This window comes from Massilia sp. YIM B02443 (genome assembly GCF_030411955.1).
GTDB lineage: Bacteria > Pseudomonadota > Gammaproteobacteria > Burkholderiales > Burkholderiaceae_D > Telluria.
In genome coordinates this window covers 1-56,283 of sequence record NZ_JASNRA010000022.1, presented here as the reverse complement: position 1 = coordinate 56,283, position 56,283 = coordinate 1, and the positions used below count along the sequence as shown (strand labels likewise).

Sequence of the window (56,283 nt, the reverse complement as noted above, 5' to 3'; positions counted from 1 at the left end):
GCGGCACAACTCGTCCATGTACAGGTCTTGCGGACGGCGCCCGCCCCAGTACAGGCGCACCGGGCGCGTCGACTTCAGGTGCATCAGGTGCTCGACCAGCGCTTTCACCGGGGCGAAGCCGGTGCCCGAGGCCAGCAGCACGATCGGTTTGTCGGACTCTTCGCGCAGGAAGAAGCTGCCCTGCGGGCCTTCGAAGCGCAGGATGTCGCGCTCCTTCATGGCGCCGAACACGTGGTCGGTGAACAGGCCGCCCGGCAAGTGGCGGATGTGCAGCTCGAGCGGACCTTCGAACGACGGCGCGTTGGCGATCGAGTAGGCGCGCCGCTTGCCGTCCTTGAGCAGGAATTCGATGTACTGGCCGGCGCGATAGGCCAGCAGTTCGTTGGCCGGCAACTGCAGCTTGACGATGGCGACGTCGGGCGCTGCCTTTTGAATAGCGGCGACGCGGGTCGGCATCTTGCGCAGCGGGTAGTCCGAGCTGCCGCCGACTTCGCGCGCCTCGATGGTCAGGTCCGCGCTTGGCACGGCGCAGCAGAACAGCGACATGCCTTGCGTCTTTTCGAGGTCGGACAGGGCGCGCTGCTGGTGCGGCTTGTGCTCCACGCTGCCGTCGATCACCTTGCCCTTGCACGAGCCGCAGGCGCCGTTCTTGCAGCCGTACGGCAGGCCGATGCCGGCGCGGATGGCGGCGGAAAGGACGGTTTCATCGGCCTCGCAGGTGAACTGGCTGCCGCTCGGCTGGACGGTGATCTGGAAGGTCATGCGGTATTCGTGAATGCGTGAAAGGCGCCGTGGCGCGCGGTTGAAAAGGCGTTGTCTTGTTGCTACGGATGGGCGCTATTCTACACCGCGCCCCGGATTCGGGCGCGCGGGCGGACCGGGCGCTGGGCCGCGCCTCCGGGTGCACCGCGGGCCGGGCGGCTGTGCTACAGTGCCGCACTTTCACCGCCCCGACTTTTACGACACCGACTCACGATCATGTCCCAGCGCTTTCCTTCCAGCCTGCCGCGCCTGCTCATCGTCGGCTGCGGCGACGTCGGCATGCGCCTGCTGCCGCTGCTGCGCGGCCGCTTCAAGGTGTTCGCCGTGACCAGCCAGGCCGAGCGCCGCGCCGAACTGCGCGCCGCCGGCGCCACGCCGGTCGTCGCCGACCTCGACCGGCCTACGACGCTGCGCCGCCTGCGCAATCTGGCGCCGTGGGTGCTGCACCTGGCGCCGCCTCAGGCCGAAGGAGAGCACGACCGGCACACGCGTCACCTGGTGGCGGCGCTGGGCGCGGTCAAGCGCCTGGTCTACGTCAGCACCACCGGCGTGTACGGCGATTGCGGCGGCGCGCTGGTGCACGAAGCGCGTCCGGTCGCGCCGCGCAATGCGCGCGCGCGGCGCCGCGTCGACGCCGAACGCATCCTGCGCGCCTGGGGCCTGGCGAGCGGCGCCCGCGTGTCGATACTGCGCGTGCCCGGCATTTACGCCGACGACCGCCTGCCGCTGCGCCGGCTGGAGCAGGGCACGCCGGCGCTGCGCCCTGAAGACGACGTCTACACCAACCACGTGCACGCCGACGACCTGGCGCGCATCGTGCTGGCGTCGCTGTGGCGCGGTCGGCCGGGGCGCGTGGTGCATGCGGTGGACGACACGCGCATGAAGATGGCCGACTATTTCGACGCCGTGGCCGACGCTTTTAATATGGCGCGTCCGCCGCGCCTGCCGCGCGCGCAGCTGCAGTCGGTGGTGACGCCGATGCTGCTGTCGTTCATGTCCGAATCGCGCCGGCTCGACAACACCCGATTGAAACGAGAATTGCGGGTGCGCCTGCGCCATCCCGACGTTGCCGCCACCCTGGCGCGAATGAAGGGCGCGCGCCGCCCGGAAGGAGAAATTGCATGACCTACGAAGAATACCTGGACGAAGTCACCACCCTGATCGTCGAAAAGTACGGCGTCACCGAAAAGGCGGCGATCAAGATCGTGGTCGACGCCCAGGACAAGGAGTACTTCGTCGCCCACGACGACAACCGCGCCATGCGCACGATCGACCGCGCGCACGATGATGCGCGCACGCTGTTCAAGGCCAGCGCGCCGGCCGGCGGCGCTGCCGCCGCGCCGAAGCGTCCACGCAAGTAAAGTCGCTTGCAGGGAGCCTGAAAAGCCGCAGCCGGCAGGTAGCGGTTGCTACCTGCCGGCTGCGCGGGGAGGAACCAATCAGGCTGCTTGCAGCGACTTGCCCGGCGCGCCGCACCAGGCGACCGCGCTGCTGGCCACGACCGACGGCGCGCCGCACCACGCGACATCGTTACCGGCGCTCAGGGACTTGCCCGGAGCGCCGCACCAGGCGGTCTTGACGCTGGCGGCCAGTTTCTTGCTGGGGGCGCCGCACCACGCGCTGGCGCTGCCCTTGACCTGCTTGCTAGGAGCGCCGCACCACGCGGTGTCGGTGGCTTTGCGCGCCTGCTTGCCCGGAGCGCCGCACCAGGCGGCATCGGTCGCCTGCTTGCCCGGGGCGCCGCACCAGGCGGCATCGGTGATTTGTTTGCCCGGAGCACCGCACCATGCCGCGTCGGTGGTTTGCTTGCTCGGAGCGCCGCACCATGCGGCATCGGTCGCCTCCTTGCTCGGAGCGCCGCACCAGGCCGCTTCGGTGGCTTCCTTGCTCGGAGCTCCGCACCAGGCCGCATCGCCGCGCACGACGGCGCCGAACTGGGCTTCGTACATGTCGCGCATGCGCTCGCCGGCCTTGGTGCGTTCGCCTTCATCGGCGCCTTCGCCCATACCGACGTACGGATAGTGGTGCAGGAATTCCCCGAACAGGGCCTGGCAGTCGCGGGCGTACTTCATGGTGTCGAGGATGTGGTAGTGCCAGAACATGTCGACGTCGAGCGTCGGCGACACCATTTCGTCCGGGTATGCCTTGGTCAGGAACAGGAAGCGGCGATACTCGGCTTCCACAGCATTGGCACGGCGTTCCGACCAGCCTTCGCCGGACTCCACGTGCATCAGTTTCATTTTGATCGGCGCCAGGTCGAGCGCCTCGAAGACTGCAAATTCGCTTTTGTTCGACATTTTATTCACCTCATTTTGAATTGTGATGGTGCTGCTGTTTTATCCCTGGTTTTGGTACGGCGGTGCTGCGGGTGTTTTCTGGTGGCGGCCTCCTGCTTGCGAATGGGCTGACGGTTCGGTGTTTGACTGATGACAGTGATAAACATTTTCCTGTGGGCAGTCACTTGAACTGTTGCGATAGCGCAAGCATGGAAATGGATGAATCCTTTCGGCAACACATCGCTCCGCACACCTCCCGCTTCAAGCGGCGGCCCGATTCAGATCGCGGCCGCGCGTACCGGCGCCGTCGGGCGCCGCGTCCCTGTCGGCCTCACCGCCGACGGGTATCGTCACCACGATCGTGGTGCCGGATTCTGGTCCGCTGCTCACCGAAAACGCGCCGCCCAGAATGGCGACGCGCTCTTCGATGCCCACCAGGCCGAACGAGCCGTGGCGGTTGCGACTGCCCGGCTGCATGCCGACGCCGTTGTCGCGAATGGTCATGGTCAGCATGCCGGCATGCTGGTGCAGGTCGATGCGCACCTTGGTCGCCCGTGCGTGGCGCGCCACGTTGTTGAGCGACTCCTGCAGGATGCGGAAGAAGGCGGTGGCGCTGTGGTCGTCGATGCGGTGGTCGTCGCCGTCATCCACCAGCTCGCAGGCGATGCCGGTGCGGCGCGCGAAGTCGGCCACCTGCCAGTCCACCGCCGCACTCAAGCCCAGGTCGAGCACGTTCGGGCGCAGGTCGTTGATGATCTGGCGCACGCTGCGGATGGTGACTTCGATCTGGCGCACCGTAGCCTCGGCGCGCGCATGCAGGCGGCGCTGGCCGCCGCGGGTGCGGTTGGCCAGGAACTCGGCCTCGATCTTCAATGCCAGCAGGTTCTGCGCCAGGTCGTCGTGGATTTCGCGCGCGATGCGCTTTCTTTCGCCTTCCTTGATCTGCTCGGCGTGCGCGGCCAGCATGCGCAGTTTCTCGTGGCTGGCCTGCAGCTTGGCCTGGCTGGCGCGCACTTCGCGCGTCATCTCTTCGGCCATGCGCAGGGCGCTGCGGCGCGACGACGCCAGGGTCTGGAACAGCGCATACAGCAGGGCGGTGCTCATGCCCACCGCGAACGCCGCCAGCCACGGGTAGTACATGTCGAAGCGGGTGTACAGCGCCGACTTGGGGATGGTGAAGTCGGCGCGCCACAGGCGCTGGTTGAACTCGATCGGCAGGCTGGCCGCGAACACGCTGCCGTCGTCCGGCGGCAATGCCGGCGTGGGGCGCTCGACGGTGGCCAGGCTGTCGTACAGGGTGGCGCGCGGCGGCGCTTCGTCCGGCTCGGGCGCGGTGGCGGTGAGCTCGGTCAGGATCAGGCGCGCACCCTTGACCGGGAATTCGTCCAGCACGCCGCTCACCAGCGGCGTGACGCCGAAGCCTATGCCGGCCGAGCCGGCATAGGCCAGGCGCCGCTGGTCGACGCTGGCGGTGGGCAGGTCGCTGCGGTACACCGGCAGGCGCAGCGCCAGGCCGCTCTGGTTGGGTCCGGCTTCGAGCGCGATGCGGGTGCCGGACGCGCTCAGGGTGCCGTTGTCGCGCGCCGTGGCCAGCGCCCGGCGCACCGCGCCGCGCGCTTCCAGGTCCAGGCCCAGCTTGTCGAGCGCGTGCGGCGGCAGCGGTTCGATGAAGACCAGAACGGTATAGGTGTCGCGCTCGGGCAACGCCTGCAGCGGCTGGAAGCGCTGCACGCCGTGGCGCGCCAGGCGCGCTCGCAATTCTTCGTTGAGTGCCGGCAAGTGCTCGGCGCGTACCGCGCGCGCATAGTTGATGACCTCGATGCCGGAAAAATTGCGCGTGATGTCGAGCTGGGCCACATACTGGCGGAACTGGTCGGCGCTGGTCTCGGGATTGGCGCGGAACAGGCCGGCGACGCCGCGCAACACGTCGCTGTAGCTCTTGATGCGAGCGTCGATGGTGTATTGGGCGGCGCGCGCCATGCCGCGGAAGCGGGCGCGCGCGTCGCTCTCGATCGCCTCGGAGGTGGCGAAGTAGCTGGCCGCCCCGAATGCGAGCGACAGCAGGGCGCCTGTGATCAGGGTGGCCGGGGTCGACATCGAAAAGGGGCGGGTTGGGGTCATTTGCATTTGCCTCACAAAGACTGTGCAGGATCAAATCGCGTTCTGTGCAGGATCAAAGTGCATCCATGGCGATACGCTAAGCAAATTTGCGACTAATCGTAGCTATCAGCTCTGCTAGGGTTGGTTAAAAACGCTTGCTGCATAGCAGCGCGGCGTCCGATCCCGGGGAGGGAAGGGACGCCGCGGAGGGGGCGATTCAGGAGGGGCTCAGCCCATCGCTTGAGGCTCAGTTCATCAGTTAAAGCTCAGCCTGTCAGTTGAAGCTCAGACCGTTGTTGCTGGCGTTGCTGACCTTCTTGCCTTTCAGGTCGACCGTGAAATGGTCGCTCGGCTTGGCCGAACCAAGGCCCTTGAGGATCGCGAACACCTGCTTGAACTGGTGCTGGAAGGCCGTGCCTACCGGGTTCTGGTCGGACAGCTTGTCGCCGATGCGCACTGGGGCGGCCGGGCTGGACGGGAAGGCCGACATCAGCACCTTGTACTGGTTGACGCGCCCCTGGCCCATGTCGCGCAGCGCCAGTTCGCCGGCGTACACGGTGCGGTGGAAGTCGCCGTAGAACTCGTAGGCGCTGAGCGCTGCGAAGTCGTCCAGGCGCAGGCCGGCGGCAGTGGCCAGCTTGTCGGCGCGGGCCGTAGCGTCGGCCCAATCAGCGCTCAGGGTCGAAGCGGCGACCGGCATACCGGTGACAGTGCCGGCGGCGGCGCAGGAGGCGGTCAACGGCACGATGCCCGGGATGTCCTTCAGCTGGCTGAGGGTGACCTTGGTCTGCAGCTGCGACAGGATCAGCATCTGCTTGCCGTTCAGATTCATCGCCGCTTCCTTCATCTCGCACGGCCAGTATTCGTCCATGAAGCGCAGGCGCGACAGTTCGCCGAAGTAGTAGCGGGTGTATTCGCCGTACGAACGGGTGTCGAGGATGGCGCGGTCCCAGCGCTTGCCGGCGTCGGCCGGAATGCTGCTGCCCTTGAGGTAGTCGTTCTCGACCACGTACAGCGGGAACAGTTCCGCGAAGCGCGGCACGGTACCCAGCGGCATGGTCTGGACGTCGATCGTTTCGGCATCCTTGTAGGTGATGATCTTGTAGGCTGCGCCGTACACCGCCAGCGACGGCGACTGCACGTTGACCAGGTAGTTGCCGCTCGTGTCCTGGTGATCGTTGGTGCCGTTGAAGTGCATGTGGCCGCCCACGTGCAGGCGCAGGCCGGTGGCCGCCACCGCATTGGCGACGGTCGCGTCCGGCACACGCGCGGTCTGGAACGCGCCCGACTTGAACACGGCCTTCATGGCTCCGGTCTGGTTGGCGTAGAAGTCCATGGTCGGGTAGTGCGAGAAGGCCATCAGCTGCTTGCCCTCCGCCTTGGCGCGCGCGGCGACCGACTTGATGTATTCCATCAGGTGCATCTTGTGGGTGATGACCTTGTTCCAGCCGGCGTTGCCGGCGCCGTCGTAGCCCTTGAACCATTCAGGCCTGGCCGGATCGAAGTTGGCGTTCGGGACGAACACGTTGGCGTCGATCGACAGCAGCCACAGGCCCTTGACCGGTTCCACCAGGTAGGTGCTGTCGATCATCTTCACGCATTTGGTGTAGGCCTTGCCCAACTTGGCTTCGCCGGCCGCCTTGTAGATGCCGCCCGAACCTTCGGCGCAGATCTCGAATTTGCGGTTGGCCAGGGCGGCCTGGGTGACGGCTTCGTCGTAGGTGTATTTGCCGCCGCTGTGCTTGCTGAACGGCGTTTCCCACAGGATGTCGGCCTTGTTCGGCATGAAGCCGAATTCGCCCATCTTGGTCATCAGTTTTTCGTAGCCTTGCTCCATCAACTGGTCGGTGCAGACCACGGCCGGATCCTTGGCGATGCAGGCGGCGTTGCTGGTGGCATAGACTTTCTGTTCCTTGCCTTCCTTGGTCAGGAAGTCGTTCTTGCCGGCTTCCTGGTCGTCGTACGGTTCGACCGGATCGTGGTTGCCCGGGGCCAGGAAGAAGCGCATGCCCTTGGCCTGGTATTGCTTCATGACGGCGGCGATGCCGTCCACGTTCATCGGCTGGGCGTCGTCGGTGTAGTCGCCCGGCAGCGCGACGTAGCGGATGCCCTTCGCGTAGGCGTCGTCCAGCGCGGCGTAGAAGGCGAAGTAGTTTTCGTTGAACAGGCGCGTCGAGGTCAGCTGCGCGTACATGGTGCGGATGGTCGCGTTCTTGCCGTCCCTGGTTGGGATGCCGCTGAACTGGCTGCTCTTGAAGTCGCCGTAGACGTCCTGGAAGTGGACGTCGCTCATGAAGGCGACGGCGGTGCCGACCGGGGCCGGGGTCGGCTCCGGGGTCTGCACCGGCGGGGGCGGCGTGGTCTGGGCGGGGGCGTCGGGTTCGCCCGGGCTGCAGGCGGCCAGCAGGGCCAGGGACAGCGCGGCGGCGCCAGTAGAAACGCCGGTGGAAAATAAGCGGGTCATGCAATGCTCCGGTCAACGAAATTGCCGGGGATGATTGCATTCTTGCATGACCGCTTTGTTACATGCCGAACACCCTCTATGGCAGGTCGATGCTGCCTTCGATCAGTGCGCTGCCGATGGCACCGGACGCTGTGGCGAGCCCGGCTTCTGCCGTGGCTGCGCCCATGCGTCCGGCGTCAGACTGCTGATTGTCGTAGTCGATCACCTGCGCGCCGGTTGCGGCGTCGGTATGCCAGATTTTAATTCCGAAACGTGCAGGTGCATCGCCCGTTGCCGCCAGCGTCACCAGGTCGAAGTGATGTGTGCCCTTGCCATTGATTGCGCCGCTGCCTGCGAACCGGACCTGGCCAGGAGCGGCGGCGACCGGTGCGATGTCGGCACTGCGAAAGTCGAGGTCGCCCACTCTGAAGTGGAGCGCGGCGCCACTGGCGGGGCCACCGGGGCCGCTCCGATTGGCGCGACTGGCATGTGAAGCGTCCGCCGATAGCGCGCTGAACGCAAAGCGCGCGCGCCCGGCGCGCTGCGGCGCCCCGTTGCCGGCGGCAGACTGGGCCATGAACGCGCCGGCGCCGGACGCGCCCTGCGCGGCTTGCACGGCGATCTTGCGGCTGACCCTGACGCTGGCGCCGCTGTCATCGACCACGGTTGCCGACACCGTGTACACGCCCGGCGTGCCGTACGTGTGGCGCGCGCTGCTGTGTACCCCGGCGGAGCCCGTGACCGTGGTCGCGCCATCGCCCCACGACCAGGTGACCTTGTAGCGCGCTGCCGGCCGGTCGCCGGCGATGCCGACCGAGGCGTCGAATGGTGCGCCCGGCAGCGTCACTGCGCGCGCCATGATCGGTCCGACCGTGTGCGGACAGGCGCACGACGCCCCGGTGGCAGGCTTGAGCAGCACCAGGCCGCTGTTGGCACGCGCCACGATCGCGCCGTTGTCGGCAATTGCCAATGCGTCGTACAGTTCCAGGTCTGGAGGCGCATGGCGCAGGCGCTTGTTCAGGTCGACCATGCCAAGCCTGGCGCTCCAGACAAACGCGCGCAACTGACCTGATGCATCTACCGCGTAGCCGACCACTTGCCCGTTGTTGTTGGCGCCCGACGGCATCGATGGGGGACTCCCCAGTTGGCCCAGTTCGACGATACCCCCGGCGCGAGTCCAGGTGAAGGCGCGGGAGTAGTCGCGGCCACTGCTGAGGGTGCCGATCACGCGTCCGCTGGGCGTGATGCCGATGGCGTTCACGTCGTAGGTGCTGCTGACAAGGGGGCGCATGCCGCTGCCGGGCGTCCAGATGAATGCGCGCCACATCGCGTTGCCCGCCGGCTGGTCGTAGTAATTGCCGACTATATTGCCGCTGGCATCGATCCCGATTGCCACGGAATCGGTGACGCCGAGGGTATCGATGTCGACCATGCCGCTGCCGAAGGTCCAGCGGAAGGCGTGCGAGCGGCCGGTCCCGACACGTGCGCTGCCGACGATCACGCCGGCGTCGTTGAGCGCCAGGGCGTTGGCGACGTACGGCGGGGACGGCGCCAGATGGCCCAGGTCGGTGAAGCCATCGGACCGGCTCCAGCGGTAGGAACGGATGGCGAGGTTGCCGCTCATGTAGCCGGCGACGACGCCGTTGTTATTGATGACCGGTTGATGCGGGTAGATTGCGCCGGGCAGGATGCCGATGTCGGTCATCGGGCGCCATGGACTCCAGATGAAGGTGCGATCAAGATCCTCGGCATTGCGGGACTGGCCGACCACCTGGCCAGCATCGTTGAGGCTGGTAGCGACGGCATAGTCGGTGCCGAGCCGGCCGATGTTGCGGATCCGGCTGCCGTCGTAAAAGAATGCGGCGATTGGTACCTGGAATAAATCGCTGGTGTACGAGAAGGCGACCTGACCGCTGGCATTGATCGCGACGTCGCCGTAGTGTTCGCCATCGGTCAGGTTGACGACGCGGTAGGTAGTCTTGCCGAAGCTGGTGCGCTGCGCCTGCGTCTGTATCGCGTCGATGCCGGATTGCGGCGGCGCGGCGAACGCCATGCTGGCAAGCACGAGGGTAACGAACGATAACGCAGCGATGACGTGATGCCCCACGCCACGGGACTTCGTGTGCATGTGTTCTCCGATTGAAAACGTTGAGGCTGCCTTCGCCACCGTCGCGTGGGCGCCTGGACCTTCATCATGGCCGGATGACGTTCACGTCCAGACCGAACGCGTCATGCGCGCACCCGCGCACGACTGACATGGATCGAGGCGCGCTGGCGCAATTGCCGCTATCGCGCGCGCAGTGCAAAAAAAATCCCGCCGCGGCAGCACCGGGGCGGGATTTTTTGTGAGCCGAAAACTTACTTGGCCCAGCTGTCCTTCAGCGTCGTGACGCGATTGAACACCGGCTTGCCCGGCTGCGAATCCACGCGATCCGCCACGAAGTAGCCATGACGCTCGAACTGGAAGCGCTGGTCCGCCACCGCATCCTTCATGCCCGGTTCCAGGTAGGCAGTAATGGTCTCGAGCGCGTTCGGATTCAGTGCGGCCCTGAAGTCCTTGCCGCCGGCGTCCGGTTGTGGCTCGAGGAACAGGCGGTCGTACAGGCGCACTTCGGCCTCCAGGGCGCTGGCGGCGCTGACCCAGGTGATGTTGCCTTTCACCTTGTAGTTGTCGGCGCCCGGCGTGCCCGACTTCGAATCCTCGAAGTACTTCACGTGCACGGCGGTGACGTTGCCGGCTTCATCCTTGTCGTAGCCGGTGCATTCCACCACGTAGCCGTACTTCAGGCGCACGCGGCTGCCCGGCTGGTCGCCTTGCGGCGGGGTGAAGCGGAAGTAGCCCTTGGTCGGGGTTTCCATGAAGTCTTCCTGCTCGATCCACAGCTCGCGCGTGAACGGGAAGGTGCGCTTGCCCAGTTCCGGATGGTGCGGATGGACCGGCGACGAGCACTCGTGCGCTTCGCCTTCCGGGAAGTTGTCCACGATCAGCTTCAGCGGACGCAGCACGGCAATCGCGCGCGGCGCCTTCGGATCGAGGTCGTCGCGCAGCGCGCCTTCGAGCGTGCTCATGTCGATCCAGCCGTCGGCCTTCGACACGCCGATGCGCTCGCAGAACAGCTGCAGCGACTCGGGCGTGTAGCCGCGGCGGCGCAGGCCGACGATGGTCGGCATGCGCGGGTCGTCCCAGCCGGTGACGACGCCGTCGTCGACCAGCGCGCGGAGTTTACGCTTCGAGGTCACCACATAGGTCAGGTTCAGCCGTGCGAATTCATACTGGCGCGGCACCGGGCGCTGGAAGAATCCGCCTTCGGCCAGGGTCTCGACCAGCCAGTCGTAGAACGGACGGTGATCCTGGAATTCGAGCGTGCACAGCGAGTGCGTGATGTTCTCGATCGCGTCCGAAATCGGATGCGTGTAGTCGTACATCGGATAGATGCACCACTTGTCGCCGGTGCGGTGGTGGTGCGCATGGCGGATGCGGTACAGGGCCGGGTCGCGGTTGGTCATGATTGGCGAGGACATCGCGTCTTCGCTCATCTTGGCACGCAGGATGTGTTCGCCATCCTTGTACTTGCCGGCCTTCATGTCACGGAAAATCTGCAGCGATTCTTCCGGCGGGCGGTTGCGGAACGGCGAGTTGGTGCCGACGGTGCCGAAGTTGCCGCGGTTTTTGGCCATGTCTTCGGCGCTCTGGCTGTCGACGTAGGCGTAGCCCTTGGTGATCAGGTACTCGGCCATCTCGTACAGGCGGTCGAAATAGTCGCTGGCGTAGTACAGGTGCTCCTTGCTGGCGTCCTGCCACGAGAACCCGAGCCATTTGACGCTGTCCATGATGGTGTCGACGTATTCCTGGTCTTCCTTCTCCGGATTGGTGTCGTCGAAGCGCAGGTGGCAGATGCCGTCGTAGTCGCGCGCCAGGCCGAAGTTCAGGCAGATCGACTTGGCGTGGCCGATGTGCAGGTAGCCGTTCGGCTCGGGCGGAAAGCGGGTGATGACGGACGGCAGACCCGGACGGTCATGGGTGCCGGCGGCACGGTCGGATTCGACGATCGCGCGCACGAAGTTCGACGACGGTGCATTGCCCGGCGCCGGGGTGTTCTTGTCGTTGCTCATGAAAAAGAATGTTCTTTAGGGGTAAGTTGCGGGCATTTTACCGTAGTCGGGGCCGACCGAGGGCCGGCGCGGGCAGGCGAGTCTGTCCGTACGCCGCCGCATTCGCGTTTTCTATAGGATAATCTCGCTTTTGCTCTATTTGCGGCTTTGCCGGGAGAATTCCAATTGGAAAATTTATACGCGATCCTCGGCGTCGCGCCCAACGCCAGCGACGACGAGATCAAGAAGGTCTACCGTTCGCTGGCCATGCGCTACCACCCGGACCGCAACCAGGCCCCGGGCGCCGAAGCGCGCTTCAAGGCGGTGTCCAAGGCGTACGAGGTGCTGTCCGACCCGGTCCAGCGCGCCGAGTACAACCAGAGCGTCAACCACCGCATCGTGCTGGACGCCGAGGCCGAGGCCTTCGAGCTGTGGCGCTCGCTGTTCGCGCTCAATGGCGTGAACCTGCCGGCGCACTGAACGCCCAGAACAGAATCACGGCCTGGCGCCTTGCCGGGCCGGGCACAATCACAGGATAGAACATGAAACACGTACATCCCGAATTCTCCTTCCAGTCGCGTGAACTGGACGGCCAGATCGAGGGCACCCTGGGCGACCCGCCCAACAAGAAGAACTACGACATGATGGTCGGCGCGCTGGTCTCGGAATACGCTTCCGGCGGCGGCCTCGACGACGTCAACATGATGGCCTTCGCGCTGGTCGACCGCATCCGCTTTCTGGACCCGAAGGGCCTGATGCGCGAAGCGGCCGACTACGAGGACGGCGACCCGGCGCGCGTGTTCGCGATGGCCGAGTGCAGCGGCGACGACGGCAAGGCCATGTACGAAGCCATGACCGCCAACTACCCGGAACTGGCGCGCCAGGCGATCATCACCGCCTTCCTGTTCAAGAACCAGGGCCGCTGGGACGACGACGACCAGTCGCTCGAGCAGCTCGGCCGCGACGACGACGGCGACGACCATGACGAGGACGACGGCCCGGCGTCGGACGACTTCACCGGCCTGTTCGATGAAGGTGAGCGCGATGACCGATAAACTCGACGATAACAGCGCAGACGAGACCAAGTCGAACCTGCCCGCCCTGGTCAGCCAGGTCGGCGAACTGGTGCTGGCCGGCTCGCTCGAGCACGCCGAAGAGGTGTTCTCGAAGGCCGCCGACGAGCATGGCGACTACGCCGTGGCGCAAGTGCTGACCGAGCTGCCGCCGCAGGTCACCGCGCTGCACCTGTCCGGCTTCGATGGCGCCAAGACCTCGCTGGCCACCATGCTGGTGCCGCCCAAGGCCTGGGCCGACAGCCTGGCCTACATCGCCGCCACCTGGCAGGAGAACATGATCGAGGACGATCCCGAGCGCATCGCCGAGAACCTGTTCAACCACGTCCACGGCGTGGTCTACGCCCAGGACGACGAAGAGCGCCGCAACGAGCTGCTGGAGGCGGCATCCGCCACCGACCACGGCGCCACCGTGTTCGCGATCATGTGGTCGCTGGCCCCGAAAGAGATCCTGGAAGTGGCGGGCGAGATCCTGTCCAAGGGACGCTACGTCAGCGGCCAGACCAGCGCCGACAGCGACATCGTGCCGCTGGCGGTCGACCTGGCCAAGGCCAGCGAAGACGGCTGGGAGCGTTCGCTGCTGGAGCTGTTCCCGGAATTCCGCCACAGCGCCGAGATGGCCGACATCGAGCTGCCGGACGATCCGGACGAAGAGTCCGAATTCATGCAGCGCTCGACGCGCGACCTGTTGCTACGCTTGCGCAAGCAGGTGCCGTCGGTGCGCAGCCGCCCGGCACGCAGCCCGCGCCGCAGCCTGGGCACGGATATCTTCTCGTGAGTGGAGCTTTCAGTCCAATGCTGCCAGCAATCGTCATCGAACAACCGCCGCGCCTGGTTCGCGCGATCAAGCTGCTGCCCGGCGAAGCCACCCCGGAAGAAGCGGCGATCCTGGCCGACGAGCTGTCCGGGATCACCGCCATGGTGGCCGAGAAGTTCACCAACGACCGCACCGCGGAAGGCATCGCGCGCGCGCAATTGCTGACCGTGGGCGGCGTGTCGCTCGGCCTGGAAACCTTGATCCAGACCGAGACGGAGGGCGACCTGGACGCCGTCGACATCCTGATCGGCGACGGCGCCGAGCACGCGTTCCAGGCGGGTTTCCGCATGATCCGCGAGCTGGCCGCGCTGCCCGAGGACAGCCTGGTGGGCGAATACGACGACGACCCGGTGTACGCCCAGCGGCGCCTGAAGGAGCTGTTCGTCGACATCTGCACCGCCGATCCGGGCGAGTCGTGGACCGGCTACGAGCGCTACCTGGGCCAGGTCCGGCAGCGCAAACAGGTGCTGGCGATCGTCGAGGCGGCGCGCTGGCTGCGCCGCAACCACTACGAAGGTCCGGTCAATGACCCGGACCTGAACGCCGAAGGCGTGATCGCGATGGCGATCATCTTCGCGGTGGAAGGGGGCGGACGCATCACCGCGCGCACCGGCCAGAAGGAGTTCGAGCGCTTCGTCAAGGCGGTACGCAAGCACCAGCCCGACTTCGAAGCCGGCTGGGCCGAGCTGCTGGCGCGCATCCCGCCAGCGCACCAGGCCGTGATCGCCGAGCGCATCGAGATCTACCGCAACAGCTGCACCGTGCTGCAGCAGATCGGCACCAAGGCTACACTCGCCCAGCTGTTCACCGAACTGGAAAACTACGCCGGTTCGGAACTGGACGCGGAGTACCCGTGAGCCCGCGCCGGTGACGACCGCAGGCGCGCGCGTCCAGGCCGGCAGCCCGGAATTCCGGCGCATCAACCGCGCCATGGCCTTCGGCGGTTTCTCGATCTTCGCGCTGCTGTACTGCGTGCAGCCGCTGATGCCGCTGCTGGCGCACGATTTTCACCTCTCTCCGGCGCAGAGCAGCCTGGCGCTATCGAGCTCCACCGTGACGCTGGCGCTGGCGCTGCTGGCCTCGAGCAGCGTGGCCGACCGCTACGGCCGCAAGACCGTGATGGTAGCCTCGATGGTCAGCGGCGCGGTGCTCACGCTGCTGTCGGCCTTCGCTTCCGACTACCTCCACCTGGTGGCGATCCGGGCGCTGCTCGGCCTGATGCTGGGCGGGCTGCCGGCGGTGGCCATGGCCTACCTGGGCGACGAGATCGAGCCGACCTCGCTCGGCCTGTCGATGGGCATGTACATCAGCGGCAGCGCCTTCGGCGGCATGAGCGGACGGGTGATCTCGGCCTTCATCAGCGACTTCGCCTCCTGGCGCCTGGCGGTGGGACTGCTGGGCGCGGCAGGGCTGTACGCGGCCTGGGAATTCTCGCGCAGCCTGCCGCCGTCGCGCCACGGCAGCGTGCGCGCGGCGCGCGGACCCGGCTTCCTCGAGGGCCTGCGCATCCACCTGCGCGATCCCGGCCTGCCATGGCTGTTCGTGCTGCCGTTCCTGCTGATGGGTTCTTTCGTGAGCTTGTACAACTACATCGGCTATCGCCTGCTGGCGCCGCCGTTCGGGCTGCGCCAGAGCGCGGTCGGGCTGCTGTCGCTGCTGTATCTGCTCGGCATCTTCAGCTCGATGTGGGCCGGCAAACTCGCCGACCGGCTGGGGCGGCGCAACGTGCTGTGGATGTTCATGGCGCTGATGATCGGCGGCCTGTGCGTGACCCTGCTCGAGTCGGTGGTGGCCACCGTGCTGGGCGTCGGCCTGGCCACCTTCGGCTTCTTCGCCGCGCACTCGGTGGCCAGCAGCTGGGTCGGGCGGCGCGCGCGGGCGCCGCAGGCGCTGGCCTCGGGCATCTACCTGTTCTTCTACTACCTGGGTTCGAGCGTGGTGGGGTGGTTCACCGGCTACGTGTACGAGGGGTGGGGCTGGAGCGGGGTGGTGGCGCAGCTGGGCGGGATCCTGATGCTGGCGCTGTTGATCGCGCTGCGCCTGCGCCGGCTGGCGCCGCTGCCGCCGGCCGCCTGAAAGCCGGGCGCACGGCCGCTCAGCGCGGCATGCGCACGTGATGCGGAAACGGCGTGATCGCTTCGGACACCAGCTGCGCCGGGGTCGGCTTGCGGCACTGCTCGGGCTGGGCCAGGACGCGCTCGATGACCATGGCCGGCACGCCCTTGAATTCCATGTAGCGGCGCGCCTGGACGGCGTCGCGCACGCCCAGGATATTCAGGCCGCGCGCCACGGCGTTGGCCGTGGCTTCATCGCTGCGTCGCTGGCGCACATGCATGGGACCAAACCTTCTTTAAATCAATTTCGAGAAACAAGGCGCGCTCCGCCACATGATGGTCGTTGCGCGATTGGCGCGATGATACCCGCCCCGGGTCGTCCCTGCCAGTCCCTGCGGCCACATGCATGGTGGCGACGGATAAAAAAATACCACGCGAGGCGTGGCATTTTTGCTACTGCATCGACGGCGCGTGGCCGCCGGAGCGGGGATCAGCGGCGCGCGGCGCGGTTGATCGGCGGACGCGGGGCGCCGGCGCTCTTGCCCAGGTGGCGGAAGGTGATGCGGCCCTTGCTCAGGTCGTAGGGCGACATTTCCAGGCTGACCTGGTCGCCGGCGATGATGCGGATGTGGTTCTTGCGCATCTTGCCCGAGGTGTAGGCGATCAGCTTGTGGCCGTTTTCGCAGTCGACGCGGTAACGCGAGTCTGGCAGGACTTCGGACACCACGCCATTCATTTCGATGAGTTCTTCTTTTGCCATGATGGGCTCCGGTTAATTGATGAATAAATCGCCGGTTCCAGTCGATCGCGCGGAAACGGGCAGGGTGCCTGCAGGGCAGGCTGCATGTCACGGTGAACACGGCGGCGCGGCGCGCGCGCCAGGCCGGAAAATACGATACGGACGGAACAGCGGATGCCGGCGCCGATGTCGGACCAGAGGCGGCGGAGGAGGGCGTTCCGGTAAGAAAGACTAGTTGGGGGCGGAATGAATATTTTCAAGACCTTCCACCGAACTGCAGCATCTCTTGCGTGGTATTGCCGGATGAAGCACGAACATTCCAACAACCGCTAGTGTAACACATGCGCATGGATGACGCTTGGTCACCCGTCAATAGCGATATAATGGTCAATTGCAATCTTGCGCGCTTCGCGCGGACTTTTCCACCGGGTCGTTCCAGCCGCCATCGGGCGCTCGGTCGGCCGCACGACAGGCCGTTCCAATGATCAACCCAGTTTCCGCACGCATTTCCACCGGCATCGCCGGCCTCGACGACATCCTGGGCGGCGGGCTGACGCCGCAGCGCCTGTACCTGGTGGAAGGCTCGCCCGGCGCCGGCAAGACCACGCTCGGCCTGCAGTTCCTGCTCGACGGCGCCGCCCGCGGCGAAAGCGGCCTGTACATCACGCTGTCGGAAACCACGGACGAGCTGACCGCGGTGGCGGCCAGCCACGGCTGGGACATCGGTGCGCTGTCGATCTACGAGCTGGCCGGCGACGACGAACTCGACCTGGACTCGCAGCAGTCGGTGTTCCACCCGTCCGAAGTCGAGCTGGGCGAGACTACGCGCAACGTGATGAACCGGGTCGACGAACTGCGTCCGGTGCGGGTGGTGTTCGACAGCCTGTCCGAAGTGCGCCTGCTGGCCCAGAACCCACTGCGCTACCGGCGCCAGATCCTGGCCCTGAAGCAGTTCTTCGCGGCGCGTGCCTGCACCGTGCTGCTGCTCGACGACAAGACCGCCCAGTCCGACCAGCACCTGCACAGCATCGCCCACGGCGTGATCAGCCTGGAGCAGATCGCGCGCGAGTACGGCAAGGAGCGGCGCCGCGTGAACATCCTCAAGATGCGTGGCATCCGCTTCCGCGGCGGCTACCACGACTACACGCTCGACACCGGCGGCATCACCATGTACCCGCGCCTGGTCGCGGCCGAGCATACGGCCGACTTCGCGCCGGAACTGGCCTCGAGCGGCTCGGACGGCTTCGACGCATTGCTGGGCGGCGGCCTGGTGCGCGGCACCAACACCCTGGTAGTGGGGCCGTCGGGCATCGGCAAGACCACGCTCACCACCCGCTGCCTGCTGGCGGCGCTCGAGCGTGGCGAACCGGCCGCGTATTACCTGTTCGACGAGGGCCTGGGCACCTTCCACGCGCGCAGCCTGCAGCTCGGCCTCGACCTGCGGCCGCACCTGGAAAGCGGCCTGCTGCGGGTGCACCAGATCGATCCGGCCGAGCTGTCGCCGGGCGAATTCTCGCAGATGCTGCGCGATGCGGTCGAGCAGCGCGCCACCCGCTTCATCGGCATCGACAGCCTGAACGCCTACCTGCAGGCGATGCCGGGCGAGCATTACCTGACGCTGCAGATGCACGAGCTGCTCTCTTACCTCAACCAGAAGGGCGCGACCACCCTGATGATCCTGGGCCAGCATGGCCTGGTCTCGGAGGCGCGCACCGACGTCGACCTGAGCTACCTGAGCGACAACACCGTGCTGCTGCGCTTCTTCGAAGCCGGCGGCAAGGTGCGGCGCGCGATCAGCGTGATCAAGAGCCGCACCACCGAACACGCGCAGAGCATCCATGAGCTGCAGCTGGGCCAGGGCGGGGTACGCATCGGCGCCGCGCTGGAAGGCTTCCAGGGCGTGCTCACCGGGATTCCGAATTACCATGGCGCCACGCCGATGATGGTCTCGCCCGGCAATGCCGACGCTTGAAGCGCGCGAACAGCGCCTGCTGATCGTCGCTCCGCACGGGCGCGACGCCGAGGTCATGGCCGGCGTGCTGCAGCGTGACGGCCTGGCGTGCGAGGTGGTGCCCGACGTCGCCACGCTGGCCGCCAGCATCGAAGACGGCGCCGGCGCCGCAATCCTGGCCGAAGAGGCGCTGCACGGCGCCGACAGCGCCGCGCTGCACGCCTGGCTCGAACGCCAGGGGCCGTGGTCCGACTTTCCCTTCATCGTGCTGCTGGCCAAGGCGATCGGGCTGCCACAGCCGGGCGCGCGCGCGCGCCTGGCCACGCTGGGCAACCTGATTCTGCTCGAGCGCCCGCTCAACGCCGAGACCCTGCGCAGCGCGGCCGCCTCGGCGCTGCGCGCACGGCGCCGCCAGTACCAGGCGCGCGCCGTGCTGGCCGACCGCGAACGCACCGCGGCCAGCCTGGGCCGGAGCCAGGCGGCGCTGGTGGCGCTCAACGAAACGCTCGAGTCGCGCATCGAAGAGCGCACGCGCGCCCTGGCCCAGGCCAACGACCGCCTGATGAACGAAGTGATCGAGCGCGAGCGGGTGCAGCAGGCCATGGTCCAGTACCAGAAGATGGAGGCGGTGGGGCGCCTGACCGGTGGCATCGCGCACGACTTCAACAACCTGCTCAACGTGGTGCAGGGCAGCATGGACCTGATCCTGCTGAAGTCGCAGGACGAATTCGTGCGCGCGCGCGCCGAGATCGCGCGTCGCTCGTGCCAGCGCGGCGGCAAGCTCACCGGCCAGCTGCTGGCGTTTGCGCGCAACCAGAGCCTGGACCTGCGCGCGATCGACCTGCAGGCGCTGTTCGACGGCGTGCGCGAGCTGGTGGCGACCTCGCTCGGCTCCTCGATCCGGCTCGGCTTCGAGGTGGCGCCCGATTGTCCCGGCGCGCTGGCCGACGCCAACCAGATGGAGATGGCGCTGCTGAACCTGGCCATCAATGCGCGCGACGCGATGCAGGACGGCGGCCGCATCGATTTCAGCGCCGCGCCCGCCGCGTCGCCCGCCGGTTTCCTGCCGGACGGCGACTACGTGCGCATCGCGGTGGCCGACAGCGGCGCCGGGATGGCGCCGGACATCCTGGCCAAGGTGTTCGAACCGTTCTTCACCACCAAGGGCGTGGGCAAGGGCACCGGCCTGGGCCTGAGCCAGGTGTACGGCATGGCCCAGCAGTCCGGCGGCGGCGCGCGCATCCTGAGCGAGCCGGGGCAGGGCACGACGGTCGAGATCTGGCTGCGCGCGGCCGGCACGCTCGATGCCGCGCCGCCGGTGCGGGCGGCGGCGCGGGCGGCGGCAGCGCGCCCGGCGCGCATCCTGATCGTCGAGGACGACGACTTCGTGCGCGAGTCGATGGTGTCTTCGCTGGAGGCGCTCGGCCACCAGGTGACGCAGGCGGCCGATGGCGCCGCCGGACTGCGCGCGCTGGAAGCGGCGGCGCCCGAGCTCCTGATCACCGACTACCTGATGCCGGGCATCACCGGCGCCGAACTGATGGAGCGGGCGCGCGCGCTGTATCCGGAGCTGCCGATGATCATCGCCACCGGCTACGCCGACATGAAGGCGATCGAGCAGGCGCTGGGCGACGGCCTGGTGCTGCGCAAACCCTTCCAGCTGGCCGAACTGGCGCTCAGCGTCGAACGCGCGCTGGCGAGCCGGCGCGGCACAGGTTTGCAGCCCGGGTCCGGGCCGCCGCTGGAGCGCCCGGCATGATGCCGGCCGACGATGGCTTTGATTATGAAGCGGCGCTGGCGGCCTGCGCGCGCGGCGAGCGCCAGGCGCTGCGCCGCCTGTACGACCGCGACAGCGCGCGCCTGCTGGGCGTGGCGCTGCGCATCGTGCGCGAGCGCGGGCTGGCCGAAGACGTGCTGCACGACGCTTTCGTGAGCATCTGGACCCGCGCGGCGACCTTCGACGCCACCCGCGGTTCGGCGCGCGGCTGGATGTACACCGTGGTGCGCCACGCGGCGCTGGACGCGGTGCGCGCCGGTGCGCGCGAGGTGGCGGCCGATGGCGACACCCTGGAGGCGCTGGATGTGATCGAGCGCGACGCCGGCGCCGACATGCTGGAGGCGTTCGAACTGCGCCAGGACCTGGGCCGCCTGCACGAGTGCCTGACCCGGCTCGACACGGCCAAGCGCAACAGCATCCTGTACGCCTACGTCGAGGGCTTCTCGCACAGCGAGATCGCCGAGCGCCTCAAGTCGCCGCTGGGCACGGTCAAGGCATGGATCAAGCGCGGCCTGAGCGCGCTGCGGGAGTGCATGGTATGAGCGCCACCACCAATCAGACGCCGCGCGACCCCGACGAGCTGGCCGGCGAATACGTGCTCGGTACGCTGTCGCAGGAAGACCGGCGCCGGGTCGACGCGGCCCTGCCGCACGACGCCACGCTGCGCGCCGCCGTCGGCGACTGGGAACGGCGCCTGCTGCCGCTGAGCGGCATGGTCGATCCGGTGGCGCCGCCGCCGGCCTTGTGGCGCCGGATCGAGCGCAGCCTGGGCGCCGCGCCCGCATCTGCGCCTGCATCTGCGCCGGCGCCGCAGCCTGCCGCACGCGCATCGTGGTGGGAACGCCTGGGCCTGTGGCGCGGCCTGGCCGCCGGCGGGTTCGCCGCCGCCGCGATCATGGCGGCGGTGGTCGGCGTGCGCCTGCACGAGGTGGCGCAGCCGCACTTGATGGTGGTGCTTGCGGCGCCGCAGAACGCCACGCCGGGCTGGGTGCTGGAGCTGGTCGGCGACGACACGCTGCGCCTGAAGCAGCTGGTCGAGGCCGAGGTGCCGGCGCAGCGCGCGCTGCAGCTGTGGACCAAGGCCGACGACTGGGCCGGACCGGTGTCGCTGGGCCTGGTGCGGCCGGGCCAGACGCTCGAGGTCAAGCTCGACCGCCTGCCGAAGGTGGTGCCGAACCAGCTGTTCGAGATCACGCTCGAGCCGGAGCAGGGCTCGCCGATCGGACGTCCGACCGGGCCGATCCTGTACATCGGGCGCGCGGTGAAGGTGGGATAAGGCTGACGACCGTCATTGCAGCCGATCGGCGCAATGACGGCCTGCGAGGTGCCGGGCCTGGAGCCTCAGCGCACCCAGATCGCGATATCCCGCACCCCGGCCGACCCGCCGATCACCGACGCCGCCGGCGTCGCCGCCCCGTTCACGGGCGTCGCCGCGCCGGTGCTCAAGTCCACCCGGTACAGCGAACTGGCCCCGCCCGCACTCGAGCGCAGCGCCGCCAGTACCAGCCCGTTGGCGCCGCCGCCGATATCCATCCCGCCATCGCCCGCGAACGTCACGCCGAGCGGACCCACATTGCTCAAGGTGCCGTCGTTCGGCGGATTCTGCAGCGCCAGCACGCCGCCGGCGCTGTCGATGTCGAACAGCTGGGTTGTGGTCGCGCCCGGGACGCTGTTGGTGTAGGCCGCCGCACTGACCACGGCCGGCGCCGCGGCGCGGTTGATGTTGCCGTCGGTGGTGGTGGCGCCGGTGTCGACGTTGATGCGCAGGCTCTGGCCGCTGTTGCCGATCACGCGCAGGCGGTCGGCCACCGGGTTGAAGTCGACCGCGAACGCGCTGCCCTGCAGGCTGCCGTAGGGGGCCGTGGTGTCGGCGGCGTCGGCCGTCAGCGTCGCCCTGACCGTGGCCGCGCCGGTGGCCGGATCGATCGTCACCAGCCGCCCGCCCGAGCTCAAGCCCCACAGCACGCCGTCCTTCGGCCGCACGTCGATGCCGACCAGCCCTTCGTCGCCGTTCAGGCCGGTGATCGGACGCTCGCTGTCGATCGTGTTCGGCGTCGCCGCCTTGAAGCCGAGCAGGCGGTTGGCGTCGCTCAGCGCCAGCACGGTGGCGCTTTGCGCGCGCAGCGCCAGGCCGCGGATGTCTTCGGTCACGCCCAGCGCGCCGACCAGGGTGGCGGCGCTGGCGCCGCCGCCGGCGTTCAGGTTCACGCTGTACAGGTTGCGCGCGCCGCCGACGGTGGCGGCCAGGTAGCCGAGGTTGGTGCGGGCGTCGATGTCGAAGCCGCTGGCGCTGCCGGCCGCCACGCCCAGCGCCATCGGGCTGGCCAGGGTGCCGTTGTTGGGCGGGTTCTGCACGTACAGCGTGCCGCTCGCGCCGTCGATGCCGTACAGGGTGGTGGCAGCGGTGCCGGCGAACGAATTGGTGTACGCCGACGCCGTGATCGCGGTGTTGGCCGCGCCGCCGTTGATGTCGCCGTCGGTGGTGGTGGCGCCGCTGTCGACGTTGATGCGCAGGCTCTGGCCGGTATTGCTGACGATGCGCAGGCGGTCCGCCACCGGGTTGAAGTCGACGCCGAACGCAGTGCCATTCAGGCCGGCATACGGCGCGCTGGTGTCGGCGGGATCGGCGCTCAGGGTGCTTCTCAAGGTGGCGGCGCCGCTGGCGCTGTCGATCGTGTACAGGCGCCCGCCGGAGCCGACCGCGTACAGCTTGCCGTCGGCCGGACGCACGTCGATGCCGACCAGACTGTCGCCGCCCTGCAGGCCCTGAATCGCGACGTTGGTGCGGATCGTGGCCGGGGTGTCGCGGTTGAACGACAGCAGCCGGTTGCTGGCGGTGAGGACGAATACGTCGCCGGCCGCCATCGCCGGCGCAGTAACCGGCGGCGTGCCGGTTTGATCGTCATTGCTGCTGCCGCAGGCGCTCAGGGCGAGGGCGATCGACGAAACGAGGACGAGCTTGGCGAATCGTGGTTGGTGCATGGTGATCTCCGGTTGTAGGTGGCGAAACAGTGGATGAACCTGTTGCAAGCGCATGGTTGCCATCACGGCCCCCATGCCTTCACCGGTACTACGCATCGGATGCGCGATTGGATGCACCTTTCGCAAAATTTATTTCAGCCTGGTCGGCTGGTCGATGGTTGCCCAAGATATGTCCTGCCGCACGAACCGAAAATCGACTGAAAACGGTTCGTGTCAGAACGATATGAACCGACAGGCTGGTCGTTAAGCGAGATTTGTGGCAGTCGAAGCGGTTCATCAGCACTACAATTGCCGGCTCTAGCAGTTGTCAGGCGCTGGCGCTGCAGAGTGTTGAAAGAGGAATTGAATGCATGTAGTTCTTGTTGTCGAGCCAGAAGTCGCCGACGCCGATCAGGTGTTGCAGCGCCTGGGCCGCGATTGCGTCGCCATCCGTGTAGCCAGCCCGTTGCGGGCCGTCTACGCATTGCACGCTGTGCAATTTACTAGTGTGGTCGTCGCGCTCGACCGGGTCGATGCGCACGACTATGCGTCGCTGTTCGCCACGTTGCGCACCATCGCCCCGGGCACGGTCGTCATCTGCGTGCCGCCATTGCCCGTACAGCGCATTGCATCGCACGAAGCTGCGGCCGACACGCGGGAAAGCAGAAATGGCGCGCTCGTGTCCTGAGCCACGCATCCACACAAAACAAAAGGCGCCCAGGAAATTCCTGCGCGCCTTTTTAGTTACTGAACAGTGAAACGCTGCCGGATCAGCGGTTCGGCGTCACCCGCCACACCACGTTGGCCAGGTCGTCGGCCACGATCAGCGCGCCTTTCGGATCGACCGTGACGCCCACCGGACGCCCGCGCGTCTTGCCGTCGGCGTCGCGGAAGCCGGTGACGAAGTCGATTGGCTCGCCGGCCGGCCGGCCGCCCGCGAACGGCACGAAGATTACCTTGTAGCCGACCGGATTGGCGCGGTTCCAGCTGCCGTGCTCGCCCACGAAGGCGCCGTTGGCGAATTTCGCGCCCATCACCGGCTGCGAGAAGCTCAGGCCGAGGGCGGCGACGTGCGAGCCCAGGCTGTAGTCGGGCTTGATGGCGGCCGCGACCTTCTTGGGATTTTCCGGCTTCACGCGCGGATCGACGTTCTGGCCCCAGTAGCTGTACGGCCAGCCGTAGAAGCCGCCTTCGCGCACCGAGGTCAGGTAGTCCGGCACCAGGTCCGGGCCCAGTTCGTCGCGCTCGTTGACCACCGACCACAGCTGGCCGGTTTCCGGATGGATCGCCAGCGCGGTCGGGTTGCGCAGGCCGGTCGCGTACGGTTTATAGGTGCGGGTGTTGACGTCGATCTGCCATACCATGGCGCGGTCGACTTCGGCTTCCATGCCGCGCTCGGTGATGTTGCTGTTGGAACCGATGCCGACGTAGACGTAGCGGCCATCGGGGCTGATGGTCATCGCCTTGGTCCAGTGGTGGTTGATCTCGGACGGCAGCTGGGTGATGGTGGTCGGCGCCGCCGCGGCCGCGGTCTGGCCTTCGCTGTAGTCGAAGCGCACCAGCGCGTCCTGGTTGGCGACGTAGATCTTGTTGTCGAAGAAGGCCAGGCCGTAGGGCGCGTTCAGGTTGTCCGCGAACACGGTCTTCAGTTCGTACTTGCCGTCGCCGTCGGCGTCGCGCAGCAGGGTCAGGCGGTTGCCGCTCTTGACCTTGGTGTTGCCCTTGGCTTTGATGTAGCCGGCAATCACGTCCTTCGGCTTCAGCTTGGCCGCGTTGCCGCCGCGGCCTTCGGCCACCAGGATGTCGCCGTTCGGCAGCACCAGGGTCTGGCGTGGAATCTGCAGGTCGCCCGCGATCGCTGTGACGCTATAGCCTTCGGGCACGGTCGGCTTCTGGTCGCCCCATGGGGTCGGTTCCGCGATCTTCATGCTCGGCAGCAGGCCGCGCTGCGGCGCCGGCAGTTTCGGATCGGCGCCGTGCGCCAGGGTATCGCCGCCCTTGTCGTTGCAGGCGCTCACCAGCAGCGCCACGCCGACCATCGTCAGTGTGCTCAAGCGTTTCATTGGACACCTCCTGCGCGCGGGATGCGCTGGCTCAGTCCGATCCAGGCGGTCACGCAGATCAGGATCGACACGATCACCGATAGCACCAGGCCGGCCGGCATGACGGCCCAGGCGTCCTTGGCGTGCTGGAAGCAATTGACCAGGCCCAGTGCCCAGGTGATCAGCAGCAGCACGAAATAGGTCAGCGGCTGGCCCGACTTGCGCGGCGCGCGCAGCAGGTTGACCAGCGCGAACAGCAGGGCAATTCCGCTGAACAGTTCGGCACCGGCGAGCAGCCATGAGGCGAAGTTGCTCCACTGGATCTGGTAAGTGTTGGAATAGGCGATATCGCTCAGCAGGGCGCCGACGAACAGGGGCACGCTGCCGGCCAGGAAAATGGCGTGCAGCGGGCCGGGCGGGTGCGCGGGATGGCTGTGATAAGCCGGCGCGGCCGTGGTGACAGGAGTCATCGAGTGGTCCTCGTAGTGATGTGATTGTCGAAATCATATCGATTACTGGAAGTTGCCGGCGCATGGTTGATTCGCGGCGATGCTGAATGGAACGCACCGTCTTTGTCCCGGCGCGGCGCCGCATTCGATGCTTGATAATCAAGATATCCATCCTAAGCTGGTAAGAGTCAGCGCAGTGTCCTGCGCGTCTTTACCCATCATTTCAGGAGGTTATCATGCTGCAACCAAGCGAAATCCAACAACGTTTCAGCCACGTCCAGCAAGTCGTGAACCAGGCCGAGGAAGTCTGCCGCAACGACCAGAGCGTGCCGAACGAGATCCGCGACTGCATCCAGAAACTGGCCCACGAGACCGACCGCGCGCAAAGCGTGATGCAGTCGAACGACCAGTCCGACATGGTCCAGTGCATCGACGACCTGGAAGCGATCGGCGACGAAGCCAAGCGCGTGTGCACCAGCACCCGTCCGTCGCCGCAGGTGCAGTCGGTGGTCGTGCGCGTGCACGACGAGCTGTCGAACCTGAAGCACCAGCTGCACTGATCCACGCTGTGCCGGCGCCCGCCGGCCAGCGCCTACAGCACGCCGCGTGCGCGCAAGGCGGCGATCTCGGCTTCGCTCCGGCCCAGCACCTCGCGCAACACCTCGCCGGTGTGCTGGCCCAGCAGGGGCGGGGCCACGCCGCTGGTCGCGGGCGTGGCCGACATCCGGATCGGATTGCGCACCAGCCTGACCTGGCCCGCGTCGGGATGCGGCAGGTCGATCGCCATCCCGCGCGCCTGCACCTGCTCGTTGGCGAACACTTCTCCCACATCGTTGATCGGCCCGCAGGGTACGCCGGCCGCTTCCAGCAGCGCGATCCATTCGTCGCGCGGCTTCTGTTTCACCATCTCGGCCAGCAGCGGCACCAGCACGTCGCGCCCCTGCACGCGCTGCGGATTGGTAGCGAAGCGCGCGTCGTTCGCCAGCTCGGGCCGGCCGCCCGCTTCCACGAACTTGCGGTACTGGCCGTCGTTGCCGGTGGCGACGATGATGTGGCCGTCCGCACAGGCGAAGGTTTGATAGGGCACGATGTTGGCGTGCGCATTGCCCCAGCGCTGCGGCGCCTTGCCGCTGTTGAGGTAATTGCTGCCGACGTTGGCCAGCATCGCCACCTGCGTGTCGAGCAGCGCCATGTCGATGTACTGGCCTTCGCCGGTGCGGTCGCGATGCGTCAGCGCCGCCAGCACGGCGACGGTGGCGTACATGCCGGTCATCAGGTCGGTCAGCGCCACGCCGGTCTTTTGCGGGCCGCCGCCGGGCAGGTCGTCGCGTTCGCCGGTGACCGACATCAGGCCGCCCATGCCCTGGATCAGGAAGTCGTAGCCGGCGCGGTGCGCGTACGGGCCGTCCTGGCCGAAGCCGGTGATCGAGCAGTAGACGATGTCGGGCCTGACGCTTTTCAGCGACTCGTAGTCGAGGCCGTAGCGCTTCAACTGGCCGACCTTGAAGTTCTCGAGCACCACGTCGCAGTGGCGCGCCAGCTCGCGCAAGAGTTCCTGGCCTTCCGGGCTGGCGATGTCCACCGTGACCGAGCGCTTGCCGCGGTTGGCGCTGAGGTAGTAGGCGGCTTCGGTGGTGTCTAAACCAGCGGCATCCTTCGCATACGGCGGACCCCAGGCGCGGGTGTCGTCGCCGCTGCCGGGGCGCTCGATCTTGATCACGTCGGCGCCCAGGTCGGCCAGGTTCTGCGCACACCACGGGCCGGCCAGCACGCGCGACAGGTCGAGCACGCGGATGTGGCCGAGCGCCCTGGGCAGGGTGGAAGGATGGGTGCCGGGGTGCGTCATGTCGCCGTTCCTGTCGTTCGCTGTGAAGCGGCGATTATAGCTGGCCGTCGCGCAGGCCTTATCCCGGGAACGCGGCCAGGCCGGGCGCACCCGAGCCGGCAGGCCCCGGCGTACGCGCCACGTTCATCACCCAGCACACCATGGCGAAATAGCCGGCCAGCGTGGTCAGCTCCACCGCACCGGGCGTGCCGAAGCAGGACACCGCTTCGGCGTAGGTAGCGTCGCTCACGCCGTGCCGTTGCAGCAGTTCGCGGGTGAAGTCGACCGCGCAGGCCTGTTCGGCAGGCAGCGCGCGCGGGTGGCGGCCGGCCAGCAGCGCGTCGATCGCGTCCTGCGCCACGCCGGCCTTGACTGCCAGCGGCGCGTGGGTCTGCCATTCGAACTGGTTGCCAACCTCGCGCGCCACCACGCAGATCGTCAGTTCGCGGATCGCGTCGGGCAGCGTGCCGTCGAAGCGCAGCGCTTCGCCGAGTTTGCCGACGCGCTCCATCAGCACCGGCGTCTGCAGCAGCGGCACGAAGGGGCCGAAGATCGCCTTGCGCGGGCCGTTGATGATGGCGTCCGCCGCTGCCTGCTGGGTCTCGTCCATGGCCTCGCGCGCGGGAATCGCGATGCGCTCGGAATTGGCGGCGCCGAAGCCTTGCGCGGTGGCGCCGGGGCGAAGAGGGTCGTTCATGCGGTGCTCCTTAGTTGGTTGAATGATGGCGCCGTTCATGGCGCCACAGATACCAGGCGCTCGCCAGCAGGCCGGCCGCGGAAAGCGCCAGCGCCAGGTCGAGCGCGATGGTGTGATCCGACACCACGTGGCCGATGGCGGCCGAGACGATCGGCCCCATCAACTGCCCGAACGCGAAGCCGGCGGTCATGCGGCCCAGCACCGCGGTCGGATTGTGGGCCACGCGGCCGCGCGCTTCCTGCATGCCGACCATGGTGATCACCATGAAGGTGCCGCCGACCAGCAGCGCCGAGGCGATCACGCCGGACAGCGCCGGCCACACGATCGGCAGCAGCACGCCCAGCGCCATGGCCAGGTGGCAGGTGGCCCACACGGCTGCGCGGTTGGCGCTCTTGAGCAGCGCCGCCACAACGATCGTGGAGATGGCGGCGGCGCTGCCGAACAGAGGCCAGGCCCAGCCGAAGACGTGCGGATCGTCGACCACCTGGCGCGCCAGCGCCGGCAGGTAGGTGGCGGGCAGGATGTAGCCGAAGCCGAACAGGGCGTAGCAGGCCACCAGGCCGGCGGTGCCCGCCGGCGCAGCGGGTGGCGAATGCGCTGCGTGCGCCGATGGCGCCGCGTCGGCCATCGGCGGCGGGGCCGGCAAGCGCAAACTCACGAGTAGAGGAACGATGCTCGCCAGCGCCGCCAGAGCGCCGAGGTCTACCCACAGCGCCAGCGCCGACGCTTCGAAGCCGGGCGCGACCAGGCAGAACACGCCGGCCGCCGCGATGCCCAGCCCGACCCCGGCGAACAGCGCCCCGGCCAGGTGCGGCCGTCCGAGGCTGGCCAGCCAGCCCAGTCCCCATGCGGTGGTGGCCACCAGCGTCCAGGCGCTGAGCGCGCCGGCGACGAAGCGCAGGACCGTCCAGGTGGCGACCGACGAGGCCCAGCCGACGGCGGCGGTGACGGTCACGGTGGCCAGCAGGCCGAGGGCGAGCAGCGTCGCGGGGCGCAACCCGAGGCGCGCCGCCAGCAGGGCGCCGACCAGGTAGCCGAGGTAGTTGCTGGCGGCGAGCAGCGCGCCGGACGGGGCGTCCAGCAGGCCGTCGCGCACCATCAGCGGAAACAGCGGAGTAAAGGCAAAGCGGCCGACGCCCATGGCAACGGCCAGCGCGATCATGGCGGCGAGGCACACCAGCCGGGCGTCGCGGCGCCGGGCGGCATGCAGGATGGAGGATTCGTTCATGGGCGTCATTAGAACGCAATTCGCCGAACCTCGTACGAGGCGCCCCGGTTCCGGCCCCGCCACGCCGACGGTCAGGCACGCTGCGACGGGTCCAATAATCCGGCCGCGAACAGGTCGCGCTCGCGGTCAACGATGCCGTCGACGGTGCGCTCGTCGATTCCCATCGCTTCGAGCACGAAGCTCGACAGCTGCAGGCTCGCTTCCAGCGTCTCGGGCACCACCACGCTGGCGCCGGCCTGGCGCAGGATACGCGCGTGCCGCTCGTCGCGCGAGCGCACGAACAGCTGCACGTGCGGGAATTCGCGCCGGATGCCGCGCACCGCCTGCAGCGCGGCGGTCGGCTGGTCCATCGTCAGCACGATCGCCGGCGCGTCGCCGGCATGCACGCGGCGCAGCAGCTCGGGCCGCGCAGCGTTGCCGAACCAGACCGGCAATCCGTCGGCGCGCAGCTGCGCCACCAGGCGCGCATCGTTCTCGAAAGCGACGAACGGAATGCCCTGGTCCGCCAGCAGCTTGCCCAGTTGCTGGCCGACGCGCCCGAAGCCGGCCACGATCACCTGGCCGCGCACGGCCGGCAGCATTTGCTCGTCGCTATATTCCGCCTGCGCGCGCGCGATGCTGTCGGAACGCTCGCCGATGGCGCGGCCCAGGCGCGCCAGCAGCGGCGTGATGAACAGCGACAGGCCGACCGCCAGCATCACGCGCGCGCCCAGCGCCGGGTCGAGCACGCGGGTGCCGATCGCGTAGCCGATCACGATGAAAGCGAATTCGCCGCCCTGGCCCAGCAGCAGGCCGCCCTCCAGCGCCCGGCCCCACGGCATGCCGCCGGTCTTCAGCAGCACCGCCACCACCAGCGCCTTGAGCAGCACCAGGCCGGCCACGAAGGCGGCCAGCCATAACGGGTGTTCGACGATCTGGCGCGTGTCGATGGTCATCCCGACCGTCATGAAGAACAGGCCCATGAGCAGGCCCTTGAACGGCTCGACCATCAGCTCGACCTCGTGCTTGAATTCGGTCTCGGCCAGCAGCAGGCCGGCGATCAGCGCGCCCAGCGCCATCGACAGTCCGGCGGCGGCGGACAGGGCGGCGATGCCGAAGGTCGACAACAGGATCAGGGCCATGAACACGTCCGGCTGGCGCTGGCGCGCAAAGGCGCGAAACAGCGGATGCACCACGCGAGCGCCGGCCAGCCAGATCAGGGCGATGGCGCCGGCCGCCTTGGCCAGCGCGACGATCGACAGCAGCGCCACGCTGTCGCCGCCGCCGGCGCCCTTGCCGAGGGCGCCGATCAGGACCAGGATCGGCACCACCGCCAGGTCTTGCAGCATCAGGATGGCAAAGGCGGCCTGGCCGAGCGGGGTGCCGGTGCTTTGCTGCTGGCTCATCAGCTGCATGACGATGGCGGTCGAGGACAGCGACAGCACCAGTCCCAGGATCGCGGCCGTCTGCGCCGGCTGGCCGGCCAGCCACAGGGCGCCGCCGAGCAGCGCGGTGGAGGCCAGCACCTGCGCGCTGCCGGCGCCGAACACCCATCGGCGCATCGACCACAGGCGCGCGGCCGAGAGCTCCAGGCCGATCATGAACATCAGGAACAGCACGCCGATTTCGGCCAGCATCGACACGCCCGGGCCGGCGGGGAAGGTGAGGGCGGCGAGCCAGGGAACGTCACCCGCCAGCAGCCCCAGACCGAAGGGGCCGAGCAGGGCGCCGACCGCCAGAAATCCGAGCACCTGGTTGATGCGCAGGCGTTGCAGCAGCGGGATCAGGATGCCGGCGAGGATCAGGAACAGCAGGATTTCGCGCAGGAAGGGGAAGGCGTGTTGGTCGTGCACGGCGGTGGGCTAGTGGTGGAGGGCCCGGGTATTTTAGCGCTCGTGCTGGAGGGGACTTGCGGTTTTTGACTCTGGTGGATTTTTCGTTGCGGCTTCGGGAGGGAACTTGGGTCCCCGCCCTCGCGGGGACGACGGGATAACTAACGTGGCCGAAGTCGGACTCCCAACGACGCCACCACCTTACATCAACGTCGTCCCCGCGAAGGCGGGGACCCAAGTCCGTCGCGTACCGATAACCCATCACGCGGCCATCGGCCGCGCTTAACCATACAAACCGATCAGGTCCCCGACTGCACCGCCTCGACCTCATCGGCCTCGGCCTGGCTATCGCCACCGGCCACCTGCTGCCGCCCCTCGGCCTCCTGCTCCAGCGCCTTGCGCTCGGCCCGATCCGCATTGCGCAGCGCGATATAACGACGCAATGCATCATCCAGCGCCGGCAGCAAGGCCCCACGCTCGCTGTGCAGCGACGAATACGCCGGCCGCGCCGCCGTGAAGCCGAACTCGGTCGCGGGCCGCGCTTCCAGCCGCGCCGCATCGACTCCCGCCAGCTCGGCCGCGCGGCGCGCCAGTTCGGCCCAGGTCAGCTCGCCCTTGTTGGCCAGGTGCCAGATGCCGGCTTCGCGGTCCACGGCCAGGTCCAGGCAGGCGTGCACCAGGTCCGGCACGTAGGTCGGGGTGATGGTCATGTCGCTGGCCGCCACGAACGGGTCGCCGCGCTCCAGGGCTTCCAATGCCAGGGTCACGAAGTTGTGCTTGTCCCAGGGCCCGAAGAAGGCGCTGGTGCGCACCACCAGGGCGCCCGGATGGTTGTCCAGTACCGCGCGCTCGGCCGCGGCCTTGGTGCGGCCGTAGACATTGAGCGGATTGACCTCGTCGGATTCGACGTACGGACGCTCGTTGCGGCCGTCGAATACCAGGTCGCTCGAGAAGGTGGTCAAGTGCACGCCGTGGCGCGCGCAGGCGGCGGCCAGGGTGGCGGCGCCGAAGGTGTTTTCGCGCTCGCAGCGTTCGATGTCGTTTTCGGCGTCGTCCACCCGCACGTAGCCGCAGGTGTTGACCACCGCCCATGGCTTGTATTTGGCCAGCGCGCGCTCGACCGAATCGGCGTCGGCAATGTCCATGTCCTGGCGCGACAGCAGGCGGTGCGCCAGGTTGCGCTTCTCGCAGATGCGGGCGAAGGCCTGGCCCAGGGTGCCGGTGGCGCCCAGGATCAGGATCGGCGCCGCCTCGATGCCGACCAGGCGATGGCCGTCGGCCGAGATCGAAGTCAGCGCATCGGGCGTGGCCACCGGCTGGCACAGGTGGCGGCCCGGCCGGCGCCACCAGCCCTGGGCGCGCAGCACCGGGTGCGACAGCGGCGCGCCGCTCGACAGCTCGCGCATCATCGCCGCCAGCGCGGTCGGGCGCGGCAGCGGCGAACGGACGTCGAGCGGGCCCGGCTCGTAGTAGCCGCGGTTGGCCGTGACCAGGCAGTTCCAGTCGAACGAGCCGAGCAGGGCCCAGACCGTTACCGCGCGCACGTCGACGCCGTTGTCGCGCGACTGCTGCGCCGCTTCCCAGATCTCGAGCAGCCAGCGCATCTGGTCTTCGNGCCGAGCAGGGCCCAGACCGTTACCGCGCGCACGTCGACGCCGTTGTCGCGCGACTGCTGCGCCGCTTCCCAGATCTCGAGCAGCCAGCGCATCTGGTCTTCGCGGTTGGCGTCGATGTGGGCTTCGGTGATCGCCAGCGGGATGCCGTAGCGGTCCCAGACTTCGGACAGCAGCGGGGCGATGCCCGGCGTCGGCGTGGCCAGCGCGCGCGAGGCCTCGATGTCGGCGCACGGGATGCCGTCGGCCACGCCGCGGTGGTGTTCCGGATAGCGCTCCGGACGGTGATCCAGCCAGCGCTCGCTGGTGACGTAGTAATTGACGCCGATGATGTCGGGCGGGCAGGTGTTGTCGCGGAACCAGAGGAACTCTTCGGCGGCGATGCCGGTGCGCAGCAGGTAGTTCCACAGCTTGTGCTGCGGACCGACCATACCGCACAGCAGGTCCCAGCCCAGCCAGCGCCGTTCGTTGTAGAACTCGGCCACCTTGGCCAGCTCGGGCGTGCTGTAGGTCTTGCCGAGGTCGTCGGTCTGGACCAGTTTGGCGCCTGGGTTGATGGCTCGGATGGCGCGCATCGACAGCACGGTGGCGCGGCACTGGTTGAGCAGGGCCTGGATGAAGGTGCGGTCGTCGCGGCCGTGCGGGTACCACACGCCGTACAGGCCGGCGAAGCGGGCGGTGGTGCAGATTTCGTTGACCGGGGTGTAGTACTCGAGCCAGGGATAGCGCGCGGCGACGGCGCCGGCATAGTCGGCCAGTTGCTGGGCGAAGCCCGGATCGACCAGGCTGGTATGGCGCGGTCCGCTGCCGTGGTGGATCAGGCCGGCGATCGGGGTGACGCCGGCGGCGCGCAGCGCTTCCAGGCGTTCGTCGGGCCAGGCCCAGTCGGCCTTGTCGATGCCGTCCGGGGCGGTGCGTTCCCACAGGATCGGATAGCGGATGGCCTTGATGCCGAGCGCAGCAAAGCGGTCGATGTCGCAGGCGCGGCCGGCGTGGCCGTTACGGTCGAGCTGGCTGAAGTACTGGTCTTGCACGCGGTTGACCGTGCATTCGAGGCCGCCCCAGAGTTCGAGAGGGGTGGCGGGGCTGTTCGTGCTCTTGTTCATGTTTTTCAATCCTTAATCTTATTGCAACAAATTGCCGGCAGTGGGGCGCCCTGGTCAATGAAACGTCATTGGGGAGAGCCCTGCTTGCCCGATCATGGTGCGCGCCGCTGGAAGAGCACGGGTTGACAGCACCGCGTCAACCTGCAACCATGCGGTCCATGATCTTTCCGAAAGCACATCCAACTCTTGCCTGGTGGCGCCGCTGACATCGCGCGGCCCCGGGAAATGATGTGCATTTCAAACTGACGCCGCCTCGATTCAGGTGGCGTCGTCATTGACGCAGGACGGTCGAGGCATCCAACAAGGAACAACTCGATGACCCTGCAAACTTCTTCTACCGCCAATCAAATCATCCTGACCGGCGACCGTCCGACCGGTCCGCTGCATCTGGGCCACTTCGTGGGCAGCCTGCGCGGGCGCGTCGGTTACCAGGACCAGTATCGCCAGTTCGTGATGCTGGCCGACTCCCAGGCGCTGACCGACAATATGGATGATCTGGGTAAGGTACACCGGAACGTGGTGGAGGTGGCGCTCGATTACCTTGCCGTAGGGATTGACCCGACCAAGACGACCATCTTTATCCAGTCGCAAATCCCGGAATTGACCGAGCTCACCTTCTACTACCTGAACCTGGTAACCGTGGCGCGCCTCGAGCGCAACCCGACGGTCAAGGCCGAGATCGTGCTGCGCGGCTTCGAGCGCGACATCCCGGCCGGCTTCCTGACCTATCCGGCCAGCCAGGCCGCCGACATCACCGCCTTCAAGGCCAGCGTGGTGCCGGTGGGCGAAGACCAGATCCCGATGATCGAGCAGTGCAACGAGATCGTGCGTCGTTTCAACCGCACCGTCGGCAAGGAAATCCTGGTCGAAGCCAAGGCATTCGTGCCGGAAGTCGGCCGCCTGCCGGGCATCGACGGCAAGGCCAAGATGAGCAAGTCGCTCGGCAACACCATCAATCTGGGCGCCAGCGCCGACGAGATCCGCGCCGCGGTCAAGAACGTGTACACCGACCCGCTGCACCTGAAGGTGTCGGATCCCGGCCATATCGAGGGCAACGTCGCCTTCACCTACCTGGACGCGTTCGATACCGACAAGGAAGGCCTGGCCGAGATGAAAGCGCACTACCAGCGCGGCGGCCTGGGCGACAGCATCGTCAAGAAGCGCCTGGAGGGCATCCTGCAAGAGCTGCTGGCGCCGATCCGCGCACGTCGCGAAGAGTTCGCCAAGGATCCGGCGCAGGTGATGAAGATGCTGCAGGAAGGCACGATGAAGGCGCGTGAAGTGGCCGCGGCCACGACCGACGAGGTCAAGAAGGCGCTGGGGTTGTCGTACTTCTGATCGGTCAATGTGACGCTGGCCGGATCAAGTCCGGCCAGCGTGCTGTGTGCGTCAGTCAGACGCGTGGTTGCGCCGACTTCAGTCGCGCAGATCGGCCGGCACCTTGCCGCCGTTGGCCGCCAGCTTGTTCATCACCTGGCGGTGCAGCCAGATATTCATCTTGGCCGAATCATTGGTGTCGCCGGTGTAGTTCAGTTCGGCGGCCAGTTCCTTGCGCGACTGCAGGCTGCTGTCCAGGTTCAGCAGCTTGAGCAGGTCGACGATCGAGGTGCGCCAGTTGAGCTGCTGGCCCGACGATTGCTGCATGCCGTTCAGGATCTGTTCGACGTCCACCTGCTGCATGGCAGGCGCTGCAGCCGGGGCTGGCGCGGCCTGTGGGGCAGCCTGTGGCGCGGCCTGCGGAGCAGCTTGCGGCTGGGCCGGTGCGGCGGTCGGGGCGGCCGGAGCCTGCGCCTGGGTCTGCGCTGGTGCGTCGTCTTTTTTGCCTGGGAAAATTTTGTGGAAGATATTGCTTAGGATACCCACTGGACCCTCCTTTTCTGGTGATTGCTTGCGGATGTTTTGCGCCATGTAGCCGAGTGCCACTGCCAGCGCGGCGCCGCCGGCGGCCTTGATCAGCGTCGGGTGTTCGGCATAGAAGTCGCTCATACGGTCGACAATGCCGGGATTCTGCTGTTGCGCCTTTTCGGCGATTTCTTGCACTTGCTCAGGCGAGATCTGCGACGCCTGTTCCGGCGTCACCCTGGCCGGCGCATTGCCGCCAAAGATTTTGGCCAACGCACCGCCCGCGACCGACGACAGCAGTGCACCATTGCCGCCCAGCAGGTTGGTCAGCATGCCGGCGCGCTGGTCCGGATTGCTCTGGCCGAACAGCTGGCTCACCATCTGCGGGAAAGGCGGGGTCTGGTCCGAGCGCAGGGCGCTGGCGATCCCCTGGGCGATGCTGGCGCGGGGCGCGTTTTGCGCCACCTGGTCGAAGTCATCCGCGGCACGGCCGTTGTTGGCGCCGCCGCCGATGTATTGTTGCAACAGATTTCCTAAATCAAAAGCCATATCCAACTCCTCTTCATCTCTGTCTGGCAACTGGTAAAACGTCAGCGTAGGCACTTCGTCAACCTCACTCTGTTCGTTCACGAACGGTTGGGAACCATCCGCTCGCACCCGGCTTGTGGACAGCGCACTCTGGCGGGCGCTAAGCTGTCGGGATGCCATATCTGCCGCTCACCGTTTTTCTCGTCCTCTATGCTGTCGCCAGCCTCGCGTGGAGCCTGCCGCAAATGGTCGGGGCCGCCTATGCGGTCACCAGCATCAGCTGCTTCATCGCCTATGCCATGGACAAGTCGGCCGCGCGCGCCAGGACCTGGCGCACGCCGGAAACCACGCTCCTGCTGCTGGGGCTGGTCGGCGGCTGGCCGGGCGCCGTGCTGGCCCAGCAATGGTTGCGGCACAAGACCAGCAAGCAGTCATTCCAGTGGAAATTCCAGCTGACGGTGGCCCTCAACCTGGGCCTGTTCGCACTGTTGGCCTGGCGCTTCGGCCAGCAGCAGGCCTGAACCTTGTGAACGAGGATACTGCCATGTGGCCCTATCCGCGCATCCTGGCGCATCGCGGCGGCGGCACGCTGGCGCCGGAAAATACCTTCGCCGGACTGCGCTGCGGCATGCGCCACGGTTTTCGCGCGGTCGAGTTCGACGTGATGCTGGCGCGTGACGGCGTGCCGGTGCTGATGCACGACCCGGCGCTGGGCCGCACCGTGCGCGGCAGCGGCAGCGTGTTCGAGCACGATGCGGCGGACCTGGCGCACATGGATGCCGGCAGCTGGTTCGGTCCCGGCCACGCAGGCGAACCGGTGCCGCTGTTCGGCGCGTTCGCGGCGTTCTGCAAGGCGCACGGGGTGTGGATGAATATCGAGATCAAGCCGGCGCCGGGCTACGAACTGGAAACCGGCGCCGCGGTGGCGCGCTTGACCGCTGAGCTGTTTGCCGACGAGATCGCGGCCGTCGACAGCGCGCGCCTGCCGCTGCTGTCCTCGTTCAGCGACGTGGCGCTGGCGGCGGCGCAGGCCAACGCCCCCGGCTTGCCGCGCGCTTGCCTGATCAGTACCCTGGACGGCGATTGGGAGCGGCGGGCGCGAGCGCTCGGCGCCGTCGCCATCCATACCAATCACCTGCACCTGACGCCGACGCTGGCGCAAGCGGTCAAGGCGCGCGGCTTCGGCTTGTTCTGCTATACGGTCAATGATCCGGCGCGTGCGGCCGAGCTGCTGTCGTGGGGCGTGGACGCCTTCTGCACCGACCGCATCGACCTGATCGCGCCAGACTTCGTGTGATCCGCGCGTCAATATCGGCCTGACTAATATTCCTCTTGCCAGCTAGGCTATAATCGTCCCTTTATATGGCACGCTGCCTCATTCCGCCCTCGATCAGACATGAAATCCTCCGACATCCGCGAAAAGTTCCTGAAGTTCTTTGAATCCAAAGGCCATTCCATCGTGCGCTCCAGCTCGCTGGTGCCGGGCAATGACCCGACCATGCTGCTGACCAATAGCGGGATGGTGCAGTTCAAGGACGTCTTCCTGGGCCTGGATACGCGTCCGTACTCGCGTGCGACCTCGGTGCAGCGCTGCGTGCGCGCCGGCGGCAAGCACAACGACCTGGAAAACGTCGGCTACACCGCGCGTCACCACACTTTCTTCGAGATGCTGGGCAACTTCAGCTTCGGCGACTACTTCAAACGCGACGCCATCAAGTTCGCCTGGGAACTGTTGACCACGGTGTACATGCTGCCGGCCGACAAGCTGACCATCACCGTCTATTTCGAGGACGACGAGGCCTACGACATCTGGGCCAACGAGATCGGCGTGCCGACCGAACGCATCATCCGCATCGGCGACAACAAGGGCAAGCGCTACGCCTCGGACAACTTCTGGCAGATGGCCGACACCGGCCCGTGCGGTCCGTGCACCGAGATCTTCTTCGACCACGGCGCCGACATCTGGGGCGGCCCTCCGGGCTCGCCGGAAGAAGACGGCGACCGCTTCATCGAGATCTGGAACCTGGTGTTCATGCAGTTCAACCGCGACGAAGCCGGCAACCTGAGCCCGCTGCCGAAGCCGTCGATCGACACCGGCATGGGCATGGAACGCCTGGCCGCGGTGCTGCAGCACGTGCACAGCAACTATGAAATCGACCTGTTCCAGAACCTGATCAAGGCCGCTGCGCGCGAAACCGGCGTCACCGACCTGGGCGCCAACTCGCTCAAGGTGATCGCCGACCACATCCGCTCGGCCGCGTTCCTGATCGTCGACGGCACCATTCCGAGCAGCGAAGGCCACGGCTACGTCCTGCGCCGCATCATCCGCCGCGCGCTGCGCCACGGCCACAAGCTGGGCCAGACCAAGCCGTTCTTCCACAAGCTGGTGGCCGACCTCGACCTCGAGATGGGCGAAGCCTATCCGGAACTGCGCGACGCCAAGGACCGTGTGGCGCAAGTGCTGAAGGCCGAAGAAGAGCGCTTCGGCGAAACGCTGGAAAACGGCATGAAGATCCTGGAAGCGCAGCTGGCCAAGGATCCGAACAAGCTGGACGGCGCCACTGCCTTCACCCTGTACGACACCTACGGTTTCCCGCTCGACCTGACCGCCGACATTTGCCGCGAACGCAATGTGACGCTGGACGAAGAAGGTTTCGCCGCCGCGATGGAGCAGCAGAAAAAGACCGCACGCGCCGCCGGCAAGTTCAAGATGGCCGCCAACGTCGAGTACGCAGGCGAGAAGACCAAGTTCGTCGGCTATGAATCGCTGGCCCACAACACCCACGTGCTGGCGCTGTACGCCGACGGTGTGTCGGTGCAGGAACTGAAGGCCGGCCAGGCCGGCATCGTGGTGCTGGACACCACCCCGTTCTACGCCGAATCGGGCGGCCAGGTCGGTGACCAGGGCGCGATCAAGGGCGAAGGCAAGCTGTTCGAAGTCGAAGACACGCTCAAGATCCAGGCCGACGTGTTCGGCCACCACGGCGTGCTGCGCGAAGGTTCGCTGAAGGTCGGCGACACCGTCGATGCGCAAGTCGACACCGTCAAGCGCGGCCGCACCATCCGCAACCACTCGGCCACCCACCTGATGCACAAGGCCCTGCGCGAAGTGCTCGGCACCCACGTGCAGCAGAAGGGCTCGTTGGTCGATCCGGACAAGACCCGCTTCGACTTCAGCCACCCGCAAGCACTCACCGCTGAAGAAATCGCCAAGGTCGAGATGATCGTCAACCGCGAGATCCTGGAAAACCACCCGACCCAGGCCCAGCACATGAGCTTTGACGATGCGGTCAAGCATGGCGCGATGGCGCTGTTCGGCGAGAAGTATGGCGACACCGTGCGCGTGCTGGATATCGGCACCTCGAAAGAGCTGTGCGGCGGCGTCCACGTGACCCGCACCGGCGACATCGGCCTGTTCAAGATCGTGTCGGAAGGCGGCGTCGCCGCCGGCATCCGCCGCGTGGAAGCGGTGACGGGCGAGGGCGCACTGGCGCTGGTGCAGTCGATCAACGCCAAGTTGCTGGCCGCCGCCGGCGCGCTGAAGACCAGCCCGGACGAGCTGACGGGCCGCATCGCTCAGGTGCAGGACCAGGTCAAGACGCTGGAAAAAGAAGTTGCGGCACTGAAGTCGAAGCTGGCCGCCGGCCAGGGCGACGAGCTGCTGACCCAGGCGGTGGACGTGAACGGCATCAAGGTGCTGGCTGCCACCATGGAAGGCGCCGACGTCGCTACCCTGCGTGAAGCGATGGACAAGCTGAAGGACAAGCTGAAGACCGCCGCCATCGTGCTGGCCAGTGTGGCCGACGGCAAGGTGAGCCTGATCGCGGGCGTGACCAAGGACGCCACCGGCAAGGTCAAGGCCGGCGAGCTGGTCAACTTCGTCGCCCAGCAGGTGGGCGGCAAGGGCGGCGGCCGTCCGGACATGGCGCAGGCGGGCGGTACCGATCCGTCGGGCCTGCCGGCGGCACTGGCCGGTGTGGCCGGCTGGGTCGGCGAGCGCGCGTAACCCACCCGCATGGACGCGGCCGCTCGCGGCCGTGCTTCCTGCTCTAGAACGCCGCCTTCGGGCGGCGTTCTGCTTTGGACAACGGGCCGGAATTTATCTCGCCGGCTTGTATCTTCGCCTATTGCGCGCCCCGTTTCGGACCGCATCTTTCGCCGTGACGCACCATGCAGGTGCCGGTTTGTGAGCGTCCTGTACACACTCAATATTAATTCGTCAAGCTTTTAACATTGAGGTTGCAGTCTTGCAACAATCTGTGACTATTTTGGTGCGCTGCGTCATACTGCGGAAATTGGAGTAGTATGCGATTGAAGTTGGACCACTAAATTGAAGGCAAAGCGATGAGCGCTATCACTTTCGACACCGATACCGATACCATGGAATTCCAGAGAGACCTGGATGCACGCGGCCTGAATTGCCCGCTGCCCATCCTCAAAGCCAAGAAGGCGCTTGCCGAGATGGAGAGCGGCGAGGTGCTGCGCATCGTCGCCACCGACACCGGCTCCGTGCGCGACTTCCAGGCTTTCGCCAAACAAACCGGCAACGCCTTGTTGTCGCACTCGCACGTCAACGGCGAGTTCACTTTCCTGATGCGCCGCAAATAATCTGCCGGCAAAGCACAGCCCGTGACGGGGTGGCCACCCCGTCGACCGTCTCCCTGATAAGCTAACGAAAAAAATTAGGCGAATTCCTCTAGCTAAAAATCGCACGATCGTGCTTTAATTTAGCTCGTCGCCTGAATATCTCTTATAATCTAGGCCACTTTCGTTCGTCATCATTCTCATTTTCTAAAGGCACCCTATGAAAGTCCTGGTACCCGTCAAACGCGTGGTCGACTACAACGTCAAGGTCCGCGTCAAATCCGACGGCAGCGGCGTCGATATCGCCAACGTCAAAATGTCGATGAACCCGTTCGACGAGATCGCGCTGGAAGAAGCCACCCGCCTCAAAGAGGGCGGCAAGGTCACCGAAGTGGTGGCGGTATCGGTGGGCGTGACGCAGTGCCAGGAAACCCTGCGTACCGGCATGGCGATCGGCGCCGACCGCGGCATCCTGGTGGAAACCGCCGGCGACACCGAGCCGCTGGCCGTGGCCAAGATCATGAAGGCGCTGGCCGACAAGGAACAGCCACAGCTGATCATCCTGGGCAAGCAGGCGATCGACGACGACTCGAACCAGACCGGCCAGATGCTGGCCTCGCTGCTGGGCTGGCCACAAGCCACCTTCGCCTCGAAAGTCGTGCTGGAAGACGGCAAAGTCACCGTGACGCGCGAAGTCGACGGCGGCCTGGAAACCGTGGCCTTGACGCTGCCTGCGATCATCACCACCGACCTGCGCCTGAACGAGCCGCGCTACGTGACGCTGCCGAACATCATGAAGGCCAAGAAAAAGCCGCTCGAGACCGTCAAGCCGGAAGACCTGGGCGTGGACGTGACGCCGCGCCTGAAGACCCTGAAGGTCGTCGAGCCGGCCAAGCGCTCGGCCGGGGTCATGGTGCCGGACGTGGCGACCCTGGTGCAGAAGCTGCGCACTGAAGCCAAAGTCATCTGAGCCGTCGTCGTCAATTAAAAGATAGGAATCAACATGGTCGCATTAGTCATTGCTGAACACGACAACGGCTCCCTGAAGGGCGCCACCCACCACACCGTGACCGCGGCCGCCCAGTGCGGCGGCGACGTCCACATCCTGGTCGCCGGCTCGGGCTGCGGCGCTGCCGCCGAAGCCGCCGCGAAAATCGCCGGCGTGTCGAAAGTGCTGGTCGCCGACGCGCCGCACTTCGCCGACGGCCTGGCCGAGAATGTGGCCGAGCAGATCCTGGCCCAGGCTGCCTCCGGCGAGTACTCGCACATCCTGGCCCCGGCCACCGCCTTCGGCAAGAACATCCTGCCGCGCGTGGCCGCCAAGCTGGACGTGGCGCAGATTTCCGAAATCACCAAGGTCGATTCGCCCGACACCTTCGAGCGTCCGATTTACGCCGGTAACGCCATCGCCACCGTGCAGTCGAGCGACAAGGTGAAAGTCATCACCGTGCGCGGCACCGGTTTCGATGCCGCCGCCGAAGGTGGTTCGGCGGCGATCGAGAACGTCAGCGCCGTTGCCGACTCGGGCAAGTCGACGTTCGTCGGCCGCGAGCTGGCCAAGTCGGACCGTCCTGAACTGACCGCCGCCAAGGTCATCGTCTCGGGCGGCCGCGGCATCGGTTCGGCCGACAACTTCAAGATCCTGGAGCCGCTGGCCGACAAGCTGGGCGCCGCCATGGGCGCGTCGCGCGCCGCAGTCGACGCCGGCTTCGTGCCGAACGACTGGCAAGTGGGCCAGACCGGCAAGATCGTCGCCCCGACCCTGTACATCGCGGTCGGCATCTCGGGCGCGATCCAGCACCTGGCCGGCATGAAAGACTCGAAGACCATCGTCGCCATCAACAAGGACCCGGAAGCGCCGATCTTCTCGGTGGCCGACTATGGCCTGGTGGGCGACCTGTTCGAGGTCGTGCCGGAACTGGTCAAGGAACTGGGCTGATCCGCCGGCGCGGCGAGCACCAACGCCGCGCCCACTCGAATCGCCAAGAGCGCCGTTCCAGCTTGAGCCGGGACGGCGTTTTTTTTCGCATGCAAGAATAAACAGGAGACAAAGGTGAGCTACAACGCCCCGCTGAAGGACATGCAATTCGTGCTCAACGAGCTGGCCAACCTGCACCAGATCAGCCAACTGCCCGGCTGCGAAGACGCGACCCCGGACACCGTCGAGGCGGTGCTGGAAGAAAACGCCAAGTTCTGCGGCGAGGTGATCGCTCCGCTGAATCATGCGGGCGACAAGGAGCCGAGCTTCTGGAAGGACGGCAGCGTCACCACCTCGAAGGGTTTCCGTGAAGCCTTCCGCGCCTACGCCGACGCCGGCTGGCAAGGTGTCCAGCACCCGCAAGAGTTCGGCGGCCAGGGCTTGCCCAAGCTGGTGGCGACCCCGTGCATGGAAATGCTGCACGGCTCCAACCTGTCGTTCGCGCTGGCGGCCTTGCTGTCCGACGGCGCCATCGAGGCGCTGCTCACTGCCGGTTCCGACGAACAGAAAGCGCGCTTCCTCGAGCCGCTGGTCTCGGGCCAGTGGACCGGCACCATGAATCTGACCGAGCCGCAGGCCGGCTCCGACCTGGCCGCGGTGCGCACACGCGCCGAGCCGCAGGGCGACGGCACCTATAAAATCTTCGGCACCAAGATCTTCATCACGTATGGCGATCACGACATGACCGAGAACATCGTGCACCTGGTGCTGGCGCGCACGCCGGACGCGCCGCCGGGCGTGAAAGGCATCTCGCTGTTCATCGTGCCCAAGTTCATGATCAACGACGACGGTTCGCTGGGCGCGCGCAACGACGTGCACACCGTCTCGCTCGAACACAAGATGGGCATCAAGGCCAGCCCGACCGCGGTGCTGCAGTTTGGCGACAACGGCGGCGCCATCGGCACCCTGGTGGGTGAAGAGAACCGCGGCCTGGAATACATGTTCATCATGATGAATGCGGCCCGCTTCGGCGTCGGCATGCAGGGCATTGGCCTGGCCGAGCACGCCTACCAGCAGGCGGTGGCGTTCGCCAAGGAGCGCATCCAGTCGCGCGAAGTGGCTGGCTCGGCCGGTCCGGTGGCGATCATCAACCACCCGGACGTGCGCCGCATGCTGATGTCGATGCGCGCGCAGACCGAGGCGGCGCGCGCGCTGGCTTATGTCGGCGCGGCGCTGTCCGACCTGGCGCACCATCACCCTGATGAAGCGACGCGCACGGCCAACCTGGCGCTGTACGAATACCTGGTGCCGATCATCAAGGGCTGGTCGACCGAGATGAGCGAGAACGTGGCGCGTGACGGCGTGCAGGTGCATGGCGGCATGGGCTTCATCGAAGAGACCGGCGCGGCGCAGCACTATCGCGACGCCAAGATCCTGACCATTTATGAGGGCACGACCGCGATCCAGGCGAATGACCTGGTCGGCCGCAAGACGGTGCGCGATGGCGGTGCGGTGGCCAGGTCGCTGGTCGCGCAGGTGCGGGCGGTGCAGCAGCAGTTGGGCGACGTGCAGGGCGAGGATTTCGCGGCCATCGCGCGCCGGCTGGGAGAGGGTGCTGCGGCGCTGGAGTCCGTGGTCGAGTATGTCGTGGCGAACGTCAAGTCCGACGTGCGCGCAGTATTCGCGGGCAGCGTGACGTATCTGAAGCTGGCCGGGATCGTGCTGGGCGGCTGGCAGATGGCGCGCGCGGCGCTGGTGGCGCAACGGAAGCTGGAAGCGGGTGAGGGCGATGCGGCGTTTTATCGCGCCAAGATTGCAACGGCACGATTCTTCGCCGATCACATCCTGGTGCAGGCGCCAGGGATGGGTGCGTCGATCACCGAAGGCGCTGTTGGGGTGCTGGCGCTGGACGTAGAGCAGTTCTAAGGTCCGGCGGGCGGGCGTGCGGTTCAGCCGTACGCGCCGCCCGTGTACATGATGTCGAACAGGCGCGCGATCGTCCCGATCAGCACGATCGCCCCCACCATCACAGTGAGCACCAGCAGCACCGGCAACACCCAGTTCGAGCGCGACACCTTTCCACTTCCCGCATTGAAGCGCGCATCCCACTTCTCATCCGGCATCAACCCGAGCACCAGCGCCTCGAGATAGCCGGCGATGAACGACACCAGCACTGGCAGCACCACATAGAACGGATGCGGCTTCACCGCCCCATACAGGATTCCCATCACCGGCAGGCTGCACACGTGCAGCAGGCCGAGCCGGTCGACGCCTCCGCGCAGATAAAAGCGGTGCGCTCCCACTCCGCCCAGCAGCAGGGCCAGCAGGGTGGCGACGGTCTTGTTCTTGTGCGAAGCGGCCATGGGTCTTGTTCAATAGTTCAGGAAAACAACAGTATCAGCCAGAATGGCGGGAATGGCACGCCAAAGGCGACAGGCGGGGCAATCAGGGGAATGGCCGGTAGCGGTGCGACGAAAAATCGGGGATAATGGTGGATTCGGCTGGGACGGCGCGCCCTGTTGTCATTAACGCTTGCTGCTGTTCGGTGTCGCGCGCTATAATCGTCGACTTTCTCCGTCCAGAACAACTTTTTCGGAAATATTATGGTCGTTATTCGTTTGGCTCGTGGTGGCGCTAAAAAGCGTCCGTTCTTCAATATCGTTGCAACCGATTCGCGCAACCGTCGCGATGGTCGTTTCATCGAGCGCATCGGCTTCTACAACCCGATGGCTTCGGGCGCCGAAGTCGGCCTGCGTATCGCTGCTGACCGTCTGGCTCACTGGCAAGGCGTCGGCGCACAACTGTCGCCAACCGTCGCTCGTCTGGTCGCCCAGAACAAGCCGGCTGCTTGATATAGCAAGGTAGTGGATTTGAACGATTCAGCAGCAGGGGTGGCTATCCCCGACGACCTGGTCCAGGTCGGGCATGTGTCCGGTGCGTATGGAATCGTGGGCGGCATCCGTGTCACCCCGTATTCGACCGACGCCGATGCGCTGCTGAACGTCAAGACCTGGTGGATCGACAAGCCGGTCCTGCGCAGCGTCTCGGTACGTAGCGCAAAACTGCACGGTGGCGATGTTGTCGCCACCCTGGTCGGCATGCGCGACCGCGACGAAGCCGAGGCACTGAAAGGCGCCACGGTGCAAGTCGCGCGCAGCGAGTTCCCCCAGCTCGAGGAAGACGAGTATTACTGGTCCGACCTGATCGGTCTGGACGTGGTCAACCTGCAGGGCGAATCCCTGGGCAAGGTGACCGACATGATGCACAACGGCGCGCAATCGATTTTGCGCATCGCTCCGGTGGCCGATCCGGCCGTCGAAGCCAAGGCGCCCGAGCGCCTGGTGCCGTTCGTGGAGCAGTTCGTCAAGACTGTCGACCTCGACAAAAAACTGATTACCCTGGACTGGGGCCTCGATTTTTGAGCCAGTTCACAGCGGAGGAAGAGCGCGATGCAATTTGACGTCGTGAGCTTGTTCCCCGAGATGTTCGCCGCATTGACGCAGTCGGGCGTGACCCGGCGCGCTTTCGAGCAGAAGCGTTGGGGCCTGTCGTTGTGGAATCCACGCGATTTCACGCAAGACCGCCACCGCACCGTGGATGATCGCCCCTATGGCGGCGGCCCCGGCATGGTGATGCTGGCCAAGCCGCTCGAAGCGACGATCAATGCCGCAAAACAGCGTCAAACCGACCTCGGCCTGCCGAGCCCGCGCGTGGTGTTCATGTCGCCGCAAGGCAAGCCATTGACCCACGAACGTGCGATGGCGCTGAAGGACGAGCCGGGCCTGGTGATCCTGTGCGGCCGCTACGAAGCGGTGGACCAGCGCTTGCTGGACCGCTGCGTCGACGAAGAAATTTCGCTCGGCGACTTCGTACTGTCCGGCGGTGAATTGCCTGCCATGGCCCTGATGGACGCCGTGGTGCGCCTGATCCCGGGCGTGCTGGGCGACGATGCCTCGGCGGTCGAAGACAGCTTCGTCAACGGCCTGCTCGATTCGCCGCACTACACGCGGCCGGAAGTGTACGAAGAGATGCCGGTGCCGCCGGTCCTGATGGGCGGCAACCACGCCGAGATCGTCAAGTGGCGCCGCCAGCGCATGCTGGAAGCGACCGCGACGAAACGGCCCGATCTGCTGGACAAGGCGCGCGCCGCCGGCCAGCTGAGCAAGCACGATGAACAGTTTCTTGCAGGCTTAGTCAAACCTGCGGATTGAAGAATATGCGCCGGTAACACAGCGCATGCAATCGCGGGCATGTTGCCCACGGTTCAACCCCATCCTCTACTGGGCGTAGGTAGTGCCAGCAAGATGGTTAATGGAGTCATAAAAATGGATCTGATCCAACAACTCGAGCAAGAAGAAATCGCGCGCCTCGGCCGCACCATCCCTGATTTCGCACCAGGCGACACCGTTGTCGTCAGCGTCAACGTCGTCGAAGGCAACCGCAAGCGCGCCCAGGCATACGAAGGCGTGGTCATCTCGCGTCGTAACCGCGGCCTGAACTCGAACTTCATCGTTCGCAAGATCTCGTCGGGCGAAGGCGTCGAGCGTACGTTCCAGCTGTACTCGCCGCTGATCGCTTCGATCGAAGTCAAGCGTCGTGGTGATGTGCGTCGTGCGAAGCTGTACTACCTGCGTGAACGTTCGGGCAAATCGGCTCGAATCAAAGAAAAACTGCCGCAGCGTAAAGTTGCAGCTGCCAAAGTCGCTGCTGAGTAATAGCGATTGTGGAAAAGAAAAAGGCATCCGCGAGGATGCCTTTTTCTTTTCCAGTGCAACACATGCAACATCGTTAAGGACAAGCCCTTGCCCAAGTTCGTGTTCGATCCCACCCAGTTACCGGTTGCCGGCCTGGCCGGCGAGGCGCCGATCGCGCCCGAGCGCCTGCTGCCCGACGCCTTACGCGCGCGCTTTGCGCAAACCCGACCGTGGGATGCCGAGACGAGCCAGGAGGCCGTTGGACTGACCCAGCCGTTCCGGCGCGCTTCGGTGCTGGTGCCGCTGGTCGAGCGCCCCGACGGCGTCACCGTGCTATTGACGCGCCGCACCGACCACCTGTCCAGCCACGCCGGCCAGATCAGTTTCCCGGGCGGCCGCGCCGAAGAGTTCGACTCGTCGCCGATCGAAACCGCGCTGCGCGAGACCGAGGAGGAAATCGGCCTGCACCGGCGCCATATCGAGATCATCGGCGTGCTGCCGGAGCATTCCACCATCAGCGCCTACCGCGTGACGCCGGTGGTGGCGCTGGTCAAGCCGCCGTTCAAGCTGGTGCCCGATCCGGGCGAAGTGGCGGAAGCGTTCGAGGTACCGCTGGGCTTTTTGATGGATGGCCTGAACCACCAGCGGCGCGAGATCGAGCTGCCGCAGAACGCCGGCACACGGGCCTTCTACAGCATGCCGTACGAGCATTATTTCATCTGGGGCGCCACCGCCGCCATGCTGCGCAACCTGTTCCATTTCCTGCGCGCTTAATCTCGGCGTCTAGCCCGAGGTAACCCTTTCTTACAGGCCCGTATTTGATTCCGGCCGCCTTCTCCGCTATCGTAGCGGGGCAGTCGTATTGCCAAAACAAAAAAGGGTTCCTGAATGACATTTTTCTCCATCCTGTGCGCGCTGCTCATCGAGCAGCTGAAGCCGCTGCGCGCGGATAACCAGGTCTACGCCAGCATCAAAGGTCTTGCCGTGCGTATCGAGAGCTGGTTCAACGCAGGCGAGCAAAAAAATGGCCGTATGGGCTGGATCCTGATGATGCTGGCCCTGATGCTGCCGACCTGGCTGGTCCATTGGGTTTTCATGCGTTATAACCTGGTCTTTTTGGCGTTCACCTGGAACGTCCTGATCGTCTACCTGACCCTGGGTTTTCGCCACTACAGTCACTATTTCACTTCGATCCAGTTCGCCCTCAACGCCGGCGATGAACCGCGCGCGCGCGCCTTGTTGGCCGAGTGGGCGCGCATCGACACGGTCGGCATGGATGCGAGCGAGATCACCCGCATCGCCGTCGAGAAGTCGCTGATCACCACCCACCGCAACGTGTTCGGCGTGTTCTTCTGGTTCCTGATGCCGCTCGGGCCGGCCGGCGCGGTGATGTACCGGGTCTCGGAATACCTGTCGCGTGCCTGGAACGAGCCCGACCACATGCGCAACGAAGCCTTCGGCCAGTTCGCCGCCAAGGCCTTCTATTGGATTGACTGGGTGCCGGTGCGCCTCACCGCGGTCGCGTTCGCCGTGGTCGGCAATTTCGAAGATGCGATCTATGCCTGGCGCAACTTCGCCAGCCGCTGGGCCGACGAGGCGCGCGGCATCATCCTGTCGGCCGGCGGCGGCGCCATGGGTGTGCGCCTCGGCACGCCGAACGAAAATGCGCCACAATTGCTGCCGGCGGATGCGGCGGCGGTGGACCTGAGCGACAGCGAAAGCGACGTCATGCCGGGCGAAGAACCGAACGTGCGCGCCCTGCAGAGCACGGTGGGACTGGTATGGCGGGCGCTGATCCTGTGGATGATCCTGCTGCTGCTGACCTCGAGTGTGGCCTGGCTACGCTGATCGGGCACGGCGGCCCTCGTCCTCAAGTCTTCTATAAGATATAATACTGGTTGAGGTTGTTGTTATCCACGCAGTATTTTCTGTCTGAGCACGCAGGACTATGACCGACTTACCGCAGACCAAGGACGAAGAACTCTCTGGAGAGTTCTTTGTGCTGGGCATGACTAGCAAAGGCAAGCAATTTCGTCCCAGCGACTGGGCCGAGCGCCTGTGCGGCGTCATCGCCTGTTACGCTCCGCGCGCGGCCGGACCGAATGCGCATTTGAAGTACTCCCAGTACGTCCACCCGACTCTGGTGAACGGCGTCAAGGCGGTGGTCGTGAACCGCGCGCTGCAGAAGCTGGAGCCGCTGGCCTACCACTTCGTGGTCAGCTTCGCCAAGGACAACGACCTGCAGGTGGTCGACGCCTGTTTCGTTCCGCCGCCGGGCGGCGCCACGCCGGTGGTGCCGAAGCCGGGTCCGGCCTGAGTTTCCCGAGATTCTTTCCGCCACTGGCGCTTTGATTCAAATCAAAGCGCCAGTTTTGTTTTGGCCTAGCCTCAGGCGACAAATGCCCGGACCTTGATGCCGGGCAGGGGAGAGCATCATGCACATCGGCGAAATCTGTACCGTCCAGACCATCTGCTGCACGCGCGACGACACCGTGCAGGGCGCGGCCATGCTGATGCGGCGCCACCACGTCGGCGACCTGGTGGTGGTCGACGCCGACGGCGGCGGCAGCGTCCCGGTCGGCATCCTGACCGACCGCGACATCGTGATGGCGGTGATCGCGCCGGGCCTCGATCCGGCCAGCCTGCTGGCCGGCGACGTGATGAGCGACGACCTGCTGACCGCCAGCGAAACCGACGACGTCTACGAAACCATCGAGCGCATGCGCCTGCGCGGCATCCGCCGGGTGCCGGTGGTCGATGCGTCCGGCAATCTGAGCGGCATCGTCAGCGCCGACGACCTGCTCGAATTTCTGGCCGAAGAAATGGGCGAACTGTCGCGCATCGGTTCCTGGCAGCAGGCGCACGAACGGCGCGCGCGGCAATAGCGGCGCCGGTTTTCCCCAGCCGCTTTCCCCTTTGTCAACCCGCACTGCGCACAGGCAACGCAGCGCGGGCCGACCTGCTACCATCGCGGATGCAGGTGGGACGGCTGGCGTCCCGCCGTGATGACGGGACACCATGAAATTGATTCTCAAGCTGATCCTCAAGCGCGGCGTGGCCGTGCACGTAATGGCGGGCTGCCTGGCCCTGGTACTGACTCCTGCCGCCGTGGCGCAACCGGCCAAGTCTGCTGCAACGCCGGCTAAACCGGCCGCGGCCCTGCCCAAGGGCGTCACGCTCGGCCCTTCGGTCGAAGGCATCACCGAATACCGCCTGGCCAACGGCCTCAAGGTACTGCTGTTCCCGGACGCATCGCGCCCGACCGTGACCGTCAACGTGACCTACCTGGTCGGCTCGCGCCACGAGAACTATGGCGAGACCGGCATGGCCCACCTGCTCGAACACCTGCTGTTCAAGGGCGCGAAGAATAACAAGGACATCACCAGGCAGTTCGCCGAGCGCGGCATGCAGTTCAACGGCACCACGGGCGCCGACCGCACCAACTATTTCGAATCGTTCCAGGCCTCGAAGGAAAACCTGGACTGGGCGCTGCAGATGGAAGCCGACCGCATGGTCAATTCCTTCGTCTCCGGCGCCGACCTGGCGTCCGAAATGACGGTGGTGCGCAACGAGTTTGAAAGCGGCGAGAACAATCCATACGGCGTGCTGTTCAAGCGCATGCAGAGCGTGGCCTACGACTGGCATTCCTATGGCCGCTCGACCATCGGCAACCGCAGCGATATCGAAAACGTCCGCATCAAGAACCTGCAGGACTTTTATCGCACCTACTACCAGCCCGACAATGCAGTGCTGCTGGTGGCCGGCAAGTTCGATCCGGCCTCGACGCTCACGAATATCAACCGCCTGTTCGGCGCCATCCCGAAGCCGAAGCGCGAACTGCCGCCGTTCTGGACTGTCGAACCGACCCAGGACGGCGAGCGCAGCTTTGCGGTGCGGCGCCAGGGCGACGTCCAGATCGTCACGGTCGGCTACAAGATCCCGTCCGACCTGCACCCGCAAGCCGAAGCGCTCGGCTTCGCTTCCTCGATCCTGGGCGAGGCGCCCAACGGCCGCCTGCACAAGCTGCTGGTCGAGAGCGGCAAGGCGAGCCAGGTGTTCAGCTACGGCCAGACCGGCTATGCGCCCGGCCTGCAAATGTATGGCGCGGTGGTCAAGAAAGACGACCCGGTGGAGCCGGTGCGCGACGCGCTGATCCAGGCGGTCGAGGACCTGGCCAGGACCCCGCCCACAAAAGAAGAACTGGAGCGGGTGCGCCTGGCCTGGCTGAACGCGATCGAACGCAACCTGAACGAGCCGCAGGAAGTCGGCAAGGCGCTGTCCGAACCGGTCTCGCTGGGCGACTGGCGCATGTACTTCCTCAGCCGCGAGCGGGTGCAGAAGATGACGGCCGAGCAGATCACGGCCGCCGCCGCCGGCTACTACCTGCGCAGCAACCGCACGGTCGGCACCTTCATCCCCGAAGAAGCGTCGCAGCGCGCCGCCTTGCCGGCGGCGCCGACCGCAGCTGAAGCTTTGAAGGACTTCAAGCCGGCGGCCTCGACCCTGGTGGCGGAAGACTTCGACCCGAGTCAGGCCAACATCATGAAGCGCACCACGGTGACCACCGCCGGCGGCATGAAACTGGCGCTGCTGCCGAAGAAGAACCGCGGCGAAACCGTGACCGTCGACCTGCGCCTGCATCAAGGCGACGAGAAAAGCCTGTTCGATAAAGGGATCGTGCAGGGCATGACCATGTCAATGCTGGTGCGCGGCACCTCGCGCTACACGCGCGCCCAGCTGGCCGACGAGTTCAGCCGCCTGAAGATCGCCGGTTTCCCGACCAGCTTCCAGACCACGCGCGCCAACCTGCCCGAAGCGCTGAAGCTGATGGCCCACGTGCTGAAGGAGTCAAACTTCCCGGAAAGCGAGTTCGAGCAGATGCGCAAGCAGGTGCTGGTGTCGTTCGAATCGAGCCGCAACGAGCCGCAGAGCGTGGCCAGCTACGCCCTGGGACGCCATTTCAACCGCTATCCGCGCGGCGACGTGCGCTATTCCGGCACGCTGGATGAAGCGATCGACGACGTCCAGAAAGTGCGCCTGGAAGACGTCAAGGCCTTCCACCGCGACTTCTACGGCGCCAGTCCGGCCGAGATGGCGATCGTGGGCGACTTCGATCCCAAGGAAATCACGCCGCTGGTGACCGAACTGTTCGGTTCGTGGCGCGCCAGGCAGCCGTCCGCGCCGGTGCTCGATACCTACGCCGACGTCAAGCCGGCCACCCTGGTGCTGGACACCCCGGACAAGGAAAACGGGTTCTACAGCGCCCGGATCAACCTCGACCTGAACGTCGACGACGCCGACTATCCGGCCTTGAGCCTGGCCAACTACATCTTCGGCGAGGGCGGCCTGAAGTCGCGTCTGATGGACCGCATCCGCCAGAAAGAGGGCCTGTCCTACGGCGGCGGCTCGAGCCTGTCGGCCGGCACGCTCGACCGCGCGGGCAGCTTCAGCATCGGCGCGATTGCCGCGCCGCAGAACCTGGCCAAGGTGGACGCGGCGGTGCGCGCCGAGCTGGCGCGTGCGCTCAAGGACGGCTTCACGGCCGAGGAACTGGCGGGCGCCAAGTCCGGCATCATGCAGCAGCGCCTGCAGGCGCGCACCGACGACGGCGCCCTGGCTTCGGGCTGGACCAATTACCTGTATCGCAACAAGACCTATGAATGGTCGGCCGAATTCGAGCGCAAGCTGAACGCCGTGACGCTGGCGCAATTGAACGCGGCTTTCCGCAAAACGGTCGATCCGGCAAAGCTGTCGGTGGCGATCGCAGGCGATCAGGAAAAAGCGAAAACGGGGAGTGCGGGTGCTTCGGTGGCGATAACGAAAAGTATGCGCTAATCGCAACAAATTCCCGACAAATGCCGTCTGCATTGTGACAAGGGGAGAACGCTTGCGCTAGAATGTTTCCTTTTGGAAGCAAAAGTTTCTCTCAGGGAGTATCATGAAGGCCATCAGCAAGCAGCAGCCGGCAAGCAGTCCGTCGTTTACCGGCAAGGTCGTCCTTGTCACCGGCGCGGCGAGCGGGATCGGCCGCGCGATCGCCCTGGCGTTCGGCCGCGCCGGCGCCTGCGTCGTGGTGGCCGACACCTCGATCGAGGGCGGCCACGCGACGGCCGCCATGATCGTCGAGTCCGGCGGCAAGGCGCTGTTCGTGCAAAGCAATGTGACGCGTGCGAGCGAGGTCGAAGCGCTGGTCGAGAAGACCATCAACTACTATGGCCGGCTCGACTATGCGGTGAACAATGCCGCGGTCGAGGAAGAGCGCCAGCTGCTGGCCGATACCGAGGACGAGCAGTACGAGCGCATCATGAACGTCAACGTCAAGGGCGTCTGGCTGTGCATGAAGTACCAGCTGCGCCAGATGCTCAAGCAGGGCGGCGGCGCGATCGTCAACATGGCCGGCGTCGCCGGCCTGGTCGGCCTGCCGAACCACGCCATCTACGCCGGCAGCAAGCACGCGGTGGTCGGCATGTCGAAGAGCGCCGCCGCCGAGTACGCGCGCGAAGGCATCCGCGTCAACGTGCTGTGCCCGGGCGCGGTCAAGACGCCGATGCTGGCGCGCCTGGTCGAACGCGATGCGGGCAGCGAGAAGCGGCTCAAGGCCTCGCATCCGATGGGACGATTTGCCGAGGCGGCGGAGATTGCGCAGGCGGCGTTGTGGTTGTGCTCGGATGGAGCGTCGTACGTCAACGGGCACGAGATGGTGGTGGATGGCGGGTATACCGCGGTCTGAACCACGGTAGTCCGCTATCCTGAAAACCGTCGTTCCCGCGCAGGCGGGAACCTAAGTCTTGCATGAGCAGCTGCTTACTTTGTCGTTTGTAGCTACGGAACGAACTTGGGTTCCCGCCTTCGCGGGAACGACGGTTTCAAGGGTAACCAAGCGCTCAACTTGTGCACTTGGCTGTGTGCATTCAAGCACTCAGCTCCCCCACGAAATCGACCATATCCCCGCGATAATACGACCGGCAAAACTCCACCGCCCGTCCATCCGCCAGCAAGCCCAGGCGCTCCACGCACAAGCCCGCATCCCCATCGCGCGCCCGTAGCAGTCGCGCCTGCTCGCCCCCGAGCAGCACGGCCGACAAGCGCTGCCGCGCCCGCACCGGCTGGTGCCCCGGCGCCGCCAGCGCCTCGTACAGCGAGTCCGCGACCGCCTCCGGCGACGACAAGGCGAACCCGGCGACGGTCGCATACTCCACGCACATCGGCGTGCCGTCCGCGCAGCGCAGACGATGCAGGCGTAGCACCGGTGAGCCCGGCGGCAAGTCCAGGCGCAGCGCTTCCTCGGGCGTGACCACGCCGGCGGCGCGCTTGAGCCAGGTGCTGCCCGGCGTGCGGCCACGTGCGCGCATGTCTTGCGTGAACGAGTTGAGCGTCGAGAACTGCTTTTCGATGCGGCCGTTGACGAAGTTGCCCGAGCCGGCGCGCCGCACCAGCAGGCCTTGCGCGACCAGCACGTCGATTGCCTTGCGCACCGTGATGCGCGACACGCCCAGTTCCAGCGCCAGCTGGCGCTCGGCGGGCAGGGCGGCGGAGGGGCCGAGCCTGCCTTCTTCGATCGCCTGGCGCAGGGCGTGCTCGAGCTGCGCGTACAGCGGCAGCTTGCCGCCGCTGGCCTGCGCGGCGTCGTGCATCATCTGGAACAGGGGATTCATGCGGCCAGGCTTTATTTTGGCCGCGGATCCTTGAGCGGCTGCTTGACGATCGCCACCCGGCCGGCGCGCACTTCGCGCACGGCGGTGGCCACGGCGCGCGCCACGTTGCGCGTTTCTTCCTGCACTGCGGTGTCCTTGTCAAACGTCTCGTGGCTGTCGGCGTACGATTCGTAATAGCCGATGAAGCGGTCGAGCTGGCCGAAGCTGCCCGAGTTGAGCAGGCCCATCCATTCGAGCCAGTCCGACAGTGAGCGGCGCGTCCCTTCGATGCCGGCCACGTCGCCGTGCACCAGCAGGCCATAGGCGCGCCCGGCCAGGTGCTTCGGATAGTCCCAGCCGTCGCGCTCGATCTGCTTGGCTTCCTCGGCCTTCTTGCCGTGGGTCGACGACGGGTCGGGATTGCCGCCGTCGGCGCACACCAGGCGGTCGATCATGAGCTTGAGCACGGCTGGGGTCTGGTACCAGTAGACCGGCGTGATGATGATCACGCCGTGGGCCAGCACCCAGCGCTCGTAGATTTCGTTCATCCAGTCGTTGACCTGGCGCTCGGCATGATTCGGGTAGCAGCTGCACGGCCAGTGGCACAGCGGCATCGCGGTCGAGACGCAGCCCTTGCATGGGTGGATGTGGCGGTCGTAGTCCGAGTTCAGCAGGCTCAGGTCGAGCACGTCGGCCTCGAAGCCGTCTTCCATCAGCACCTCGCGCGCGATCTGGGACATGCGCCAGCTCTTGGACATTTCGCCAGGGCAGGTGCCGTCATTGCGCGCCGAGGCGTTGATGATCAGGATGCGGTTGCGCCAGTCGGGATCTTTCTGGTGGCGTTCGGCGGCCAGCAGGCGGTCGCGCGCTTCCTTCCATTCCACCGACAGGTCGTACGACGGGTCGGCGAATTCAGGACCGGCCTTGACCGTGTGCGGCGCCTTGCGGCTATTGGTGTAGGCGTCCCAGGCGACTTCCTCGATTGCCGACAGTTGCTGTTCCAGTTCGCCGTAGCCGGGATCCTGGAACGCGCGCCGGAAGCGCAGGTGGAATTCGTTGCGTCCCAGTTTGGCAGGTGCCTGTCCCTTGCGCACTGTCGTCGTCATGTCGCATCCGATGCAAATAGGGCAATTATCGGTTGGGGTCGGCGCGGCTAATGTACGGGCGCGCACACAGGAAGGGATCAGCCTCAGGGCGACGGGACAGCGTGAACCGCGGAAGAAAAAAGGCGCTGTCATCGTTAGCTGTGGATGAGCACTGAACTGTC

52 protein-coding genes (1 of these 52 only partly in view) are annotated in these 56,283 nt (G+C 66.3%); 31 read left to right on the top strand and 21 right to left on the bottom strand.

Features of this window, described 5'->3' with window-relative positions:
* On the bottom strand, positions 1-762 hold the 5' portion of the coding sequence (locus tag QPK27_RS19825; protein WP_290419897.1) for a CDP-6-deoxy-delta-3,4-glucoseen reductase. 264 nt of this gene lie to the left of the window's left edge; the window shows 762 of its 1,026 coding nt (coding positions 1-762); its start codon is at positions 760-762; the stop codon falls past the left edge of the window.
* Positions 763-978: 216 nt separating this feature from the next.
* On the opposite strand from QPK27_RS19825, the gene QPK27_RS19820 reads away from it, so the two are divergent.
* Both QPK27_RS19820 and QPK27_RS19815 read left to right on the top strand, forming a co-directional pair.
* Positions 979-1,887 (top strand): NAD(P)H-binding protein, encoded by a 909-nt coding sequence (locus QPK27_RS19820; protein WP_290419896.1) that lies wholly within the window; start codon positions 979-981, stop codon positions 1,885-1,887.
* The gene (locus QPK27_RS19815) at positions 1,884-2,123 is read left to right on the top strand and encodes a hypothetical protein (RefSeq protein WP_290419895.1); all 240 of its coding nucleotides are present in this window, start codon (positions 1,884-1,886) and stop codon (positions 2,121-2,123) included. The genes QPK27_RS19820 and QPK27_RS19815 overlap by 4 nt, the downstream gene beginning before the upstream one ends.
* Before the next feature lie 78 nt (positions 2,124-2,201).
* Here QPK27_RS19815 and QPK27_RS19810 read toward each other — a convergent pair whose 3' ends face one another.
* From QPK27_RS19810 to QPK27_RS19790, 5 genes are all read right to left on the bottom strand, one after another.
* The gene (locus tag QPK27_RS19810; protein ID WP_290419894.1) at positions 2,202-3,059 is read right to left on the bottom strand and encodes a glycine-rich domain-containing protein-like; all 858 of its coding nucleotides are present in this window, start codon (positions 3,057-3,059) and stop codon (positions 2,202-2,204) included.
* Between the two features lie 240 nt (positions 3,060-3,299).
* The gene (locus QPK27_RS19805; protein WP_290419893.1) at positions 3,300-5,159 is read right to left on the bottom strand and encodes a CHASE domain-containing protein; all 1,860 of its coding nucleotides are present in this window, start codon (positions 5,157-5,159) and stop codon (positions 3,300-3,302) included.
* Between the two features lie 253 nt (positions 5,160-5,412).
* On the bottom strand, positions 5,413-7,602 hold the full coding sequence (locus QPK27_RS19800) for a metallophosphoesterase (RefSeq protein ID WP_290419892.1): 2,190 nt from the start codon (positions 7,600-7,602) through the stop codon (positions 5,413-5,415).
* Positions 7,603-7,678: 76 nt separating this feature from the next.
* Positions 7,679-9,709: a PKD domain-containing protein gene (locus QPK27_RS19795; protein ID WP_290419891.1), complete on the bottom strand. Its 2,031-nt coding sequence runs from the start codon at positions 9,707-9,709 to the stop codon at positions 7,679-7,681.
* A 230-nt stretch (positions 9,710-9,939) separates the two neighbouring features.
* Positions 9,940-11,694, bottom strand: a complete 1,755-nt coding sequence (locus QPK27_RS19790; RefSeq protein ID WP_290419890.1) for a glutamine--tRNA ligase/YqeY domain fusion protein — start codon at positions 11,692-11,694, stop codon at positions 9,940-9,942.
* Positions 11,695-11,859: 165 nt separating this feature from the next.
* On the opposite strand from QPK27_RS19790, the gene QPK27_RS19785 reads away from it, so the two are divergent.
* The 5 genes from QPK27_RS19785 to QPK27_RS19765 all read left to right on the top strand — a co-directional run bounded on the left by QPK27_RS19785 (position 11,860) and on the right by QPK27_RS19765 (position 15,639).
* The gene (locus QPK27_RS19785; protein WP_290419889.1) at positions 11,860-12,153 is read left to right on the top strand and encodes a DnaJ domain-containing protein; all 294 of its coding nucleotides are present in this window, start codon (positions 11,860-11,862) and stop codon (positions 12,151-12,153) included.
* Positions 12,154-12,215: 62 nt separating this feature from the next.
* Complete coding sequence (locus QPK27_RS19780; RefSeq protein WP_290419888.1) at positions 12,216-12,728, top strand: hypothetical protein; 513 nt, start codon at positions 12,216-12,218, stop codon at positions 12,726-12,728.
* The gene (locus QPK27_RS19775; protein ID WP_290419887.1) at positions 12,718-13,524 is read left to right on the top strand and encodes a hypothetical protein; all 807 of its coding nucleotides are present in this window, start codon (positions 12,718-12,720) and stop codon (positions 13,522-13,524) included. Before QPK27_RS19780 ends, QPK27_RS19775 begins: the two co-directional genes overlap by 11 nt.
* A gap of 17 nt (positions 13,525-13,541) precedes the next feature.
* Positions 13,542-14,420 carry a hypothetical protein gene (locus tag QPK27_RS19770; protein WP_290419886.1) on the top strand — a complete coding sequence of 293 codons (879 nt, stop codon included), beginning with the start codon at positions 13,542-13,544 and terminating at the stop codon, positions 14,418-14,420.
* A 10-nt stretch (positions 14,421-14,430) separates the two neighbouring features.
* Positions 14,431-15,639: an MFS transporter gene (locus QPK27_RS19765; RefSeq protein WP_290419885.1), complete on the top strand. Its 1,209-nt coding sequence runs from the start codon at positions 14,431-14,433 to the stop codon at positions 15,637-15,639.
* A 19-nt stretch (positions 15,640-15,658) separates the two neighbouring features.
* Here QPK27_RS19765 and QPK27_RS19760 read toward each other — a convergent pair whose 3' ends face one another.
* Both QPK27_RS19760 and infA read right to left on the bottom strand, forming a co-directional pair.
* Positions 15,659-15,898, bottom strand: coding sequence for a hypothetical protein (locus QPK27_RS19760; RefSeq protein ID WP_290419884.1), 240 nt, complete (start codon positions 15,896-15,898; stop codon positions 15,659-15,661).
* A 209-nt stretch (positions 15,899-16,107) separates the two neighbouring features.
* Positions 16,108-16,377 carry a translation initiation factor IF-1 gene (infA, locus tag QPK27_RS19755; RefSeq protein WP_290419883.1) on the bottom strand — a complete coding sequence of 90 codons (270 nt, stop codon included), beginning with the start codon at positions 16,375-16,377 and terminating at the stop codon, positions 16,108-16,110.
* Between the two features lie 460 nt (positions 16,378-16,837).
* Here infA and QPK27_RS19750 point away from each other — a divergent pair, with 460 nt between their 5' ends.
* The 4 genes from QPK27_RS19750 to QPK27_RS19735 are packed head-to-tail and all read left to right on the top strand — an operon-like array spanning position 16,838 to position 21,360.
* Positions 16,838-18,328 carry an ATPase domain-containing protein gene (locus QPK27_RS19750; RefSeq protein WP_290419882.1) on the top strand — a complete coding sequence of 497 codons (1,491 nt, stop codon included), beginning with the start codon at positions 16,838-16,840 and terminating at the stop codon, positions 18,326-18,328.
* Positions 18,315-20,066: a response regulator gene (locus QPK27_RS19745; protein ID WP_290419881.1), complete on the top strand. Its 1,752-nt coding sequence runs from the start codon at positions 18,315-18,317 to the stop codon at positions 20,064-20,066. The genes QPK27_RS19750 and QPK27_RS19745 overlap by 14 nt, the downstream gene beginning before the upstream one ends.
* The gene (locus QPK27_RS19740; protein ID WP_290419880.1) at positions 20,063-20,626 is read left to right on the top strand and encodes a sigma-70 family RNA polymerase sigma factor; all 564 of its coding nucleotides are present in this window, start codon (positions 20,063-20,065) and stop codon (positions 20,624-20,626) included. The genes QPK27_RS19745 and QPK27_RS19740 overlap by 4 nt, the downstream gene beginning before the upstream one ends.
* Complete coding sequence (locus QPK27_RS19735) at positions 20,623-21,360, top strand: anti-sigma factor domain-containing protein (RefSeq protein ID WP_290419879.1); 738 nt, start codon at positions 20,623-20,625, stop codon at positions 21,358-21,360. The genes QPK27_RS19740 and QPK27_RS19735 overlap by 4 nt, the downstream gene beginning before the upstream one ends.
* 65 nt (positions 21,361-21,425) lie before the next feature.
* Here the strand turns inward: QPK27_RS19735 and QPK27_RS19730 are convergent, their stop codons facing one another.
* Positions 21,426-23,066: a DUF4394 domain-containing protein gene (locus QPK27_RS19730; protein WP_290419878.1), complete on the bottom strand. Its 1,641-nt coding sequence runs from the start codon at positions 23,064-23,066 to the stop codon at positions 21,426-21,428.
* A 346-nt stretch (positions 23,067-23,412) separates the two neighbouring features.
* Here QPK27_RS19730 and QPK27_RS19725 point away from each other — a divergent pair, with 346 nt between their 5' ends.
* Positions 23,413-23,733 carry a hypothetical protein gene (locus tag QPK27_RS19725; protein WP_290419877.1) on the top strand — a complete coding sequence of 107 codons (321 nt, stop codon included), beginning with the start codon at positions 23,413-23,415 and terminating at the stop codon, positions 23,731-23,733.
* A gap of 82 nt (positions 23,734-23,815) precedes the next feature.
* Here the strand turns inward: QPK27_RS19725 and QPK27_RS19720 are convergent, their stop codons facing one another.
* Positions 23,816-25,108 carry a sorbosone dehydrogenase family protein gene (locus QPK27_RS19720; protein WP_290419876.1) on the bottom strand — a complete coding sequence of 431 codons (1,293 nt, stop codon included), beginning with the start codon at positions 25,106-25,108 and terminating at the stop codon, positions 23,816-23,818.
* Positions 25,105-25,557 (bottom strand): DUF2231 domain-containing protein, encoded by a 453-nt coding sequence (locus QPK27_RS19715; protein WP_290419875.1) that lies wholly within the window; start codon positions 25,555-25,557, stop codon positions 25,105-25,107. Before QPK27_RS19715 ends, QPK27_RS19720 begins: the two co-directional genes overlap by 4 nt.
* A gap of 215 nt (positions 25,558-25,772) precedes the next feature.
* Here QPK27_RS19715 and QPK27_RS19710 point away from each other — a divergent pair, with 215 nt between their 5' ends.
* Entirely contained in the window at positions 25,773-26,096 is a 324-nt protein-coding gene (locus QPK27_RS19710) for a hypothetical protein (RefSeq protein WP_290419874.1), read from the top strand.
* Between the two features lie 32 nt (positions 26,097-26,128).
* Here the strand turns inward: QPK27_RS19710 and QPK27_RS19705 are convergent, their stop codons facing one another.
* The 6 genes from QPK27_RS19705 to QPK27_RS19680 all read right to left on the bottom strand — a co-directional run bounded on the left by QPK27_RS19705 (position 26,129) and on the right by QPK27_RS19680 (position 33,816).
* Positions 26,129-27,382, bottom strand: a complete 1,254-nt coding sequence (locus tag QPK27_RS19705) for a CaiB/BaiF CoA-transferase family protein (RefSeq protein ID WP_290419873.1) — start codon at positions 27,380-27,382, stop codon at positions 26,129-26,131.
* A gap of 58 nt (positions 27,383-27,440) precedes the next feature.
* A complete protein-coding gene (locus QPK27_RS19700) occupies positions 27,441-28,058 on the bottom strand; it encodes a carboxymuconolactone decarboxylase family protein (RefSeq protein WP_290419872.1) in 618 nt (205 codons plus the stop codon).
* Positions 28,059-28,068: 10 nt separating this feature from the next.
* Entirely contained in the window at positions 28,069-29,286 is a 1,218-nt protein-coding gene (locus QPK27_RS19695) for a YbfB/YjiJ family MFS transporter (RefSeq protein WP_290419871.1), read from the bottom strand.
* Between the two features lie 71 nt (positions 29,287-29,357).
* The gene (locus tag QPK27_RS19690) at positions 29,358-31,118 is read right to left on the bottom strand and encodes a cation:proton antiporter (RefSeq protein ID WP_290419870.1); all 1,761 of its coding nucleotides are present in this window, start codon (positions 31,116-31,118) and stop codon (positions 29,358-29,360) included.
* Positions 31,119-31,396: 278 nt separating this feature from the next.
* A complete protein-coding gene (locus QPK27_RS19685; protein WP_290419869.1) occupies positions 31,397-32,701 on the bottom strand; it encodes an SDR family oxidoreductase in 1,305 nt (434 codons plus the stop codon).
* Positions 32,629-33,816: a family 1 glycosylhydrolase gene (locus QPK27_RS19680; RefSeq protein WP_290419868.1), complete on the bottom strand. Its 1,188-nt coding sequence runs from the start codon at positions 33,814-33,816 to the stop codon at positions 32,629-32,631. The genes QPK27_RS19685 and QPK27_RS19680 overlap by 73 nt, the downstream gene beginning before the upstream one ends.
* Before the next feature lie 315 nt (positions 33,817-34,131).
* On the opposite strand from QPK27_RS19680, the gene trpS reads away from it, so the two are divergent.
* Positions 34,132-35,154 carry a tryptophan--tRNA ligase gene (gene trpS, locus QPK27_RS19675; protein ID WP_290419867.1) on the top strand — a complete coding sequence of 341 codons (1,023 nt, stop codon included), beginning with the start codon at positions 34,132-34,134 and terminating at the stop codon, positions 35,152-35,154.
* A gap of 78 nt (positions 35,155-35,232) precedes the next feature.
* Here trpS and QPK27_RS19670 read toward each other — a convergent pair whose 3' ends face one another.
* Positions 35,233-35,679 carry a DUF3597 domain-containing protein gene (locus tag QPK27_RS19670; protein ID WP_290419922.1) on the bottom strand — a complete coding sequence of 149 codons (447 nt, stop codon included), beginning with the start codon at positions 35,677-35,679 and terminating at the stop codon, positions 35,233-35,235.
* Positions 35,680-36,431: 752 nt separating this feature from the next.
* On the opposite strand from QPK27_RS19670, the gene QPK27_RS19665 reads away from it, so the two are divergent.
* The 7 genes from QPK27_RS19665 (at position 36,432) to QPK27_RS19635 (ending at position 44,614) form a co-directional block, all read left to right on the top strand.
* Entirely contained in the window at positions 36,432-36,707 is a 276-nt protein-coding gene (locus tag QPK27_RS19665; RefSeq protein WP_290419866.1) for a DUF1294 domain-containing protein, read from the top strand.
* A gap of 23 nt (positions 36,708-36,730) precedes the next feature.
* On the top strand, positions 36,731-37,483 hold the full coding sequence (gene ugpQ, locus QPK27_RS19660; protein WP_290419865.1) for a glycerophosphodiester phosphodiesterase: 753 nt from the start codon (positions 36,731-36,733) through the stop codon (positions 37,481-37,483).
* A 99-nt stretch (positions 37,484-37,582) separates the two neighbouring features.
* Positions 37,583-40,192, top strand: a complete 2,610-nt coding sequence (gene alaS / locus QPK27_RS19655; protein ID WP_290419864.1) for an alanine--tRNA ligase — start codon at positions 37,583-37,585, stop codon at positions 40,190-40,192.
* 374 nt (positions 40,193-40,566) lie between these two features.
* A complete protein-coding gene (locus tag QPK27_RS19650) occupies positions 40,567-40,794 on the top strand; it encodes a sulfurtransferase TusA family protein (protein WP_290419921.1) in 228 nt (75 codons plus the stop codon).
* Positions 40,795-40,990: 196 nt separating this feature from the next.
* The gene (locus QPK27_RS19645; RefSeq protein WP_290419863.1) at positions 40,991-41,740 is read left to right on the top strand and encodes an electron transfer flavoprotein subunit beta/FixA family protein; all 750 of its coding nucleotides are present in this window, start codon (positions 40,991-40,993) and stop codon (positions 41,738-41,740) included.
* A 33-nt stretch (positions 41,741-41,773) separates the two neighbouring features.
* Positions 41,774-42,709: an electron transfer flavoprotein subunit alpha/FixB family protein gene (locus QPK27_RS19640; RefSeq protein ID WP_290419862.1), complete on the top strand. Its 936-nt coding sequence runs from the start codon at positions 41,774-41,776 to the stop codon at positions 42,707-42,709.
* A 114-nt stretch (positions 42,710-42,823) separates the two neighbouring features.
* Entirely contained in the window at positions 42,824-44,614 is a 1,791-nt protein-coding gene (locus QPK27_RS19635) for an acyl-CoA dehydrogenase (RefSeq protein ID WP_290419861.1), read from the top strand.
* A 23-nt stretch (positions 44,615-44,637) separates the two neighbouring features.
* Here the strand turns inward: QPK27_RS19635 and QPK27_RS19630 are convergent, their stop codons facing one another.
* Complete coding sequence (locus QPK27_RS19630) at positions 44,638-45,051, bottom strand: NINE protein (RefSeq protein ID WP_290419860.1); 414 nt, start codon at positions 45,049-45,051, stop codon at positions 44,638-44,640.
* A 240-nt stretch (positions 45,052-45,291) separates the two neighbouring features.
* Between QPK27_RS19630 and rpsP the strand changes: the two genes are divergently transcribed.
* The 10 genes from rpsP (at position 45,292) to QPK27_RS19580 (ending at position 54,112) form a co-directional block, all read left to right on the top strand.
* On the top strand, positions 45,292-45,540 hold the full coding sequence (gene rpsP, locus QPK27_RS19625) for a 30S ribosomal protein S16 (RefSeq protein ID WP_005668882.1): 249 nt from the start codon (positions 45,292-45,294) through the stop codon (positions 45,538-45,540).
* A gap of 39 nt (positions 45,541-45,579) precedes the next feature.
* A complete protein-coding gene (rimM, locus tag QPK27_RS19620) occupies positions 45,580-46,110 on the top strand; it encodes a ribosome maturation factor RimM (RefSeq protein WP_290419859.1) in 531 nt (176 codons plus the stop codon).
* Between the two features lie 27 nt (positions 46,111-46,137).
* Positions 46,138-46,899 carry a tRNA (guanosine(37)-N1)-methyltransferase TrmD gene (gene trmD, locus QPK27_RS19615; RefSeq protein ID WP_290419858.1) on the top strand — a complete coding sequence of 254 codons (762 nt, stop codon included), beginning with the start codon at positions 46,138-46,140 and terminating at the stop codon, positions 46,897-46,899.
* A gap of 114 nt (positions 46,900-47,013) precedes the next feature.
* On the top strand, positions 47,014-47,403 hold the full coding sequence (gene rplS, locus QPK27_RS19610; RefSeq protein WP_290419857.1) for a 50S ribosomal protein L19: 390 nt from the start codon (positions 47,014-47,016) through the stop codon (positions 47,401-47,403).
* An 87-nt stretch (positions 47,404-47,490) separates the two neighbouring features.
* Entirely contained in the window at positions 47,491-48,156 is a 666-nt protein-coding gene (locus QPK27_RS19605; RefSeq protein WP_290419856.1) for a CoA pyrophosphatase, read from the top strand.
* Between the two features lie 114 nt (positions 48,157-48,270).
* A complete protein-coding gene (locus QPK27_RS19600; protein ID WP_290419855.1) occupies positions 48,271-49,230 on the top strand; it encodes a CobD/CbiB family protein in 960 nt (319 codons plus the stop codon).
* A 100-nt stretch (positions 49,231-49,330) separates the two neighbouring features.
* Entirely contained in the window at positions 49,331-49,699 is a 369-nt protein-coding gene (locus tag QPK27_RS19595; RefSeq protein WP_290419854.1) for a DUF3579 domain-containing protein, read from the top strand.
* Positions 49,700-49,817: 118 nt separating this feature from the next.
* Positions 49,818-50,267, top strand: a complete 450-nt coding sequence (locus tag QPK27_RS19590) for a CBS domain-containing protein (protein WP_290419853.1) — start codon at positions 49,818-49,820, stop codon at positions 50,265-50,267.
* Between the two features lie 133 nt (positions 50,268-50,400).
* Positions 50,401-53,217, top strand: coding sequence for a pitrilysin family protein (locus QPK27_RS19585; protein ID WP_290419852.1), 2,817 nt, complete (start codon positions 50,401-50,403; stop codon positions 53,215-53,217).
* 103 nt (positions 53,218-53,320) lie between these two features.
* The gene (locus QPK27_RS19580; RefSeq protein ID WP_290419851.1) at positions 53,321-54,112 is read left to right on the top strand and encodes an SDR family oxidoreductase; all 792 of its coding nucleotides are present in this window, start codon (positions 53,321-53,323) and stop codon (positions 54,110-54,112) included.
* 181 nt (positions 54,113-54,293) lie between these two features.
* Here QPK27_RS19580 and QPK27_RS19575 read toward each other — a convergent pair whose 3' ends face one another.
* Together QPK27_RS19575 and QPK27_RS19570 are read right to left on the bottom strand one after the other, a co-directional pair.
* On the bottom strand, positions 54,294-55,037 hold the full coding sequence (locus tag QPK27_RS19575; protein WP_290419850.1) for a GntR family transcriptional regulator: 744 nt from the start codon (positions 55,035-55,037) through the stop codon (positions 54,294-54,296).
* An 11-nt stretch (positions 55,038-55,048) separates the two neighbouring features.
* A complete protein-coding gene (locus QPK27_RS19570) occupies positions 55,049-56,122 on the bottom strand; it encodes a flavodoxin family protein (protein WP_290419849.1) in 1,074 nt (357 codons plus the stop codon).
* Positions 56,123-56,283: the final 161 nt, after the last annotated feature.

What these genes read in the sequence shown, in the direction of transcription:
- trmD (WP_290419858.1), top strand. Translation starts at nt 46,138, where the DNA reads ATGCAATTTGACGTCGTGAGCTTGTTCCCCGAGATGTTCGCCGCATTG.
- QPK27_RS19750 (WP_290419882.1), top strand. Translation starts at nt 16,838, where the DNA reads ATGATCAACCCAGTTTCCGCACGCATTTCCACCGGCATCGCCGGCCTC.
- QPK27_RS19640 (WP_290419862.1), top strand. Translation starts at nt 41,774, where the DNA reads ATGGTCGCATTAGTCATTGCTGAACACGACAACGGCTCCCTGAAGGGC.
- QPK27_RS19820 (WP_290419896.1), top strand. Translation starts at nt 979, where the DNA reads ATGTCCCAGCGCTTTCCTTCCAGCCTGCCGCGCCTGCTCATCGTCGGC.
- QPK27_RS19810 (WP_290419894.1), bottom strand. Translation starts at nt 3,059, where the DNA reads ATGTCGAACAAAAGCGAATTTGCAGTCTTCGAGGCGCTCGACCTGGCG.
- QPK27_RS19700 (WP_290419872.1), bottom strand. Translation starts at nt 28,058, where the DNA reads ATGAACGACCCTCTTCGCCCCGGCGCCACCGCGCAAGGCTTCGGCGCC.
- QPK27_RS19705 (WP_290419873.1), bottom strand. Translation starts at nt 27,382, where the DNA reads ATGACGCACCCCGGCACCCATCCTTCCACCCTGCCCAGGGCGCTCGGC.
- QPK27_RS19775 (WP_290419887.1), top strand. Translation starts at nt 12,718, where the DNA reads ATGACCGATAAACTCGACGATAACAGCGCAGACGAGACCAAGTCGAAC.
- QPK27_RS19805 (WP_290419893.1), bottom strand. Translation starts at nt 5,159, where the DNA reads ATGACCCCAACCCGCCCCTTTTCGATGTCGACCCCGGCCACCCTGATC.
- QPK27_RS19600 (WP_290419855.1), top strand. Translation starts at nt 48,271, where the DNA reads ATGACATTTTTCTCCATCCTGTGCGCGCTGCTCATCGAGCAGCTGAAG.
- alaS (WP_290419864.1), top strand. Translation starts at nt 37,583, where the DNA reads ATGAAATCCTCCGACATCCGCGAAAAGTTCCTGAAGTTCTTTGAATCC.
- QPK27_RS19735 (WP_290419879.1), top strand. Translation starts at nt 20,623, where the DNA reads ATGAGCGCCACCACCAATCAGACGCCGCGCGACCCCGACGAGCTGGCC.
- QPK27_RS19790 (WP_290419890.1), bottom strand. Translation starts at nt 11,694, where the DNA reads ATGAGCAACGACAAGAACACCCCGGCGCCGGGCAATGCACCGTCGTCG.
- QPK27_RS19780 (WP_290419888.1), top strand. Translation starts at nt 12,216, where the DNA reads ATGAAACACGTACATCCCGAATTCTCCTTCCAGTCGCGTGAACTGGAC.
- QPK27_RS19695 (WP_290419871.1), bottom strand. Translation starts at nt 29,286, where the DNA reads ATGAACGAATCCTCCATCCTGCATGCCGCCCGGCGCCGCGACGCCCGG.
- QPK27_RS19665 (WP_290419866.1), top strand. Translation starts at nt 36,432, where the DNA reads ATGGTCGGGGCCGCCTATGCGGTCACCAGCATCAGCTGCTTCATCGCC.
- QPK27_RS19630 (WP_290419860.1), bottom strand. Translation starts at nt 45,051, where the DNA reads ATGGCCGCTTCGCACAAGAACAAGACCGTCGCCACCCTGCTGGCCCTG.
- infA (WP_290419883.1), bottom strand. Translation starts at nt 16,377, where the DNA reads ATGGCAAAAGAAGAACTCATCGAAATGAATGGCGTGGTGTCCGAAGTC.
- QPK27_RS19760 (WP_290419884.1), bottom strand. Translation starts at nt 15,898, where the DNA reads ATGCATGTGCGCCAGCGACGCAGCGATGAAGCCACGGCCAACGCCGTG.
- QPK27_RS19585 (WP_290419852.1), top strand. Translation starts at nt 50,401, where the DNA reads ATGAAATTGATTCTCAAGCTGATCCTCAAGCGCGGCGTGGCCGTGCAC.
- QPK27_RS19800 (WP_290419892.1), bottom strand. Translation starts at nt 7,602, where the DNA reads ATGACCCGCTTATTTTCCACCGGCGTTTCTACTGGCGCCGCCGCGCTG.
- QPK27_RS19595 (WP_290419854.1), top strand. Translation starts at nt 49,331, where the DNA reads ATGACCGACTTACCGCAGACCAAGGACGAAGAACTCTCTGGAGAGTTC.
- rplS (WP_290419857.1), top strand. Translation starts at nt 47,014, where the DNA reads ATGGATCTGATCCAACAACTCGAGCAAGAAGAAATCGCGCGCCTCGGC.
- QPK27_RS19580 (WP_290419851.1), top strand. Translation starts at nt 53,321, where the DNA reads ATGAAGGCCATCAGCAAGCAGCAGCCGGCAAGCAGTCCGTCGTTTACC.
- QPK27_RS19725 (WP_290419877.1), top strand. Translation starts at nt 23,413, where the DNA reads ATGCATGTAGTTCTTGTTGTCGAGCCAGAAGTCGCCGACGCCGATCAG.
- QPK27_RS19650 (WP_290419921.1), top strand. Translation starts at nt 40,567, where the DNA reads ATGGAATTCCAGAGAGACCTGGATGCACGCGGCCTGAATTGCCCGCTG.
- QPK27_RS19795 (WP_290419891.1), bottom strand. Translation starts at nt 9,709, where the DNA reads ATGCACACGAAGTCCCGTGGCGTGGGGCATCACGTCATCGCTGCGTTA.
- QPK27_RS19715 (WP_290419875.1), bottom strand. Translation starts at nt 25,557, where the DNA reads ATGACTCCTGTCACCACGGCCGCGCCGGCTTATCACAGCCATCCCGCG.
- QPK27_RS19745 (WP_290419881.1), top strand. Translation starts at nt 18,315, where the DNA reads ATGCCGACGCTTGAAGCGCGCGAACAGCGCCTGCTGATCGTCGCTCCG.
- ugpQ (WP_290419865.1), top strand. Translation starts at nt 36,731, where the DNA reads ATGTGGCCCTATCCGCGCATCCTGGCGCATCGCGGCGGCGGCACGCTG.
- QPK27_RS19720 (WP_290419876.1), bottom strand. Translation starts at nt 25,108, where the DNA reads ATGAAACGCTTGAGCACACTGACGATGGTCGGCGTGGCGCTGCTGGTG.
- QPK27_RS19815 (WP_290419895.1), top strand. Translation starts at nt 1,884, where the DNA reads ATGACCTACGAAGAATACCTGGACGAAGTCACCACCCTGATCGTCGAA.
- rpsP (WP_005668882.1), top strand. Translation starts at nt 45,292, where the DNA reads ATGGTCGTTATTCGTTTGGCTCGTGGTGGCGCTAAAAAGCGTCCGTTC.
- QPK27_RS19570 (WP_290419849.1), bottom strand. Translation starts at nt 56,122, where the DNA reads ATGACGACGACAGTGCGCAAGGGACAGGCACCTGCCAAACTGGGACGC.
- QPK27_RS19730 (WP_290419878.1), bottom strand. Translation starts at nt 23,066, where the DNA reads ATGCACCAACCACGATTCGCCAAGCTCGTCCTCGTTTCGTCGATCGCC.
- QPK27_RS19710 (WP_290419874.1), top strand. Translation starts at nt 25,773, where the DNA reads ATGCTGCAACCAAGCGAAATCCAACAACGTTTCAGCCACGTCCAGCAA.
- QPK27_RS19575 (WP_290419850.1), bottom strand. Translation starts at nt 55,037, where the DNA reads ATGAATCCCCTGTTCCAGATGATGCACGACGCCGCGCAGGCCAGCGGC.
- QPK27_RS19590 (WP_290419853.1), top strand. Translation starts at nt 49,818, where the DNA reads ATGCACATCGGCGAAATCTGTACCGTCCAGACCATCTGCTGCACGCGC.
- QPK27_RS19685 (WP_290419869.1), bottom strand. Translation starts at nt 32,701, where the DNA reads ATGCGCTGGCTGCTCGAGATCTGGGAAGCGGCGCAGCAGTCGCGCGAC.
- QPK27_RS19645 (WP_290419863.1), top strand. Translation starts at nt 40,991, where the DNA reads ATGAAAGTCCTGGTACCCGTCAAACGCGTGGTCGACTACAACGTCAAG.
- trpS (WP_290419867.1), top strand. Translation starts at nt 34,132, where the DNA reads ATGACCCTGCAAACTTCTTCTACCGCCAATCAAATCATCCTGACCGGC.
- QPK27_RS19770 (WP_290419886.1), top strand. Translation starts at nt 13,542, where the DNA reads ATGCTGCCAGCAATCGTCATCGAACAACCGCCGCGCCTGGTTCGCGCG.
- QPK27_RS19740 (WP_290419880.1), top strand. Translation starts at nt 20,063, where the DNA reads ATGATGCCGGCCGACGATGGCTTTGATTATGAAGCGGCGCTGGCGGCC.